Origin of the sequence: Agromyces mediolanus (assembly GCF_014648575.1) — a bacterium.
Lineage (GTDB): Bacteria > Actinomycetota > Actinomycetes > Actinomycetales > Microbacteriaceae > Agromyces > Agromyces mediolanus.
The window spans coordinates 555,578-596,682 of sequence record NZ_BMRJ01000002.1; the positions used below are offsets into that span (position 1 = coordinate 555,578).

Genomic DNA, 41,105 nt, shown 5'->3' on the forward strand with positions numbered 1-41,105 from the left:
CCGAACTCGGCGACCGCGGTGATCGTGACGATCATCGCCCAGATGTAGACCCAGGCGGCCATCCACGCGTAGCGCCGGCCCCAGAGCCGACGCGCCCAGGGGTAGATGCCGCCGTGGATCGGGTACTGCGAGACGATCTCGCCGAACACGAGCGAGACGAGCAGCTGCCCGCAGCCGACGATCACGATCCACCAGATCGACGGCGGGCCGCCGATCGTGAGCGCGACGGCGAACAGGGAGTAGACGCCGACGAGCGGCGAGAGGTACGTGAAGCCGAGGGCGAAGTTCGCCCACAGGCTCATCGAGCGGTTGAACGAGTCGTCGTAGCCGAGCACCTGGAGGTGCTCGGCGTCGTCGAGGTGGGTGACCTCGGGTTCTGCAGGCATGGGGGTCCCTTCGATCGTCGTTGATCTCGCGTCACGAGGGCCGGTCGTGAGGGCCGGTCGCGCGGGTCGAGCGCCAGCATAGCCATACCTCCGGCGGTAAAGCTATAGAACCGGATGATTCGAAGGGGCCCCGCTCGATCAGCCCTGCGGCACGGCCGCCACGACGTCGATCTCGACGAGGATGTTCGCGAGACGCGAGCCGACCGTGGTGCGCACCGGGTACGGCTCCTGGAAGAACTCGGCGTAGGCCTCGTTGTACTCCGCGAAGTCGGCGAGGTCCTCGAGGTGCGCGGTCACCTTCACGACGTCGTCGAAGCCCAGGCCGTACTCGGCGAGCACGGCGCCGATGTTCCGCAGCACCTGGCGGGTCTGCTCCTGCACCCCGCCCTCGACGACGAGGCCCGTCGCCGGGTCCTGGGGGCCGAAGCCGGCGGTGTAGAGGAAGCCGTTCGCGACGACGCCGTGGCTGTACGGCCCGGCGGGCTTCGGCGCGTTCGAGAGGGTGACGGCGGTCTTCGGCATGGGGTGCTCCTGATTCGGTTGGGTGGATGGACGGACGGGGGTCTCAGCCGAGCTCGGCGGCGATCGCCGCCGCCGTGGCCCGGAGGGCGGGGAGGTGCTGTTTCAGCGCGTCGAGGTCGGCGACCATGCGGATGGCGGTGACGGACACGGCGCCGACGACGCCCATGCTCGACACCACCGGCACGGCGAGGCAATTGACGAAGGGCTCGAACTCGCGGTCGTCGGCGGCGTAGCCGGCGGCGGACACCCGGTCGAGCTCGGCGTCGAAGCGGGCGCGGCTCGTGATCGTGCGCTCGGTGAACGGCGCCCAGTCGACGTCGGCGAGCACGGCGTCCCGCTCGGTCTCGGGCAGCTCGGCGAGGATGGCCTTGCCGACGCCCGAGCAGTAGGGGATCACGGCTTTGCCGATCCGGGAGTACATGCGCACGCCCGAGGCATCCTCGACCTTGTCGACGTAGACGATCGAGCCGTCGAGGAGCGCCGCGAGGTGCACCGTGTTGCCCGTGCGCCGATGCAGTCGGCGCACGTGCTCGGCACCCGCCTCGCGCAGGTCGAGGGACTCCAGAGCCTCCCGGGAGAGCGCGGCGAGCCGCGGCCCGAGCGCGTAGCGGCCGGAGCTGCGGCGGCGCACCCAGCCGACCTGCTCGAGCGACTGCAGCTCGCGGAACATGGTCGAGCGATGCAGCCCGAAGGCCTCGGCGAGCTCGGCGACGGTGCGCGGCGACGCGGCGACGGCGTCGATGATGCGGGCGGCCCGCTCCACGCTCTGCGACATCAGCGGCTCCCTTCTGCGGCGGCGGGCGAGCCGGCGCGGCGCAGGCCCCGGCCGGGCGTCGCGCCGCTGAGCCGGCCGCCCGCGAGCACCGGGACGCCCGCGACGAGCACGTCCTCGATCCCCTCGGCGAGCCCGAGCGGCGCGGCGTACGTGGCGGTGTCGCGCACCGTCGCGGGGTCGAGCAGCACGAGATCGGCGACCGCGCCGGCCTCGACGCGGCCGCGCCGGCCGAGGCCGAAGCGCTCCACCGCCCGCGTCGAGGCGAAGGCGACGAGGCCGGACCAGTCGAGCACGCCGTGCTCGAGCACGAGCTCGCGGGGATAGCGGGCGAAGCTGCCGCGCGCTCGCGGGTGCGGATGCCGGCCCACGAAGATGCCGTCGGAGCCGCCCATGGCCTGCGGGTGGCCGAGGATGCCGGCGAGCTCCGCCGCGGTCCGCTCGCGCTGCACGGCCATCACGACGTTGACCTCGAGGCGGCTGGCGACCAGGGCGTCGAGGGCGAACTCGGCCGGGCTCCGGCCGGCGCGCGCGGCTGCCTCGGCGAGCGTCAGCCCGTGCGCCCAGTCGAGATCGGGCGCCGCGAGGTGGCCGAACACGAGCATCTCCGGCCAGGCCGGGCCGAGGCTCGGGTAGTCGGCGATGCCGGGGAACCAGTCGCGCAGCAGCTCCGCGCGCACCCGCTCGTCGGCGAGCAGCCCGACGAGCTCCTCGGCGGGCCGCACGCCGAGCTCCGGCGGCAGCAGCGGCATGGCGAGCAGGGAGCAGCCGCGCCCGTACGGGTAGGCGTCGAAGCTCGCGTCGAGGCCGGCCTCGGCGAGCTCGGCCATGAGCCCGTGCACGATCGCCGGTTCGGCGTGGAAGTGCGAGACGTGCACCGGTGCCCCGGCCCGGCGGCCGATCTCGGCGAGTTCGGCGATCCCGGCCGCGGAGTTCGCCTCGTAGCCGCCGCGGAGGTGCGAGACGTAGACGCCCCCGCGTTCGCCGAGGGCCGCGGCGAGCCCGGCGAGCTCGTCGACGTCGGCGAAGATCCCGGGCACGTAGTCGAGGCCGCTGGAGAGCCCGAGCGCGCCCTCGTCGAGCCCGCCCTCGACGAGGGCCCGCATCGCGGCGAGCTCCTCGGCGGTCGCCGGCGCGCTGGACCGGCCGAGCACCTCGTGGCGCACGGTGCCGGCCGGCACGAGCACGCCGACGTTCAGCGGGGTGCGGCCGTCGTAGCCCGCGAGCAGCCCCGCGACGCCGCCGCCCGCGTCGCCCGGGTGCCGACCGTTGATGGCGGCGAAGTACTCGCTGCCGTACCGCCCGTCGCCCGGAGCGAAGCCGACGCCGTCCTGCCCGCCGATGACGCTCGTGACGCCCTGGCGGAGCAGGGCGAGCTGCACCTCGGGGTCGAAGACGCGGGCGTCGGCGTGCGAGTGCGCGTCGACGAAGCCGGGCAGCACGAGCCGGCCCTCGCCCGCGATGGTGCGCTCGGCCGATCGCGGCCCGGAGGCCTCGCGGTCGCTGCGGGGTCGGACCGCGGCGATGCGCTCGCCGTCGACGACGAGGTCGACGGGTTCGGCCGCGGGGTCGAGCCGGACGTCGCGGAGGACGGTTCGGGAGTCGCTCATGCCGGCCGCCCGCTCAGAAGAAGGTCCGGACGAGCTCGACCACGCGGGTGCTGCCCGCGTGCTCGACGACGGGCAGCCAGCGGCGCTTGTCGAACGCCGTGCAGGGGTGCGAGAGACCGAGCGCGACGACCTCGCCGACGCGCACGGGCAGCGCCTCGCCGCGGAGGAAGGCGTGCTGGTCGTTCACCGCCGAGATCTCGGCGCCGGGCAGCGGGCGGGTCGCGGCGTCGCCGAGCTCGGCGGAGACGGCGAGCGGGCGCGGCAGGCCCTCGTCGAAGGGGAAGTCGCGTCGGCCGCCGTCGAGCAGGGCGAGACCGGGCTCGGGGTGCGAGACGACGCGCGCGTAGCCGCGCATCGCGGGCACGAGCTCCGCGTCGAGCGGCGAGATGCCGTGGTAGAAGCCGTCGTCGTGCACGAGCGAGGCGCCCGAGCGGAGGATCCAGCGCCCGGGCCGGGCCGACGCCGTCGCCGCGGCGATCGCGGGGGCGAAGACCTCGGCGACGAGGTCGGGGTAGGCGCTGCCGCCCGCCGTGACGATGAGCGGCGCCGCATCGTCGACGAGGTCGGCGAGCCCGTCGCGCAGTTCGAGCATCGCCGCGAGGTAGTCGCGCACGGCGTCGAGCCCGGCAGCGCTGCGGTCGTGGGCGAGCGCGCCCTCGTAGCCGGCGACCCCGGCCAGGCGCAGCACGGGGGAGGCGGCCACGCGGCGCGCGAGCGCGAGGGCGTCGGCGAGCGAGCGGGCGCCCGTGCGGCCCCCGGCGCCGCCGAGCTCGACGAGCACCTCGATCGGGCGGGGGAGCGGTGGCAGCGTGGCCAGCCCGCGTTCCATCGCCTCGACGGTCTCGATGGAGTCGACCCAGCAGTGGAAGCGGAAGCCGGGGTCGGCGAGCTCGCCCGCGAGCCAGGCCAGGGCTGCCGGGGCGACGAGCGCGTTCGCGAGCATGAGCCGGTCGGCGCCGAAGGCGCGCGCGGTGCGGAGTTGGCCGGGGGTGGCCAGGGTGAGCCCGCTCGCGCCGTGGTCGAGCTGCAGCGCCCAGAGCTGCGGGGCCATCGTGGTCTTGCCGTGCGGCATGAGCTCGAGCCCGGCCTCGCTCGTCCAGCGCTGCACGGTGGTGGCGTTGTGCTCGAGGGCCGCCCGGTCGAGCACCGTGAGGGGGGTCCAGAACTCGTCGAGCGTCGGCTCGGTGGCGAGGAACGCCCGGGCGGTGAGCCCGGCCGCGCGGGCCGGCAGCCCGGTGTCGGCGGGTGTCAGCAGCTCGTCGTGCAGTCGGTCGAGCGCGAGCGTCATGCGTCTCCTCGCAGTGCGGCGTGATCGGTCGTGCGGCGGTGTGCAAATACTGCAACGCGCTTGCGCGGCAACTGCACAGCAGTCAGCATAGGGGCCGTGCCGCCCTTCCCTGAAGTCCTGACCGTCGGCGAGACGATGGCGCTCGTCGTGCCCGCCCGCGCCGAGCCGCTCGAGTCCGCCGTCGACTTCCGCGTCGAGCCGGGCGGGGCGGAGTCGAACGTCGCGGCGCATCTCGCCGCGCTCGGGCGCCGGGCGGCCTGGGCCGGCGCCGTCGGCGACGACCCCCTCGGCCGTCGACTGCTCGCCCAGCTCGACGCGCTCGGCGTGGACACGAGCTGGGCCGGCCGCGACCCCGGGTCGCCGACGGGCGTCTACTTCAAGAACCCCGGCGACGGGGTGCACTACTACCGGACCGGCTCCGCGGCATCCAGGCTCGGCGCGGACACCGTGGCCGGACTGCCCGTGGCCGGCGCGCGCCTCCTGCACCTGAGCGGCATCACCCCAGCGCTCTCGGCGAGCTGCGAGGAGCTCGTCGACGCGCTCTTCGCCGCCGCCGACGCGGCGGAGGTGCCGGTGAGCTTCGACGTGAACCACCGGCCGGCGCTGTGGCCGTCGCGGGCGGCCGCGGCCGAACGGCTGCTCGGGCTCGCCCGCCGCGCCCGCGTCGTCTTCGTCGGCCTCGACGAGGCCGAGGGGCTCTGGGGCACGAGCACCGCCGAATCGGTGCGCGAGCTGCTGCCGGAGCCGGCGCAGCTGATCGTGAAGGACGGCGCGGTCGGCGCGACGGAGTACTCCCACAGCGCGCCCGCCGCCCACGTGCCGGCGACGCCGACGACGGCCGTCGAGGTGGTGGGCGCGGGCGACGCGTTCGCCGCGGGCTGGATCGCCGCCTGGCTCGACGGCGCGGACGCCGAGGCGCGGCTCGCCGCCGGCCACGCGCGCGCCGTGCTGACCATCGCGGGCACGAGCGACGTGCCCCGCGAGGAGGAGAACGACGGATGACCCGGATCGAGAACGCCGAGTTCGCCGAGCTGCTCGGAGGTGCGCCCGTGATGGCGATCTTCCGCGGGCTCGGCGCGCGCCGCAGCCTGGAGCTCGCGGAGCGCGCCTGGGAGCTCGGCATCGACGCGGTCGAACTGCCGATCCAGGCCGCCGAGGACGTCGAGGCCCTGCGCCTCGTCGCCGACGCGGCGCGGAGCAACGGTCGCGTCGTCGGCGCCGGCACGGTCGTCAGCACCGAGCAGGTCGGCCTCGCCGCCCGCGCGGGCGCCGCGTTCACCGTGAGCCCCGGCTTCGACGAGGCGGTGGTGCGGGCCTCGGCGGCGGCCGGGCTGCCGCCCCTGCCTGGCGTCGCGACGGCCACCGAGGTGCAGCGGGCCGCGGCGCTCGGGCTCAGCTGGCTGAAGGCCTTCCCCGCCGCCTCGCTCGGGCCGGGCTGGTTCCGGGCGATGCGCGGCCCGTTCCCCGAGGTGCGCTTCGTCGCGACGGGCGGCCTCGACGCCGGCAACGCCGGGGACTTCCTCGCCGCCGGGGTGCGTTCGGTGGCGGTCGGCTCGGCGCTCGAGGACGAGACGCAGCTGCCCCGGCTCGCCGAGCTGCTGCGACGGGGCTGACAGCGCCGGCCCAAGGCTGGCAGGATGCCGCCATGGGAACCGTCACCGACTACCTCGACGAGCGCAGCGGGCCCGAGCGGGCCGCGCTCGAACGGGTCATCCGCATCGCGCGCGAGCTCGCGCCGGACGCGAGCGAGGGCGAGAGCTACGGCATGCCCGCCCTGCTGCACCGGGGCAAGGGGCTCGTCTCGGCGATGCAGGCGAAGCACCACCTCGGCTTCTACCCGTTCAGCGGGACGGTGCTCGAGGGCTTCGCTGACGAGCTCGCGGGCTTCGCCTGGTCGAAGGGCACCGTGCAGTTCAGCGCCGAGCACCAGCTGCCCGACGAACTGCTGCGCCGCATCCTGCGCGCCCGCATCGCCGAGATCGACGCACGGCTCGACCGGCGCTGAGCCGGGGCCCAGCCGCGGAGACGGCGGATGCCGCAGGCCTGCGCCTGCGGCATCCGCCGTCGTGATCGGCCGGATCAGCCGAGGCGGATCATCTTCTTGTTGACGAACTCGTCGGCGCCGAAGCGGCCGAGCTCGCGGCCCGAGCCCGAGCGCTTGATGCCGCCGAAGGGCAGCTCGGCGCCGTCGGCGCCGACGACGTTCACGAAGACCATGCCGGCCTCGATCTTGTCGGCGACGCGGAGGGCCTGCTCGCGGTCGGTGGTGAAGACGTAGGAGCCGAGACCGAACGGGGTGTCGTTCGCGAGCTCGACGGCGGCGTCCTCGTCGGCGACCTTGAACACCTGCGCGACCGGGCCGAAGAACTCCTCGTGGAAGGCGTCCGAGCCGGGCTTCACGTCGGTGAGGATCGTGGCCGAGTAGTAGTTGTCGCTGCGGGTGCCGCCCGAGTGCAGGGTGGCGCCCTGGGCGACGGCGCGGTCGACCTGCTCCTGCAGGGTGTCGGCGGCCTTCGCCGAGGACAGCGGGCCGAGGGCGGTGCCGTCCTTGGCCGGGTCGCCCTCCTCGACGGCGTTCATCGCGGCGGTGAACTTCTCGAGGAAGGGCTCGTAGAGCTCATCGGCGACGATGAAGCGCTTGGCCGCGTTGCAGGCCTGGCCGTTGTTGTCGACGCGGGCCATGACGGCCGCCTCGACGGTCGCGTCGAGGTCGTCGGTCGAGAGCAGGATGAAGGGGTCGGATCCGCCGAGCTCGAGCACGACCTTCTTCAGGTAGCGGCCGGCGATCTCGGCGACCTTCGCACCGGCGCGCTCCGAGCCGGTGAGCGAGACGCCCTGCACGCGCGGGTCGGCGATGACGGTCTCGATCTGCGCGTGCGAGGCGTAGATGTTGACGTAGGCGCCCTCGGGGAAGCCGGCGTCGAGGAAGATGCGCTCGATCGCGGCGGCCGACTCGGGGCACTGCTCGGCGTGCTTCAGCAGGATGGTGTTGCCGATGATGAGGTTCGGGCCGGCGAAGCGGGCGACCTGGTAGTACGGGAAGTTCCACGGCATGATGCCGAGCAGCGGCCCGAGCGAGGAGCGGCGGATGAGCGCCGAGCCCTCGCCCGCGAGCAGCTCGATCTCCTCGTCGGCGAGGAGCGACTCCGCGTTGTCGGCGTAGTACTCGTAGATCGCGGCCGAGAACTCGACCTCGCCGACGGCCTGCTCGCGGGGCTTGCCCATCTCGCGGACGATGATGTCGGCGAGCTCGTCGATGCGCTCGGTGTGCAGCTCGGCGACGCGGCGGACGAGGGCGGCGCGCTCGGCGACGGTGGAGTTCTTCGACCAGCCGCGGTGCGCCTCGGTGGCCTTGGCGATCGCGGCCTGCAGCGCCTCGTCGGTGATCGTGTCGTAGCTCTTGACGACCTCGCCGGTGGCGGGGTTGGTCACGGCATAGGGCATGGGGTTCTCCTTCTCGGGTGCACGCACGCCAGAGTCCGTCTGCCGCGGTGCATACGCTCGTCCTTCAAAGATATAGCAGCGGATGATTGATCTGGGCAGGTCTCTGCGGATGCACAGCTGGAAGTGGCGCGATTCACCCTGCATCGGCAGTGCATCACTGGTGATGCGGTACCCTGGTCGCATGCGTACCACCGTCGATCTCCCGCCGGCCGTGCACCACCGCGTGCGCGAGCTCGCCGCCTCACGGCACCAGTCGATGTCCCGGGTGATCGCCGACCTGACCATGACGGGGCTCGCCGGCCTGCAGGTCGAGGTCGAGTACAGCCGCGATCCGCAGTCCGGCCTGCCGGTGCTGAGCCTCGGCCGAGCCGTCGACGACGCCGACGTGGCCGACGCGCTCGACGACGAATGACGACCCGCTTCCTGCTCGACGCGAACCTGCTCATCGCGCTCACCGTCGCCGAGCACGCGCACCACGAGCGCGCGAGCGCCTGGTTCGCCGGAGTCGAGCAGGCCGCGGTCTGTCCGATCGTCGAGGGCGCGCTGCTGCGGTTCCTCGTGCGACTCGGGGTGCCGGCGAGCTCCGTCCGCGCCATGCTGCTGGCGTTGCACGACGATCCCCGCATCGAGCTCTGGTCGGAGTCGCTGTCGTACACCGAGGTCGAGCTCGGGCACGTGATCGGGCACCGCCAGGTGACCGACGCCTATCTCGCGGCGCTCGCTCGGCACCACCGGGGGCGGCTGGCGACGCTCGACGAGGCACTGCACGCGGCGCTGCCCGAAGCGACGCTGCTCGTGCCGCGCTGATCCGGCGGCACCGAGCCACGGACGCTCAGGCCGGTGCGACGAGCACGCGGAAGGGCGTCGACGCGCAGTCGAGCGCGGCGGCGGAGGAGCTCGCGAGCTGCCCGACCTGGAGCGAGGGTTCGGTCGAGAGCACGACGCGACCGTCGGCGTTGACGAGGGCGAGCGGCGCGTCGACCGCGAGGAAGCCGGCGAGCAGCTCCCGTTCGAGCCGGCGCACGGCGACGTCGGCGCCGACGACCCCGACCATCCGCTCGCCGTCGGCGGCGTGCGCGGGCATCGTCAGGGTGAGGATGTAGTCGCAGGTGCAGAGGTGGTCGACGAAGGGCCCGGTGACGTGCGCGTGCCGCGTCGTCGCGGGGATGCGGTACCACTCGAGGGCGCGGAAGTCGCGGAGGTACTCCGTGTAGCCCCGGGTGGAGAGGTCGAGCCGGGTGGGACCGTCGGTCGAGCCGAGCACGGGGTTGTCGTCGAGCGGGCCGAGCCACCAGGCGAAGTGCACGTCGCGGCCGTGCACGATCTCGCCGTCGGCGATGAAGCCGGCGCCGACGAGCAGGGCGTCGGGCTCGACGAGCCGGGGGATCACGAGCTCGGAGACGAGCTGGTCGAGGGCGAGCGGCTTCACGCCGGGCGCGATCGCCCGCTCGATGGGTGCGCGCCACGCGGCGAGCTGCTCGAACACGCCGGTGAACAGCCGGGACACGGCCTCGGCGGCCGCCTCGGCGCCGGCGGGCAGCGCGTGCTCAGTCATCGATCCCGCCCCCTCGTTCGACCCGGGCCTTGGCGGCGAGCAGCCGTTCGGCGAGGCTCGCGACGAGCGCGCCGACCGCCGCGCGCGCCTCGGCGGGGCGGTGCGCGGCGACGGCCGCGACGATGCGCCGGTCGATCTCGGCGGCGTTCGCGCGCTCGTCGGCCTCGTCCAGGCCGAGCAGCAGCAGCGGCCCGGCGTCGGCCTGCAGCCGGATCTGCTCGCGCACGAGGCGCGCCGACTGGCTGAGCACGGCGAGCTCGAGGAAGAAGCCGCCCTGGTTCGTGCGGGCGGATGCCGCGGTGCCGAAGTCGGCGGCGTCGAGCCACTCGGCGAGGCGCACCGCCTCCGCGTCGGCGGCGCGCTCGGCGGCGCGCTCGGCGATGCCCGCGAGGATCGCGCCGAAGTAGACGGCCATGTCGCTGAGCTCGACCTGCGCGAGGGCGCGCAGCCGGGCGGTGAGCAGCGCACGGTGCTCGGCGTCGTCGTGCACGACGAAGCTGCCGCCCTCGCGGCCGCGCCTCGTCTCGACGAGGCCGGCGTCGCGGAGGATGCCGAGGCCCTCGCGCACGGTGATGAGCGCGACGCCGAAGCGGCGGGCGAGTTCGGGCTCGCTCGGTAGCCGCTCCCCGGGGTGCAGCACCCCGAGCACGATGCCGTCGGTGAGCCGCTGCGCGACCTGCTCGGCGCGACCGGCGTCCGACAGCTGCGCGAACACGGCCTCGCGCGCTCCCGGGCCCACCCTCGATCCCATAGCGCACAGCTTTTCACAGGAGTTAAAGATTCACTATAGGATGAATGAAGATCGACGGTGATGGAGGCGAGCGATGACGAGTGAGACCGAGCGGCCGGGCGTGCTCGCGGGGCTCCGCGTCGCCGACTTCTCCCGCGTGCTCGCCGGCCCCTACGCGACCATGACGCTCGCCGACTTCGGCGCCGACGTCATCAAGATCGAGTCACCGGCCGGCGACGACACCCGGCACTGGAAGCCGCCCGTCGACGCCGCGGGCAACGCCACCTACTTCGGCAGCGTGAACCGCAACAAGCGCTCCGTGGCGCTCGACCTCACGAGCGAGGCCGGCCTCGCCGAGGCCCGACGGCTCGCCGCGAGCGCCGACGTCGTCATCGAGAACTTCCGCCCCGGCGTGATGGCCCGCTTCGGCCTCGCCTACGACGACGTCCGGGCGCTGAACCCGCGCGCAGTCTACTGCTCCATCACGGGCTTCGGCACCGGCGAGGGGGCCGCGCTCGCCGGCTACGACCTGCTCGTGCAGGCCGTCGGCGGGCTCATGTCCATCACCGGCGAGCCCGAGGGCGAACCGGCGAAGGCGGGCGTCGCCCTCGTCGACGTGCTCTGCGGCCAGAACGCGGTCGCCGGCATCCTGCTCGCCCTCCGCGAGCGCGAGCGCACCGGCCGCGGCCAGCTCGTCGAGGTGAACCTGCTGCAGAGCCTCCTCGCCGCGCTCACCAACCAGGCGGCGTCGACGCTCGTGACGGGTCGCGCGCCGCGCCGCCTGGGCAACCAGCATCCCTCGATCGCGCCTTACGCCGTGTTCCCCGCCGCCGACCGCGACCTCGTCATCGCCGTCGGCAACGACAAGCAGTTCCGGGCGCTCACGGCCGAGCTCGGCATCCCCGGCCTCGCCGACGACGAGCGCTACGCGACGAACGAGGCGCGCGTCGCCCACCGCGAGCACCTGCGCGCCGAACTCGAGGCCGCCCTCGCCGCCGCGCCCGCAGCCGCGTGGGTCGGCCGCTTCGCCGCGCGCGGCGTTCCGGCCGGCCTCGTGAACGACGTCGCCGAGGCGATCGCCTTCGCCGAGTCCCTCGGGCTCGAGCCCGTCGCCGAGATCGCGCAGAGCCGCACCGTCGCGAACCCCATCGGGCTCTCCGAGTCCGCCCCCGCCTACCGCACCCCGCCGCCCGCACTCGACCAGCACGCGGGCGCCGACTGGAACGACGCCTCGACCGGCCAAGGAAAGGAATCCCGATGACCACCGCACCCCGCATCGACCAGGTCTTCGACTTCGACGAGCTGCTGAGCGAGGAGGAGCGCGGCTGGCAGCAGCGGGCGCGCGCGTTCGCGCAGGACCGCATCCTGCCGATCATCGAGGACGACTTCGAGCAGAAGCACTTCCGCACGGAGCTCATCCCCGAGCTCGGCGCCGCGGGTTTCCTCGGCATGCACCTGAGCGGCTACGGCTGCGCGGGCGCCGGCGCGGTGAGCTACGGCCTCGTCTGCCTCGAGCTCGAGGCCGCCGACTCGGGCTGGCGCACCTTCGTCTCCGTGCAGGGCTCGCTCGCGATGAGCGCCATCCACAAGTACGGCTCGGAGGAGCAGAAGCAGCAGTGGCTGCCCGGCATGGCGAAGGGCGAGCTGATCGGCTGCTTCGCGCTCACCGAGCCGCAGGGCGGCAGCGACCCCGCCGCGATGACGACCGTCGCCCGCCGCGACGGCGACGGCTGGGTGCTCGACGGCGCGAAGCGCTGGATCGGGCTCGCCTCACTCGCCGACGTCGCCGTCGTCTGGGCCCGGGTCGAGGACCCCGCCTACGGCGAGGGCGGCAAGGCGGTGCGCGGCTTCCTCGTGCCGACGACGACCCCGGGCTTCACCGCGACCCCGATCGACGGAAAGCTCTCGATGCGGGCGAGCGTGCAGTGCGACATCGAGCTCGACGGCGTGCGGCTCCCGGCCGACGCGATCCTGCCGGGCGCCGAGGGGCTGTCCGGGCCGTTCGGCTGCCTGAACGAGGCGCGCTACGGCATCGTCTGGGGCGCGATGGGCGCCGCGCGGTCCTGCCTCGAGGTCGCCCTCGACCGCTCGATCACGCGCGAGGTCTTCGGCAAGCCGATCGGCGCGAACCAGCTCACCCAGGCGAAGCTCGCCGACATGCTGCTCGAGGTCGAGAAGGGCATGCTGCTCGCCCTGCACCTCGGCCGCCGCAAGGAGGCCGGTCGGCTCACCCCGGCCCAGATCTCGGTCGGCAAGCTGAACAGCGTGCGCGAGGCGCTCGCCATCGCCCACGAGGCGCGCACCATCCTCGGCGGCGACGGCATCACCAACGCCTTCCCGGTGATGCGGCACGCGGCGAACCTCGAGTCGGTGCGCACCTATGAGGGCACCGACGAGATCCACCAGCTCATCCTCGGCCGGGCGCTGACCGGCCTGAACGCGTTCTGAGCGGGGGCGCAGCGAGATGACGACCGTCGACGACGCCGTCCGAGCCGCCGCGGCCAGCGGGCTCGAGCGCAGCGAGCGCAGCGAGCGGGCCGGCTGGCTCCGCGCGATCGCCGAGGCGCTCGAGGCGCACCGCGCCGAGCTGGTCGGGATCGCGAACCGGGAGACCCACCTCTCCGACGCCCGGCTCGACGGCGAGGTCACCCGCACCGCGACGCAGCTGCGCTTCTTCGCCGGCGTCGTCGAGGAGGGCTCCTACCTCGAGGCGACCCTCGACCGGCCGGATGCCACGCTGCTGCCGCCGCGCCCCGATCTGCGGCGCATGCTGCGGCCGCTCGGGGTCGTCGCCGTGTTCGCGGCGTCGAACTTCCCCTTCGCCTTCTCGGTGCTCGGCAACGACACCGCCTCGGCGCTCGCCGCCGGCGACCCCGTCGTCGTGAAGGCGCACCCGGGGCATCCCGAGCTGTCCCGCCGCACCGCGGCGATCGCCCGCGAGGCGCTCGCCGCGGCGGGCGGCCCGGCCGACGCGCTCGTGCTCGTCGAGGGGATGGATGCCGGCATCGAGCTCGTGCGCCATCCGCTCGTGCGCGCGGTGGGCTTCACCGGCTCGACCCGCGGCGGCCGCGCGCTGTTCGACCTCGCCGCCTCGCGCCCCGAGCCGATCCCGTTCTACGGCGAGCTCGGCTCGATCAACCCGGTCGTCGTGACGCCGGCCGCCGCCGCGGAGGACGCGGCCGGGCTCGCCGCGGGCCTCGCCGGCTCCTTCACTCGCGACGGCGGCCAGTACTGCACGAAGCCCGGCCTCGTGTTCGTGCCCCGTGGCACCGGCTTCGAGGCCGCGCTCGCGACGGCCGCCGCCGAGGCCCCGGGCCAGCGCCTGCTCACCGAGGGCATGACGAGCGCGTTCGCCGAGGGCGCGAGCGGCATCGCCGCGCGCGACGACGTCGAGCTCCTCGTCGACGGCGGCGCCTCGCCGGAGCCCGGCGTGTCCCGGCCGACCGTCGTCGCCACCGATATTGCGGCGTTCCTCGCCGAGCCGGCCGCGTTCCAGGAGGAGCACTTCGGCCCGCTCACCCTGCTCGTGCGCTACGACGACGCCGCGCCCGGCGGCGAGCTCGACCGGGCGCTCGGCACGCTCGAGGGCAGCCTCACCGGCACCGTGCGGCACGCGGCATCCGACGACGACGAGCTCGTCGCGCGGGCGAGCGCCGCGCTCGCCCGCATCGCCGGCCGCGTGCTCTACAACGGCTGGCCGACGGGCGTCGCGATCGCCTGGGCGCAGCACCACGGTGGCGGATGGCCCGCCTCGACCGCGTCCGTGCACACCTCGGTCGGCGCGAGCGCGATCCGGCGCTTCCTCACGCCCGTCGCGTACCAGGACGCGCCGCAGGGAGTGCTGCCGGTCGAACTCCGCGACGGCAACCCGGCGGGCGTGCCGCGCCGGGTGGACGGGGTGCTCGAGGCGTAGCCCGCCCGCGGCGGGAATGCAACGGGGCGTCACGCGGTTTCTGGAAGGCGGCGCCCTGTGCTGGACTACGGGGCGTCCCACCAGCGCCGCACACCCGCGGCCTTCCGAAACGGAGCACCACCGATGCCCAGTCCCCGTCGTCTCCGCGCCGCCATCGGCGCCGCCGCGTCCGTCGTCGCCGTGATCGCCCTCGCCGCCTGCTCGAGCGGCGGTGCCGGCTCGGCGTCCCAGACCGGCTCCGCGGACGACGAGTACGGGCTGCTGAAGCCGGGCACGCTGACCGTCGCGACCGAGGGCACCTACCGGCCGTTCACGTTCCACGAGGAGGGCTCGGGCGAGCTCGTCGGCTACGACGTCGAGGTCGCCGAGGCGGTCGCCGAGGAGCTCGGCCTGAAGGTCGAGTTCCAGGAGACCCAGTGGGACGCGATCTTCGCGGGCCTCGAGGCGGGGCGCTTCGACGTCATCGCGAACCAGGTCTCGATCAACCCGGAGCGCGAGGAGAAGTACCTCCTCTCGACCCCGTACACCGTCTCGCCGAGCGTCGTGGTCGTGAAGGACGGCGACACCTCGATCACGAGCTTCGCCGACCTGGCGGGCAAGACCACCGCCCAGTCGCTCACGAGCAACTTCTACACCCTCGCCCAGGAGGCGGGCGCGAACGTGCAGTCCGTCGAGGGCTGGGCGCAGGCCGTCGCCCTGCTGGAGCAGGGCCGCGTCGACGCGACCGTCAACGACGAGCTGACCTACCTCGACTACGTCAAGGAGCACCCCGACGCGAAGCTCGCGGTCGCGGCCGAGACCGACCCCGCCGAGAGCGCCTTCGCGTTCACGAAGCAGAAGACCGCGCTCGTGAAGGCCGTCGATGAGGCGCTCGCCAAGCTGCAGGCCGACGGCACGCTCGCGAAGATCGGCGAGAAGTACTTCGGCCAGGACGTCTCCCAGTAGTACCGTCCTGACTATGGCCGACGGCTGGCAGCTCTTCCTCGATTCCTTCTGGCCGATCGTCTGGGGCGCGGTGAGCGGGACCATCCCGCTCGCCCTCGCCTCCTTCGCGATCGGACTCGTGCTCGCCCTGGGCGTCGCGCTCATGCGGCTCTCGCGGAACCGAGTGGTCTCGGGCATCGCCCGGGTGTACATCTCGATCATCCGCGGCACGCCGCTGCTCGTGCAGCTCTTCGTGATCTTCTACGGCCTGCCGGCGATCGGGGTCGTCATCGACCCGTGGCCGAGCGCGATCGCGGCGTTCTCGCTGAACGTCGGCGGCTACGCCGCCGAGATCATCCGGGCGGCCATCCTCTCGGTGCCGAAGGGGCAGTGGGAGGCCGGCTACACGATCGGCATGTCGCACGCGAAGACCCTGCGGCGGATCATCCTGCCGCAGGCGGCCCGTGTCTCGGTGCCGCCGCTGTCGAACTCGTTCATCTCGCTCGTGAAGGACACCTCGCTCGCCTCGCTCATCCTCGTGACCGAGCTGTTCAAGGTGTCGCAGCAGATCGCGGCCTTCAGCCAGGAGTTCATGCTCCTCTACCTCGAGGCCGCACTCGTCTACTGGATCATCTGCCTCGCTCTGTCGAGCGGGCAGAGCGCCCTGGAGCGGAGGCTCGATCGCTATGTCGCCCACTGACCCCGTGCCCGCTGACCCGTCGCCCGCTGAGCGCCCGCTGCTGACGGCGACGGGCCTCCGGAAGGCCTTCGGCGAGAACGAGGTGCTGCGCGGCATCGACTTCGAGGTGCGCCGCGGCGAGGTCGTCGTGCTCATCGGCCCGAGCGGCTCGGGCAAGACGACCGTGCTGCGCTCGCTGAACGGGCTCGAGACCCCCGACGCGGGCGTGCTCGACCTCGACGGCGGTCCCGTGATCGACTTCGCCGCGCAGGCGCTCGGCCCCGCGAAGGCGGCGAAGCAGCAGCGGCTCGCCCTGCGCGACCGTTCGGCGATGGTGTTCCAGCACCACAACCTGTTCCCGCACCTCACGGTGCTCGAGAACGTCATCGAGGGCCCGGTGCAGGTGCAGCGCGTGCCGAAGGCCCGGGCGGTCGCCGAGGCGACGGCGCTGCTCGACCGCGTCGGACTCGCCGAGAAGCGCGACGCGTACCCCTTCGAGCTGTCCGGCGGGCAGCAGCAGCGGGTCGGCATCGTGCGGGCGCTCGCGCTGAAGCCCGATCTGCTGCTCTTCGACGAGCCGACGAGCGCGCTCGACCCCGAGCTCGTCGGCGAGGTGCTGCAGGTGATCGCCGAGCTCGCCCGCGAGGGGTGGACGATGGTCGTCGTCACCCACGAGCTCGCCTTCGCCAGGCAGGCCGCCGACGAGGTGCTGTTCCTCGACGGCGGCGTGGTCGTCGAGCGCGGCACGCCGCAGGAGCTCTTCACCGCGCCGCGCGAGGAGCGCACCCGCCGCTTCCTCGACCGCATCCTGCGCCCGCTCGACTGAGCGGCCAGGCCCCCGGCGGTAGCGTTGAGGGATGACTCCGCGCACCGACGGCCTCGCGTCGCCGGCCCGGGCGCGGGCGTTCACTCGGGCTCGGCGGCTGGCCACCGGTCGGCAGCGGCGCGCGCTCGGCTGGTTCCGGCTCGGCATCGCCGCGCTCGAGGTCGTGGCCCTCATCGGCAACTTCGTCTACGTGCTCGGCTTCCGCGCCTTCGCCACCGCGAACTTCTTCAGCTACTTCACCGTGCAGTCGGCGTTCGCGGCGGTCGCGACGCTCGTGCTCGCGGGCGGCTACGCCCTGCTCGCACCGCGCGACCCCCGCTGGCTCGGCACGCTCCGCACGATCGTGACCGTGTACGTCGTGATCTCGGGCATCGTCTTCGCCCTCATCGTGGCGAACGCCTCGACCCGGGACTACCGCATCGAGGTGCCCTGGTCGGACACGCTGCTGCACTTCGTCGTGCCGGCGCTCGCGCTCGTCGCCTGGACGGTGGACGCCGCCCTCGCGGTGAACCCGCGCGTGCCGTGGTCGACGCTCGGCTGGGTGCTCGTCTACCCGGTGCTCTGGCTCGGCTACACCCTCGTGCGCGGCGCCGACGTCGGCTGGTACCCGTACTTCTTCCTCGACGAGACGCAGGTCGGCGGCCCGTGGGGCGTGGCGCTCTACTGCGCCGTCGTGCTCGTGATCTTCGTGAGCGTGACGGCCGGGCTCGTCGGGCTCAACCGCGGACTGTGGCGTACGGCGCGAGATCGACGAGCACGGCGTTCTGGAATGTCTGATCGTCGAGCCGGTCGAGCAGCCGTGCCTGCGACGCCGCGATGACGCCGACGAGCACCGGGTCTCCGCCGAGGTCGATCCAGCCGGCGACGTGCGAGGGGGTTTCGACGGTGAGCAGCTGCGGCATTCCCGCCTGCGCGTCGGCGGCCGTCTTTCCCTCTGCGGGGGTGGGCTCGCGCCAGAACGCCTCCTCGAAGCGGAGCCAGACCAGGTCGAGGGCCCCCGTGCGGAGCACGTCGATCGCCTCCTGATGCGCGGCGGGCAGCGCCGGTTCGAAGGCGAAGGCGTCGGACTGCAGCACCCCGAGCGGCACGGCGACGATCGCGCGGTCGGCGGCGACGGACTCGCCGGAGTCGAGGCGCAGGCCGACCCGCCGATCGGTGATCGTCACCCGGGTGACCGCGCTGCCCGCGGCGACGTCGAGGCCGTCGGCGAGCCGGTCGGTGACGTCGGCGAGCCGACCGGTGACGAGGCGGCGGGAGGTCTCGGCGAGCCCCGCGAGGTCGGTTCGCCCCGACACGAGGGTGGCGCCGGCGCCGGTGAGCGGTTCGACCCCGGTGCGGATCGAGTGCTGCAGCCAGGCGAGGCCCTCCGGCGGCAGCTCGCTCGCGCCGCTCGCGCGGAGCGCGTCGGCGAGGGATCGGTCGACGTCCTGCGCGAGGGCCCACTCGTGCGCACGGGCGAGGGCGTCGGGGCCCGTGGCCGGCACCTCGAGCACGGTGCCGTCGGCGGCGCGGGTCCGGGTGCTGCTCGAGAAGGGCTCCGTCGCGACGTCGCTCGCCGACAGCAGGGCGGTGAGCTCCTCGTCGTCGTCCACGAAGAGCGGGCCGAGCTCGACGGGGCGGCCGAACGCGGCATCCTCCACCGAGTCGATGCGCCCGCCGATGCGCGTGCGCGCCTCGACCACGATGACCTCGAAGCCCTCGTCCTGCAGCACCCGGGCCGCGGCGAGGCCCGCGAGACCGGCCCCGACGACGGCGACGCGCTCGCCGGGCTCCGCGCGCTCCACGAGCGAGCGGGCGGCGAGCCGACCGGAGGAGAGCGCGCCCTGCAGGGTGCCCGGCGCGTCGACGGAGCAGGCCTCGCCGGCGAACCAGACCCGGTCGGCGACCGGTTCGGCGAGCGCCTCGCGCAACTCGGGCGTCGTGCCGACGGCCTGGAAGCCGAAGGCGCCGCGGGCGAAGGGGTCGGCCGCCCAGGCGGAGCGGCGCATGGCGCTCGGCAGCGGGATGCCGGCTGGGGCGCTCGGTGTCGGCGTGGGCGACAGGCTCGGGCTCGGCGCGGGAGAGCCGCTCGGGGGCGGCTTCGGGCCCGCCGTGCAGCTCGCGAGCGCGAGCGAGGCGGCCCCCGCCAGCCCGGCGGCCAGGAGCGCCCGGCGGCTCATGCCGCCTCCGTCAGCCCGCTCCCGCATGCCTCTCAGGCTAGCCGGAAACGCGAGATCGCCCGCGTCCGTGCGGACGCGGGCGATCATCGTGGGGGCGAGCGCGCTCAGACGGTGTAGCCGTCGGCCACCGTCAGTGCCTCGTCGATCACGTCGAGGCCGCGCACGAGCTCGTCCTCGGTGATGACGAGCGGCGGGGCGACGTGCGTGCGGTTGAAGTGCACGAACGGCGAGACGCCGTTCTGCTTGCACGCCGCGGCGAACGCGGCCATCGGGGCCGCTGCGGCGCCCGAGGCGTTGAACGGCACGAGCGGCTCGCGGGTCTCGCGGTCCTTCACGAGCTCGATCGCCCAGAACAGGCCGAGCCCGCGCACGTCGCCGACCGAGGGGTGCTTCTCCTGCAGCTCTGCGAGCCGCGGGGCGACGACGCGCTCGCCCAGGTCGCGGACCCGCTCGAGGATGCCGTCGCGCTCGAACACCTCGAAGGTCGCCACGCCGGCCGCGCAGGCGAGCGGGTGGCCCGAGTAGGTGAGCCCGCCCGGGAAGGCGACCGTGTCGAAGTGCGCGGCGATCCGCTGCGAGATGACGACGCCGCCGAGCGGCACGTAGCCCGAGTTCACGCCCTTCGCGAAGGTGATCAGGTCGGGGGTGACGCCGAAGTGGTTCACCGCGAACCACTCGCCGATGCGGCCGAAGCCGACCATGACCTCGTCGGCGATGTAGACGATGCCGTAGCGGTCGGCGAGCTCGCGGACGCCCTGCAGGTAGCCGGGCGGCGGCACGAGCACGCCGTTCGTGCCGACGACGGTCTCGATGATGATCGCGGCGATCGTCGAGGCGCCCTCGAGCACGATGACCTGCTCGAGGTGGGCGAGGGCGCGCGCCGTCTCCTCCTCGGGGCTCGTCGAGCCCCACGCGGAGCGGTACTCGTAGGGGCCGAAGAAGTGCGCCACGCTGCCGTCGCTCGGCTCGTTCGCCCAGCGCCGCGGGTCGCCCGTGAGCGAGATCGCGGTGGCGGTCGAGCCGTGGTAGCTGCGGTACATCGAGAGCACCTTGCGGCGCCCGGTGACCTGGCGGGCCATCCGCACCGCGTACTCGTTCGCGTCCGCGCCGCCGTTGGTGAAGAACACCTTGTCGAGGTCGCCGGGGGCGACCTCGGCGATGCGGCGGGCGAGCTCGCCGCGCACATCGGAGGCCATCGACGGCTGGATCGTCGCGAGCCGGCCCGCCTGCTGCTGGATGGCGGCGACGAGGTCGGGGTGCTGGTGGCCGAGGTTCAGGTTCACCAGCTGGCTCGAGAAGTCGAGGTAGGCGTTGCCCTGGTAGTCCCAGAACGTCGAGCCCTCGCCCGCGGCGACGGGCAGCGGGTCGATGAGGGCCTGGGCGCTCCACGAGTGGAACACGTGCGCACGGTCGTCCGCGCGCACCTGCGCGTCGCCGGCGGCGTCGGGCAGGGCGTGCGTCGCGCCGTGGCGGTCGGTGTAGCTGGCGGTCTGGGTCAGCGTGTCGGTCATGATGCTCCTTGCCGGTTCAGCGAGCCGGGTCAGTGGTTCTGCGGGAAGCCGAGGTTGATGCCGCCGTGCTGGGCCGGGTCGAGCCAGCGGCTCGTGATCGCCTTCTCGCGGGTGAAGAAGTCGAAGCCGTGCGCGCCGTAGGCCTTCGCGTCGCCGAACAGCGACTGCTTCCAGCCGCCGAAGGAGTGGTAGGCGACCGGCACGGGGATCGGCACGTTGATGCCGATCATGCCGACCTGGACCTCGTTCTGGAAGCGGCGGGCCGCGCCGCCGTCGTTCGTGAAGATCGCGGTGCCGTTGCCGAACTGGCCGGAGTTGATGAGCTCGAGGCCCTCGTCGTAGCTCGCGACGCGGACGACCGAGAGCACCGGGCCGAAGATCTCCTCGGTGTAGGCGCGCGAGGTGGTCGGCACCTTGTCGAGCAGGGTCGGGCCGAAGAAGAAGCCGTCCTCGTGGCCGTCGACGGTGAAGCCGCGGCCGTCGACGACGATCTCGGCGCCGTCGGCCTCGGCGATGTCGACGTACGAGGACACCTTGTCGCGGTGCACGGCGGTGATGAGCGGGCCCATGTCGGGCTCGACCCCGTCGGTGCCCGCGCCGTTGCCGATCTTCAGCTTCGCGATGCGCTCGGTGATCTTCGCGATCAGCTCGTCGGCGACGGGCTCGACGGCGAGCACGACCGAGATGGCCATGCAGCGCTCGCCCGCGGCGCCGTAGCCCGCGTTGATGGCCTGGTCGGCGACGAGGTCGAGGTCGGCGTCGGGCAGCACGAGCATGTGGTTCTTCGCGCCGCCGAGGGCCTGCACGCGCTTGCCGTGCTTGGAGGCGGTCTCGTAGATGTACTGCGCGATCGGGGTCGAGCCGACGAAGGAGATGGACTGCACGAGCGGCGAGGTGAGCAGGCCGTCGACGGCGAGCTTGTCGCCCTGCAGCACGGTGAAGACGCCGTCGGGCAGGCCGGCCTCCTTCCACAGCTCGGCGAGCCAGAGGGCGGCGCTCGGGTCCTTCTCGCTCGGCTTCAGCACGACCGAGTTGCCGGCGGCGATGGCGATGGGGAAGAACCACATCGGCACCATGGCCGGGAAGTTGAAGGGGCTGATGATGCCGACGACGCCGAGCGGCTGCTTGATCGAGTAGACGTCGATGCCGGTCGAGGCGCTCTCGGAGAACGCGCCCTTGATGAGCGAGGGGAAGCCGGTCGCGAGCTCGACGACCTCCTGGCCGCGGAGGATCTCGCCCATCGCGTCGGAGAGCACCTTGCCGTGCTCGGCGGTGATGATCTCGGCGAGCTCGCCGCGGCGGGCGTTTAGCAGCTCGCGGAACGCGAAGAGCACGGTCTGGCGCTTGGCGATCGAGTAGCCGCTCCAGATCTCGAAGCCGGCCTGCGCCGAGGCGATGGCCGCGTCGATCTCGGCCTGGTCGGCGAGGGCGACCTCGGCCTGCACGGCGCCGGTGGCCGGGTTGAAGACCGGGGCGGTGCGGCCCGAGGTCGAGGCGCGGTGGCCGCCGTCGACCCAGTGGCCGATGACCGGCACCGAGGCCGTCGAGCTCGTGGCGGATGCGGTCTCGGTCGTGCTCATGGCGTCTCCTTCTCAGGGGTGGAACGGGCCGGCCGGACAGAATGCCCGGAGCTCGGCTAAGCTTGTGTTTCCCAGTGTTGCAGAGCCGAAGTGAGTGAAGCGGTGGCAGATCGTCGCGAAGATGAGTCGATCCGAACGGAACGTCCGAGCCCGGTCGCAGAGGGTGCCGGACTGCCGACCGTGCGCGAGCTCCTCGCCCTCCCGGCCCTCGCCGACGGCGTGCCCGAGGTGCTCGTCGGCGGCGAGGCGCTCGACGCCCGGGTGCGCTGGGCGCACGTCTCGGACAGCGCCGGCGTCGCCCGTCTCCTCGACGGCGGCGAGCTGCTGCTCACGACCGGCTCCGGCTGGCCGACCGAGCCCGAGGAGCTGGACGCGTTCATCGGCGGCCTCGTCGACGCCGGGCTCGCCGGGCTCGTGCTCGAGCTCGGCGTGCACTACCGCTACGTGCCCGCCGTGGTCGCCGAGGCGGCCGAGCGGCGGGGCCTCGCGCTCGTCGCGCTGCACCGCGAGGTGAAGTTCGTCGCCCTCACCGAGGCCGTGCACGGCCGCATCATCTCGGCGCAGACCGCCGCGCTCGTCGCCCGCGACGAGGTGCGCGAGCGCTTCACCGGGCTCGCGCTGCGCGGCTCGCCGGCGGACTTCATCGTGCGTCAGCTCGCAGCGACGCTCGGCTCGGGGGTCGTGCTCGAGAACCTCGCGCACGAGGTGGTGAGCGCCGAGGTGCCGCCGAGCGAGGAGGAGCCGCTGCTGCGGCAGTGGGAGGCGCGCTCGCGGCGCGCGCACCGCGGCGACGCCGAGGGCTGGCTCATCGTGCCGGTCGAGGCGCGCGGGCTGCGCTGGGGGCACCTCGTGGCGCTCCCCGGGCCGGAGCATCCCGCCGGTCGCTCCGCCGTGCTCGAACAGGGTGCGACGGCGCTCGCCTTCGGCCGGCTCGCCGACGCGGGCGGCGACGAATGGGCGCGCATCGGGCGCCAGCGACTCGTCGACGCCCTCCTCGAGGGGCGCTTCGCCGCGCTGCCGAACGCCGCGGCCAGGCTCGAGGCGGCCGGGCTGCCGATCGCCCACGGGGTGCAGTTCGGCGTGGTCGCCTCGGGGGCCGAGATCTCGGGCGAGCGGGCGGATGCCGCGGCGCGCGCGCTCGGCGGCCGGGCACTCGCCGGCGCGCTCGCCGAGGGGCAGGCGCCGGCCTCCGTGCTGCTCGTCTCGCTGCCGGAGGCGACGCGCTTCGCGGTCGACGAGACCGGGGTGCTCGCCTTCGCCCGCTCGCTCGTCGAGGAGCCCGCCGCCCGCGAGCGGCTCGTGCTCTCGGTGGGTCAGGCGGCGCACGGCCTCGCCGAGCTGCTCGCCTCGGTGCAGCAGGCGCGGGACCTCGCGCGGGTGCCGGTGGCGCGGGGCGCGCGCGGGCCCGTCGTCCGGCGCGCCGACGACCGCCCGCTCGTGCGGCTCGTCACCTCGCTGCGCGACGACCACCGGCTGCAGGAGCACGGCGAGCGGATGCTCGCGCCGCTCATCGAGTACGACCTCGCCCGCGGCGGCGACCTGCTCGACGTGCTCGCCGCGATGCTCGCGCATCCGGGCAACCGCACGGCCGCGGCGTCGGCATCGCACCTGTCGCGCTCGGTCTTCTACCAGCGCATCGCGCTCATCGCGGAGCTGCTCGACGCGGATCTCGACGACGGCGAGACGCTCACGGCGCTGCATCTCGCGCTGCTCGTGCGGCGGAGCGGGAGCCGCTGAGCCGGCGGCGAGGCATCCGGTTACTTGCTATTGACAAGTTGACTTGCAAAGAGCAAGCTAAAGGCGTCCACGCACCATCTCGACGACGAAACCGGAGCACGCCATGACCGCCACCAGCATCTTCGTGAACCTCCCCACGACCGACCTCGAGCGCTCGAAGGCGTTCTACGAGGCGCTCGGCTTCAGCATCAACCCGCTCTTCACCGACGAGAACGCCGCCTGCGTCGTGCTCGACGAGAACGTCTACTTCATGGTGCTCACCCGCGACTACCTCGCGACCTTCACCGACAAGCAGATCATCGACCCGAAGACGCACGCGCAGGCGCTCATCGCGCTCAGCCGGGAGTCCCGCGACGGCGTCGACGAGGTGCTCGCCAAGGGCCTCGCCGCGGGCGGCACCGAGCCGCGCGAGGCGCAGGACTACGGCTTCATGTACTCGCGCGACCTCGAGGACCCGGACGGCAACGTGCTCGAGTTCCTCTTCATGGAGCAGGCGGCCGCCGAGCAGGGCCCCGACGCGTACCTCGCCGGCCAGGCCTGACGAGGCGCCCGTGGGCACCCGCGCCGCGCGCGGCTTCGGCCAGTACAGCGGCGTCGCGCGCGCCGTCGAGCGGGTCGGCGAACGATGGGCGCTGCTCATCGTGCGCGACCTGCTCGGCGGTGCGCGCCGGTACAGCGACCTCAAGGCGTCCCTGCCCAGGATCCCGACGAACATCCTGAGCGACCGGCTCAAGGAGCTGCAGGAGGCGGGCCTCGTGCGCCGCGTGCCGAGCGTGCGCGGCGGCTACGAGCTGACGCCGCTCGGTCGCGGGCTCGAGCCGGTGGTCCTGGCACTCGAGCGCTGGGGCTGGTCGGTGCTCGGCGATCCCGGCGAGGGCGAGACGATGAGCGCCGACGCGCTCGGCTTCGCGCTCGCCGCGGCATTCCGGCCGGATGCCGCGGCGGCGCTCCCGCCGACCGAGTACGTGCTGACGCTCTCCGGGGCGGAGCCGCCCGTGGCGGTCTCGGCGATCGTGGTCGGCGGCACGCTCGACGTCGTCCCCGTCGGCTCCGGTGCGCTGCCCCAGCCGCGGCGGCGCTCCGCCCTCGAGCCGGTGCCGGAGGCGGTGCTCGAGCTCGAGCTGGCGCCGGCGGCGCTGCGCGCCCTGCTCGCCGACGGCGCGATAGGCCGGCCCGGGTCGGCACCGTTCGCGGGGGATGCCGAGCTGCTCGACCGCTTCACCCGCACCTTCCGCATCGAGCCCGTCGGGCCGCCGCCCGGCGCGGCGGGCTCCACGGGCGCCGCGGTCGCGTAGGCGTTACCGGAGCGATATCTCCGCGACGCCCGGCGGACGGCATCGAGCGGATACGCTGAGCCGACCACTGCAGGTGAACGGCTTGGGGGAGACGATGACGGGATCGAGCGCGGGCGGGCGCGTCAGGATCGCGGGGGCGGTCGCGGCGGTCGCCGCGCTGCTGCTCACCGGCTGCGCGAGCGGGCCGGAACCGACGCCGAGCCCGACGGCGAGCGAGACGCCCACCGCGACGCCGACCTTGACGCCCACCGCGACGCCGGTGGCCGCCCCGGACCCGGCCGACCCGTCGAGCTGGCTGATCAGCGCCGACGGCATCGGGCCGATCGAGCGCGGAGCGGCATACCCCGAGGCGATCGACTCGCTGACGGAGCTGTACTCGGTCGAGCCGTCCGGGCTGTGCCCGGAGCTCGTGTACCTGCGACGAGATGCCGCCGCCGACGTGCTCGTCATCCGCTCGGAGGACGGGTCCTCGGTGCACCGGGTCTGGGTCTTCGGCTCCGTCCGCGACCCGGAGGGGCTGCGCGACGGCGGCGCGACCGAAGCCGGGATTCGATTGGGCGCGACCGTCGCGGAACTCCAGGCCGCCTACCCGGATCTCGAGCTGGTCATCGAGCGGCCGAGTTCGACGGTGTTCTCCGTCGGCGACGACGAGGCGGGATGGATCATCTTCACTGCGGTCGAGGGTGTCGTGGGTGGCATCGCCGCCGCGGACACGAAGTTCACCCCGCAGGAGCTGTGCGCGTGAGCGTGCGAGTCGGTGCCGCCACGCTCGGGGGTCTCGCGATCGCCGCGCTGCTGCTCACCGGCTGCGCGAGCGGGCCGGAGCCGACGCCGAGCCTGTCGGCGAGCGAGACGCCGACGCCCACCGCGACGCCGACGCCCACCGTGGCGGCACCCGATCCCGCCGACCTCACGACCTGGGTCATCAGTGGAGCCGGCTTCGGACCCGTCACTCGCGGAGCGGCGTATCCGGGAGTCGCGGAACCGCTCACGGCGTTCGAGCTCTCACCCGTCGACGAGATCTGCCCGACGCTGTTCACGCTCGAAGGCGAGGACACCGCCGCGCTGCTGCTCATCGTCTCGGCGGCGGGCGACGTCGTCGAGGAGGTGTGGGTCTCCGGCTCGCCGGATGCCTCGGGCGCGCTGCCCGTCGCGCCGCGAACGGTCGAGGGCATCGGCCTCGGCTCGAGCATCGACGAGCTCACGGCCGCGTATCCGGAGCTGCAGCAGGTCGGCCAGCTGAGCGCGGAGGGCTTCGGTTACGCCGTCGGCGACGAGGAGCTCGGCTGGGTCGACTTCATCGTCGTCGAGGACGTCGTGACGAGCATCGGCTCCTCCGCCGAGCCCCGTGCGCCGAAGGAGTTCTGCGGCTAGGCGAACGCCCGGCGCACCTCTTCGTGGGGCAGCGCGTAGCTCGCGTGCCCGTCGCGGCCCTCGAGGTCGCGGGCGGCGACGAGGGCGTTCGCAACGGCCTCCTCGACAGCCTCGACCGTGGCGCGGTACAGCGGATCGATCGCGCCCCAGGGCACGAAGTCGAGCCGCTCGAGCCCCTGGTTCGCCCCGCGACCGAGCTGGGAAGTGAGGGCGCCGGGGTTCGCGGTCGAGAACGCGAGGAAGATGTCGCCCGAGAAGTGGCTGCCCGCCGTGCCGGTGCGGGCGAGGCCGAGCGGCACTCGTCGGGCGAGGGCCTCGCACTGGCCCGGGAGGAGCGGGGCATCCGTCGCGACGATGACGATCACGCTGCCGGCGCCCGCGGCGGCCTTCGTGCGTTCGCCGTCGCGCACGAACCAGTCGTCGTCCTCGATCGGCTTCGGCGCGGCGGACTCGCGGCCGAGCGGCCGGCCGGCGAGCCGGAGCTCGTCGCGGTCGCCGAAGTTGGCCTGCAGCAGGACGCCCACGGTGTACTCGCCGCCGGCCGTCGCGACCACCCGCGACGCGCTGCCGGTGCCGCCCTTGAAGGCGTAGCAGTTCATGCCCGTGCCGCCGCCGACGTTGCCCTCGGCGATCGGGCCGCCGGCGGCGGCGTCGAGGGCGGCCCGCGCGTGCTCGGGCCGCACGTGCCCGCCGTTGATCTCGTTCAGGTAGCCGTCCCAGGTCTCGCCGACGACCGGCAGCATCCACTGCGCGGACACCTCGGGATGCGTCTGGTGCACCCACTCGTCGACGCCCTGGTGCACGGCGCCGACGGCGTGCGAGTTCGTGATCGCGATCGGCAGCGCGAGCATGCCGGCCTCGTCGATCCAGCTGCGCCCGGTCAGCTCCCCGTTCCCGTTCAGCGAGAAGGTGCCGGCGGCGCAGGGGACGCCGACGCCGTCACGGCCGCGGGGGAGGATCGCCGTCACCCCGGTGCGCGCCGTGCCCGCCTCGTCGGGTCCGCTCACGAGCGTCGTGTAGCCGACCTGCACCCCGGGGACGTCGGTGATCGCGTTCGCGGGGCCCGGGGTGCCGTCGAAGGGCACGCCGAGGTCTCTGGCCCGCTGGGGCTCGACGGGGGACTGGCTGGTGGTCGTCATCGACGCTCCTCGTTCTCGAACACCCGTTCAACTTTCGGGTGACGATCACGCTAGCACTCTTGACAGCGCCCAGGTGCGTCGATTGAATGAGCGTTCAGATTCCGCCGCACCGAACGCGGCTGCCCCCACGCCGAGGAGACGATGATGTCTGAACACCCGATCAACACCGCCGAGCGCGCACCGTCCACCCGAAGAGGCTCCCTCGCCGCCGGCCGGCTGGGCGTCGGCGACGTCGTCTTCTTCGTCGTCTCGGCCGCGGCACCGCTCACCGTGGTCGCGAGCGCCGCGCCGACCTCGATGCGCATGGGCGGCATCGGGGCGGCCGGCGCGATGCTCGTCTGCGCCGTCGTGCTGATCCTCTTCGCCCTGGGGTTCACCGCGATGTCGACGCACGTGCGCAACACCGGCGCCTTCTACGCGTACGTCTCGCGCGGTCTCGGCAAGCCGGCGGGCCTCGGGGTGTCGTTCGTGACGATCTTCGCCTACGCCATCCTGACGGTCTGCTTCTACGGCTTCATCGGCTTCTTCGGCGAGCTCACGTTCGGCGGCCTCTTCGGCATCCAACTGCCCTGGGTGGTCTGGTCCCTGATCGCCGCCGCGGTGGTCGCCCTGCTCGGCTACCGCAAGATCGACGTCGGCGCGAAGGTGCTCGGCGTGCTGCTCACCGCGGAGGTCGCCATCCTGCTCGTGCTGTCCGTCGCCGTGCTGGTGCAGGGCGGTCCGGAGCCGTGGAGCGCCGCCCCCTTCGACCCGAAGGAGATCTTCTTCGCCGCCGGCGCCGGCAGTCTGTTCGTCGTCGGCTTCGGCGCCTACCTCGGCTTCGAGGGCACCGCGATCTACGCCGAGGAGGCCCGCAACCCGCGGCGCACCGTGCCGATCGCCACGTACCTCGCGATCGGCTTCCTCGGCGTCTTCTACGCCTTCACCTTCTGGATGCTCACGGTCGCGTTCGGCGCCGACGGCGTGATCGAGATCGCCCGCGGCGACGCCTTCGAGACGATGGTGTTCGCGGCGGGCGCCGAGTACCTCGGAGACTGGGCCGCGATCGTCATGCAGGTGCTCATCGTGACGAGCTTCTTCGCCTGCCTGCTCGCCTTCCACAACGCGTCGAGCCGCTACCTCTACTCGCTCGGCCGCGAGCGGCTGCTGCCGGCCGCGCTCGGCCGCACGCACCCGAAGACGAAGGCGCCGTACGTGGCGAGCGCCGTGATGAGCGTGATCGCCGTCGCCGCCATCCTCGTCGCATTCCTGCTCGGTGCCGACCCCTTCCTGCAGTTCGCGATCTGGACGTACGCCACCGGCGTCGCCGGACTCGTCTTCGCGCAGGCGGTCGCCGCGGTCGCCGTCGTCGGATTCTTCGCCAGGAACCGCCGCGGGCACAGCGTCTGGCGGGTGCTCGTCGCCCCCGCGATCGGCGCGGCAGGCCTGATCACGGGGTTCCTGCTCATCGCGTTCAACTTCGAGATCGTGACGACGATGACCGGCCCGATCAACTGGGTGCTGCTCGCGCCCACCCCGCTGCTGTTCATCGTCGGTATCGTGATCGCCATGATCATCCGCCGACGCGACCCGGCCCGCTACGCCGCCCTCGCCGAGAACCTCGACGACGAACGGGCCGAGGCGTGACGCGATCCGCGAAGCACGCGCAGCGCCGCGACGATCTCGTCGCGGCGCTGCGCCGCGTCGCGCGGGAGCGGGGGATGGCCCAGGCCAATGTGCGCGCCGTCGCCGCCGAGGCCGAGGTGAGCGCCGGCAGCGTGCTCTACTACTTCGACAGCTTCGAGCAGCTGCAGTTCGCCGCGGTCGAGGGCGTGCTCGAGGAGTTCTACGAGCGCCGGCGCGCGATCGCCGAGCGGGAGCCGGATGCCGCGGCGAGACTCCGCGCGCTCATCGAAGCCGGCGTGCCCGACGTGATCAGCGACGAGCTCCGACTCGTCTACGAGAGCATCGGACTGCTGCGCGAGAAGCCGCAGTACAAGCCGCTGCACCGCTCGATCGTGGAGCGGCAGGTGATGCTGTACCGCTCGACGATCGAGGTCGGCACGGCGCTCGGCGCGTTCCGGCCGCGGCAGGAGCAGGCGACCATCGCGCGCAACCTCGTCGCGCTCGAGGACGCCTACGACCTCTACCCGCTGATCGGGGTGGAGCTCGATCGGGCGGCCTGCCGCCGCGCCGTCGTCGAGTACGCCGAGCTCGCACTGGACTGCGAGCTCGGCTGACGCGCGCCGTGCGTGCCGTGCGCGCCGTGCGCGCGGTTCAGCGCAGGAAGCGCAGGTAATCCACCGCGGGGTCGACCGCGGCGCCCACGGTGAGCACGGCTTCGGCGACCTCCTCGCCGGCGCCGAGCTCGAGGGCGACCGAGCCGTCGGCCCGCACCGCACGCGAACCGCCGACGAAGCGCAGCCCCTCGGCCTCGCCCACGGCATTGACGTAGACGTGCGGCAGCCGGTTGTCGAGCGCCCGGGCCCGCGAGGCGAGCTCGTGGTCGGGCAGGTAGGGGGCCATGTTCGCGGCGACCGAGACGAGCAGCTCGGCTCCGGCCAGGGCGAGCCGGCGCGCCGGCTCCGGGAACTCGATGTCGAAGCAGATCAGTGCGCCGATCGCGGTGCCCGCAGCGTCGCCGAGCACATCGTCGGCGCCGGGGGCGAAGGCCTCCGCCTCGGCGCCGAACAGGAGGCGCTTGCGGTACACGGCGGCGAGCCGGCCCTCGGCGTCGATGATCGCGAGCGAGTTGTGCACGGCGCCGTCGGTCCGCGAGGCATCCGGCTCGCCTCGCTCGGCGAACCCGAAGGCGACGGCCGTGCCCGAGTCGGCGCAGGCCGTCGCGAGCTCGGCGAGCAGCGGGTCGTCGCGCGTCAGGGCGAGCTCGCCGACGCGCTCGCCGGTGTAGCCGCAGAGGAAGAGCTCGGGGAAGACGGCGAGCTCGGAATCCGGATGGCCCGCCAGCACCTCGCGGATGGTCGCCGCGTTCGCGCGGAGATCGCGCGGCGCGGCCGCGAGCTGCGCGAGGACCACCCGGAGCTCGCGCTCCCGGGCGGTCCCCGCGTGCCGGTTCATCTCGCGCCCGCTACTTCGCGACGAAGGACAGGCGGCGGTTCGCGAACTCGCCGATGCCGATCGGACCCATCTCGCGGCCGAAGCCGGAGCGCTTCACGCCGCCGAAGGGCAGCTCCGCCGCCTCCGCGGCGATCGTGTTGACGTGGGTCATGCCGACCTCGAGCCGCGAGGCGACGCGCGCCGCGCGCGCCTCGTCGGTCGAGAACACCGAGCCGCCGAGGCCGAGGTCGCAGTCGTTCGCGAGCTCGAGAGCCTCCTCGTCGCTGTGCACCCGGTAGACGGTCGCGACCGGCCCGAAGATCTCCTCGCGGTACGACGCGGAGTCGCGCGGCACGCCCGTCAGCACCGCCGGCGAGTAGTACGCGCCGGGACCGTCGGAGAGCACGCCGCCCGCCTCGAGCGTCGCACCCGCGGCGACCGCGCGCTGCACCTGCTCGTGCACCGTCTCGGCCGCCACACGGGTCGACAGCGGGGCGTACTCGCCCTCGCCGAGGGCGAGCTGGTCGCCGGGCACGAGGCCGTCGGCCAGCTTCTTCAGCTCGGCGACGAACTCGTCGTAGATGTCGTCCATGACGATCATCCGCTTGTTCGAGTTGCAGACCTGGCCGCCGTTGTAGACGCGGAAGTCCCACGCCGCCTTCGCGACGCTCGCGACGTCGTCGGCGTCGAGCACGACCATCGGGTCGATGCCGCCGAGCTCGAGCACGCACTTCTTCAAGTGCCGGCCCGCCTGCTCGCCGATGATCGCCCCCGCCCGCTCGGAGCCGGTGAGCGAGACGCCCTGCACCCGGTCGTCCGCGATCATCGTGGCGATCTGCTCGTGCGAGGCGAACACGTTCTGGTAGCCGCCGACGGGCACGCCCGCCTCCTCCATGATCTCCTGGATCGTGAGGGCCGAGCGGGCGCAGATGTCGGCGTGCTTCAGGATGATCGTGTTGCCGAGCACGAGGTTCGGGGCCGCGAAGCGGGCCACCTGGTAGTAGGGGAAGTTCCACGGCATCACGCCGAGCAGCGTGCCGATGGGCAGCTGCTCGATGATCGCCTTGCCGGGGATGGTCGAGGGGATCTCGTAGTCCGTGATGAGGCTCGGCCCGTGCACCGCGTAGTAGTCGATGATCGCCGTCGCGAACTCGACCTCGTCGATCGACTCGGCGAGGGACTTGCCCATCTCGACCGCGATGAGGCGGGCGAGTTCCTCCTTGCGCTCCTCGAACAGCTCGGCGACGCGCTTCACGACGGCGGCGCGCTCCTGCACGCTGCGCTCGCGCCATTCGCGGTAGGCGCCGTCGGCCGCCGCGAGCGTCTGCTCGATCTCCGCGTCGGTCGCGACCTCGAAGGTCTCGACGATCTCGCCCGTCGCTGGGTTCTGCACCCGGTACTTCGCCATTTCGGCTCTCTCCTTCGTCTCCGTGGGTCTGCGGCGCGGGCGTCGGCCCGCGCGGGAGCGCTCAGCGCTCGATGAACACCTTGCGCAGCGGTTCGCGCACGGTCCAGATGGTCTGCATGCCGGCCTCGAGGCGCACCACCGAGCCGGGCGCGAGCACGATCGCCTCACGGGCGGGCTCGACGAACTCGACGGTCGCGTCGCCCGCGAGGACGACGAACACCTCGTCGACCTCGGTGTCGCGCATCGTGCCGCGGCTCATCTCCCAGATGCCGATCTCGCCGGCCGCCGAGATGTCGAGCGGCAGGTACGCGGTGGTCGGCTCGCCGGCGACGGACTGCTCGGCGGGCACCGGCTCGTGCTCGAGCGCGACGGCCGGGCCGTCGACGAGCGCGCCGGGGGCGAGGCGCTCGGCGCCTTGCTGCTCGGCGCCCTGCTGCTCGGTGCCCCGCTGCTCGGCGCTCACGAGTCGAATCCGAGGCCGAGGGCGTCGAGCGTCTTCAGCAGCACGTTGCGCTTGCCGCGGTTGTGGTCGGCGCGATCGAGCGACCAGCGGGTCGCGTTGATGCCGATCGCGGCGGCCGGCTCGGGCGGGAACGGCAGCGGGCGCTTGCGCACCATCTCGAGCTGCGTGCGCTCGTTGTCGCGGCGCTCGAGCAGGTCGAGCATGACCTCGGCGGCGAAGCGTGTCGAGCCGACGCCGAGGCCGGTGAAGCCCGCCGCGTACGCGACGCGGTGCTCGCGCGCCGTGCCGAAGAAGGCCGTGAACTGGGTCGAGGTGTCGATCGCGCCGGCCCACTGGTGGCTGAACCGCAGGCCCTCGAGCTGCGGGAAGGTCGTGAAGAAGTGGCTCGCGAGCTTCTGCCACGACTCGGGGCGGTTCTCGTACTGCTCGCGCACCTTGCGGCCGTAGTGGTACACGGCGTCGTAGCCGCCGAAGAGGATGCGGTTGTCCTTCGAGAGCCGGTAGTAGTGGAACTGGTTCGCCATGTCGCCGATGCCCTGGCGGTCCTTCCAGCCGATCGAGTCGAGCTGTTCGGCCGAGAGCGGCTCGGTCATGAGCACGTAGTCGTAGACCGGCACGGTCATCAGGCGGTTGCGCTTCAGGAGCGAGGGGAACACGTTCGTCGCGAGCACCGCGTGCTTGGCGTCGATGCGTCCGCCATCGGTGACGACGCTCACGGCACCCGTCGAACCTGGGGTGTCGAGGCGGCGCACGGGCGACTGCTCGAAGATCTCGACGCCGCGCTCCTCGGCGACGCGGGCGAGCTCGGCCGCGAGCCGGGCCGGGTGCACCATCGCGTTGGTGCGCTTCTCCCACACCGCGCCGAGGTAGGTCGGGGAGTGGACGGATGCCTGGGCCGCGGCTTCGTCGAGGAAGACGACCTCGTCGGCCTCGCCCGCGGCGGCGGCCTCGTCGGCCCACTCGCGCAGCCACTCGAGCTGGTGCTCCTCGATCGCGGGCGCCAGCTGGCCGGTGCGCTCGAACTCGAAGTCCATGCCGTAGCGCTGCTCGCTCGCCTCGATGGCGTCGAGGTTCTCGAGCCCGAGGCGGTCGAGGAGCGGCATCTCCTTGGGCCAGCGGGAGAGGCCGTTCTCGCGGCCGTGCGTGAGGCTCGCCTCGCAGAAGCCGCCGTTGCGGCCGGAGGCCGCCCAGCCGATGCGCTTCGCCTCGACGAGGACGACGTGCGACTCGGGCGCGCGCTCCTTCGCGAGCAGGGCCGTCCAGAGGCCGGTGTAGCCACCGCCGACGACCACGAGGTCGGCGACGACGGTGCCGCTGAGCTTGGGCCGGGAGGGCTTCAGCGCTTCCGGCAGGTCGTCCCGCCAGAAGACCGAGTGGCGGGTGTCGGCGAGCGCATGCTCGATGACGGATGAAGAGGGTCGACGTCGTTCGAAGACGGTGGTGCCCACGGGGATCACTCCGATACGTGTTTGGTTCCCACCATCCTGACGCGGCGGCGGCCGGGCCGCCAGCCCGCCGCTGTCGCGGAATGACGGCGGCTCCGGACAGATTGACGGGCTGCGCCCGCCCGTCGCGCGGTCAGGCCGTGGGGGCGTGCTGCTCGAGGAACTCGTACACCTCGGTCTGGTCGACGCCCGGGAAGGTGCCGGTCGGGAGGGCGGCGAGCAGGCTCGTCGGCGTGCGCGCGGCCGGCCACGAGGCATCCGCCCACTTGTCGGCGAGTCCCTCCGGCGCCTGGCAGCAGCTCGGGTCGGGGCAGCGGGACACGGCGCGGTGCGGCGTCTCCCGGCCGCGAAACCACTTCACGTGCTCGAAGGGCACGCCGACCGAGACCGAGTACTCGCCCTCCTTCGCCTTCTCGATGCGGGAGGTGCACCAGAAGGTGCCGGACGGAGTGTCCGTGTACTGGTACCAGGGGCTGAAGCGGTCCTCGACGTCGAAGACCGTGCGGGCCGTCCAGTTGCGGCAGACGGTGGTGCCCTCGACGGCGCCGAGGGCATCGGAGGGGAAGCGGACGCGGTCGTTCTCGTACGCCTTGATGATCGTGCCCGATTCGTGCACCTTCATGAAGTGCACCGGGATCTCGAGGCGGGCGGTCGCCAGGTTCGTGAAGCGGTGGCCGGCCGTCTCGTAGGAGACCGCGAAGTGGTCGCGCAGCTCCTCCATCGAGATGCGGCGCAGATTCTTCGCCTCGGCGAGGAAGCGGACGGCGGCCTGCTCCGGCAGGAGGATCGCCGCGGTCAGGTAGTTCGTCTCGACCCGCTGGCGCAGGAACTCGCCGTAGTCGCGCGGCTCCTCGTGGTGCAGCAGGTGGCTCGCGAGCGCCTGCAGGATCGGCGAGCGGGAGTCCCGTGAGGGCGACTGCTGGGTCGGCAGGTAGATGCGCCCGTGCCGCTTGTCGGTGACGGAGCGGGTCGAGTGCGGCAGGTCGCCGACGTAGTGCAGGGAGTAGCCGAGGTGCGAGGCCATGTCGGCGACGAGCTGGTGCGAGACCGGTCCACCGGTGTGGCCGACCGCTTCGAGGAGTTCGGCCGCGACGCGCTCGAGCTCGGGGTAGAAGTTGTCGCGGGCGCGCATCTCGGCGCGCAGCTCGGCGTTCGCGCGGCGGGCCTCCTCCGGCGTCGCCGCGCGCTCGCGGTGCAGACGGTCGATCTCGTTGTGCAACGCCAGGATCGTCTGCAGGGTCTGGTCGCTCATCGTCTTCGCGACACGGAACGGGTCGAGCCCGAGCGCCGAGAAGACGGGACCGCGCTGCGCGCGCTCGACGGCGATCTCGAGGGCGGCGCGCTCGCTCGGCGCGTCGGCGCGGAGCAGCTCGTCGACCGTGGTGCCGAGCGCGAGCGCGATCGTGCGGAGCATCGAGAGGCGCGGTTCGCGCTTGCCGTTCTCGATCGCGGAGACCTGGCTGGGCGCCCGGTCGATCGCGCGGGCCAGCTCGCCGAGGGTCAGGCCGCGGGCGGTGCGGTGTTCGCGGATGCGGCGGCCGAGCGTGAGCGCGTCGACCTCGCCGGAGGTGGCGGCTTCGGCGGCGGCGGCAGCGGTGCCCGGCTCGGACCGGGATCGATCGGCGGCGATCATGTCAACGATGGTCACACGCGATGGCGGATGCCGCAAACGGAACTTCTGCGAAAGTTCTGCTGCGCTCGGGCGTTGATGTGGATTCGCGGGGCTGATTCGGGCGGTTTCGCGAGCATCCGTGTGAAGAAGTATCGAAGTGCGGATGTGTCGAAGTGCCGACGTGCTGGGCGCGGCCAGCGTAGGTCAGCATGGGATCAGTGCCGGATCCGTGCCGGGTCAGTGCCGGATCAGTGCCGGGTCAGTGCCGGGTCAGGATCTGCTCGGCGCTCGCGAGCTCGGCGTAGCTGTCGCCGAGCGCGGCCATGAACGCGGCATGCACCTGGGCGGCTGGCACGGTCACGCCGTCGAAGGTGAGATCGGGTGCCGCGCAGGCGTCGTGCACGACGGTGACCTGGAAGCCCAGGTCGGCCGCGGCCCGGACGGTGGCGTCGACGCACATGCTCGACATCATGCCCATGACCACGAGCTGCTGCGGTGCGGCCTCGGCGGCGCTCGCGGCGTCGTGCTCGCGCAGCACGCCCTCGAGCCCGGTGCCGATGAAGGCGTTCGGCAGCGCCTTGGTGAGCACGGTCTCGCCCTCGCGCGGTGCGACGCTCGGGTGGATCTCGACGCCCGGGGTGCCCGGCTGGAAGAACGCCGCGTCCGGAGCATCCCAGACGTGCTGGATGTGCACGACCGGCTCGCCGCGCTCGCGCCACGCCGCGAGCACCTCGCTCGCCCGATCGGCGGCCGCCTCGGGGCCGACGAGGGGGTGCCGGCCTCCGGCGAAGTAGTCCTGCTGGATGTCGATGATGAGCAGCGTGCGGGTCATGCGCTCACGCTAGCGGGAGGTGGCGGGCTCGCGGGAGCCCTTCGGGAACTTCCTCGGGATGCGCCGCGCGGCGTGCCCGGCGGCGTGCTTCGGGCAGTGCTCCGGCGGCTCGCGAACCGTTCGGCGATCACCCGTTCGTTCGCGCGATTGCCTGGACGGGGCACCTGCTGCGGATCGAGATGCGCCGGCGGGGTGAACCAGCTGCGGTCGTCGCGCACGTGGATGCGCCAACCGTCCCGGTGGACCCGATGGTGGTGGTGGCTGCAGAGCATGATCCCGTTGCCGGTATCGGTGCGGCCTTCGTCGCGCCGCCACCACGCGATATGGTGCGCCTCAGCGTAGCCCGGCGGTCTGAGGCATCCGGGCCAGGCGCAGCCGCCGTCGCGGTCGACGAGCACGAGCTTCTGCTCGGTGCTGAACAGTCGGGCCGCACGGCCCAGGTCGAGCCGAGCGCTGCCGTCGCCGAGCAGGAGCGGGCTGATGCCCGCGCTCAGTGCGAGGGCGCGGGCGGTCGCGATCGAGACGGGCTGCTCGATGCCGTCGAGCGTCGCGTGCCCCTCGCCGCTGGTCAGCGCCTCGGCGTCGACTCTGGCGACGACAGTGACGCGACGAAGCGCGGTCGGAGCGTCGCCGCAGCCCAGGGCGTGCCGGGCGAGGTCAGCGAGCGCGTCGGCGTTGAGCTGCGCGATCGAGCGGTCTTCGCGGAACAACGGATCGAGAGAGACGGGGCCGACGGGATCGTCGTTGCTGCGGTTCCCGCCTCCGCGCGCGGCGCTTGCCAGTGCACCGCTGTCGAGTGCGCCACCGCCGCTCCCTGCGTGGTCGGTGCGGTTGCTGCCTCGCCCGGCGCGCAGCGCGGCACCGACGAGCGCGTCGACCGCGGCTTTGATCGCGGCTCCGCTCTCGGGATCGAACGCGCCGCGCACAAGCACCATGCCGAAGCGGTCTTCACGGATCGAGAGCGATCGTCGAGCGCGGAGCTCGTCTTCGCGCGGTTGCACGCCGTCGGGGTCGAGGTGAGCTTCGAGTCGTTTGATGAGGGCGTGCACGCCGTCGACGCCGACGACGGGCGCGCGTTCGACGAGCAGGGCTTCGGCGGAGGCGAGCGCCTCGGGCTCGCAGCGGAGGGCGATGCGATCGAGGAAGCGAACGATGACGCCGGCCGCATCCACGCAGAGTTCACCCCGGCGCATCGCCGCAGCGACGAGCGGTCGCTTCGCCGGGAGCTCGTCGTCGAAGAAGCTGCGCCTGGCGGAGGTCGCCCGCCCGACCTCGATGAGGCGAACGGCGTCGATGTTTCGCCCACCGCTGACTGCAGCGAGGAGTTTGGCCGCGTTGGGGAAGCCGTGCTCGCGGGCGAGGTCTGCGTCGACCTCTCCGCACGAGCGGTCCGCGAGTTCGGCCGCGCACCGAGCCTGCAGGGCCTCGAGGGCGCGTGCCGCTCTGGCGAGTGCTTCGACCGTGCGCACCAGCCCCGCCCCGCTCATCGCGTGCACCTCGGCATCGACGCCGCTCGCCGCCCCGGCCAGCGCGCCTGCCCAGGTCGCGACGGCGTCGGCGGCGGCTTCTGCGAAGCGGGTGACGGCGGTCGTGGAGTGCATACCTCCATCCTGGCCGGGATGGGCAACACATTCGAAGAAATGTTCAAGCTGTGGATAACTCCGAAACCGCTCGCCGAGCTTGGATACGCTCGAAATCACGCACGAAAACGGCGCTCCCAGAGAATCCTGAGCGCGGATGGCCGGGTTGACACTCGGAGGAGGGAAGAGATGAGATTCGAACTCAGTTACGAACTGCGGGCGTGCGGGGTTGCTCGTGCTCGGGGGCCGCCGCGCGGTCGCGAGCCGCGAGCACCTCAGGCACATGCGCCTCCGCCCACTCGCGCATCGCCCGAATCGGGTCGAGCAGGGAGATGCCGAGCTCCGTGAGCGAGTATTCGACGCGCGGCGGAGAATCGCGGAACGCTCGACGCACGATCAAGCCGTCGGCCTCGAGCGCGCGCAGCGTCTCGGTGAGCACCTTCGGGGTGACACGGCCGACGCGCTCGCGGAGCTCGCCGAAGCGCAAGGTGCCGCCCCGTTCGAGTGCGAGCAGCACGAACATGGTCCAGCGTTCGCCGATCCGCTCAAACACTACGCGGCTCGGGCAATCCGGCGCGAGCACGTCGCGCGCCTCCTCGGAGGAGGAGGCGGTGGCCGCAGCGGCGGAGACGGTGGCCGCAGAGTCGGAGGCGGTGGCCGCAGCGGCGGAGTCGGTGGCGGCGGCGGCGGTGGCACTGTGTGCGTTCGGTTGAGGCATCGGCGGCCTCCCGTCCGGCGTCATGGTTTCCTCGAGGGAAGTTCCGTTGAAGTAACCGGCGGTGCGTCCATAGCGTTGCCGACATGAGAATCCTACTGACCGGGGCAACCGGGACCATCGGCTCGGCGGTGCTCGACGAGCTCGTCGAGGCTGGACACGAGGTGCGAGCGGTCGTCCGGAGCGAGCAGTCGGCGCGGGCGGTCGCAGCACGAGGTGCCTCCGCGCGGCTCGGCGAGGTGACGGACGCCAGCTGGTTCGGCGCCGAGCTCGCCGAGGCCGAAGCCGCTATCCACACCGCCGCGCCGGCGAGCGGGGCGCCCGAGTTCGACGCAGCCGTCCTCGACGCCATCGGGAACGAGTTCGCGACGACTGGGCGCCGGTTCGTGCACACGAGCGGGATCTGGGAGTACGGTACGGGCGCGAACCTCCAGGACGACGGCCCGCTCGACCCGCCGGAGATCGTGGCGTGGCGCGTGCCTCTCGAAGAGCAGCTCCTCGCAGGGCCCGTTTCCGCGACGATCATCGCACCGGGCGTCGTCTACGGCTCCGGAGGGATTCCCGAGCTCCTGACGACGCCGGGCCCGGATGGACGGGTCCGACTCGTGGGCGATGGTCGACAGCACTGGAGCCTCGTGCACCGGGACGACCTGGCGCGGCTCTACCGCATCGCCGTCGAGCATCCGCAGGAGCAGGGAAGGATCATCGCGGTCGATGGCCGACCGCAGAGCGTGCGAGCGATCGGTGAAGCGACCGTCGCCTCGGGGCGGGCCAGCGCCGTAGTGGAGGAATCGGTCGACGAGTCGCGGGCGCGGCTCGGCACGCCCTTCGCCGACGCCCTGCTGCTCGACCAGCGCGCGCTCGGCGAGAAGGCTCGCACGCTCGGCTGGCGGCCCGCTCACCGAAGCCTGCTCGAGGAGGTACTCGGCGACGGAGCACGGTGACGACGACGCGCGGCGGCGACGGAGTTCGGTGACGACGGAGCTCGGCCACCACGGAGCGCAGGACGACGGAGCTCAGTAGGGACGGAGCTCGGTGACGACGAAGCTCAGGGATAGCGGAACTCGGCATGGGCGGAGCACAGCGACGACGGAGCACGGCCGCGACGAAGCTCAGTGGAGGCCGAGCGCCCGGCATCCCGCCGGTATCGTCGACGGATGGACCTCCTCGACGTCTGGCCTGTCTTCCGCCTTCGGCTGCGCACGCCGCGGCTGGAGTTGCGCCCGGTGCGGGACGCCGATCTCCCGGGTCTCGCCCAGGCGGCGCTCGACGGAGTCCACGACGCTGAGCGCACGCCGTTCGGCATCCCGTGGACGGACGCGCCGCGCGAGGAGCTCCTGCCGAATCTCGCGCGGTTCGTCTGGCGCGAGCGCGCGGGCGTCGCCCCCGAGGAGTGGAACCTCCTCTTCGCGGTGCTCGAGGACGGCCGCCCGATCGGCGTCCAGGATCTGCGGGCGACGAACTTCGCCGCGCTCCGCACGGTGTCGAGCGGGTCGTGGCTGACACGTTCCCGCCAAGGCCTCGGCCTCGGCACCGAGATGCGCGCCGCCCTGCTCTTGTTCGCGTTCGACCACCTCGGCGCGACCGTCGCGGAGTCGGAGGCGTACGACTGGAACTCGCCATCGCTGGCCGTCTCGATGAAGCTCGGCTACCGGGAGAACGGTGTCACGCGGCGCTCGCCGAAGGCGGGCGTCGTCGAGGACGAGGTGCGGCTGCGGCTCGAGGCATCCGCGTTCCGGAGACCCGCATGGGAGCTCGAAGTGGACGGGGTCGATGAGGCGCGCCCGTTCCTGCTCGTCGAGTGATCGACGACCCGATGCTGCTGGCAACCGACCGCGACTGCGAGCGACGGATCGCGGCGGCCGGGGGCTGATCGCGATCCGTGGCCGAACCGTAGGAGCCGTGCGCAGGCGTGCCAGCGTCCGGCCGGATCCGTGGCGGGGACCCCTCCCCATTTTGGGGGAGGCCGCTCTGCTGCTTGGATGGTCCGCGGGGGACCGGGACCGACCCGGGAACCGGAGGGAACCAGAACCATCATGACCGCAACCCGTAAGATCGCCGCCGTCTCGTTCGCCGCGATGGCCCTGCTGCTCGCCGGCTGCGCATCCGGCGGTAACGCCGAGGGCACCGCCGCGAAGGCCGAGAAGCAGGCGGAGGCGCCCGCGGCGGCCGAGCAGACCAAGCAGGAGGCCTGCACCGACGTGCAGACCGCGCTCCAGGAGCTCTCCAGCCTGAGCTCGGTCGACTCCAGCGACCCCGCTGCGGCCCTCGCCGCGCTCAAGGAGGCCTCGGGCACCGTCACGGAGACCGCCGCCAAGGTCGGCAACCCCGAGGTCAAGGCCGCCGCCGACCAGGCCGCCGTCGCGCTCGACGAGTACGTCGTCTACCTCGACGGCATGGTCGCCGACCCGGCCAACGCCGACATCTCGGCCATGAGCGAGCACATCACCTCGCTGCAGGAGTCGGTCACCGAGCTCGGCACCGTCTGCGCCAGCTGAGCCGGCCACGGCCCCGCGTCGCAGCGGACCCTGCGACGGGGTGACCGCCCGAGCGGAACCACGACGGGCCGC

The 41,105-nt window shown here is 72.9% G+C and carries 42 protein-coding genes (1 of these 42 cut by a window edge); 22 read left to right on the top strand and 20 right to left on the bottom strand.

Annotation, left to right across the window (positions count from 1 at the left end; all coding sequences use genetic code 11):
• The 5 genes from IEY71_RS12400 to IEY71_RS12420 form a co-directional block, all read right to left on the bottom strand.
• Positions 1-386: the start of an APC family permease gene (locus IEY71_RS12400; RefSeq protein ID WP_189085632.1), read on the bottom strand. 1,126 nt of this gene lie to the left of the window's left edge; 386 of the gene's 1,512 nt are visible here — the first part of the coding sequence; its start codon is at positions 384-386; its stop codon lies beyond the left edge, outside the window.
• Between the two features lie 138 nt (positions 387-524).
• Positions 525-908: a RidA family protein gene (locus tag IEY71_RS12405; RefSeq protein ID WP_189085633.1), complete on the bottom strand. Its 384-nt coding sequence runs from the start codon at positions 906-908 to the stop codon at positions 525-527.
• A gap of 43 nt (positions 909-951) precedes the next feature.
• Positions 952-1,683, bottom strand: a complete 732-nt coding sequence (locus IEY71_RS12410; protein ID WP_189085634.1) for an IclR family transcriptional regulator — start codon at positions 1,681-1,683, stop codon at positions 952-954.
• Positions 1,683-3,290, bottom strand: a complete 1,608-nt coding sequence (locus IEY71_RS12415; protein WP_189085635.1) for an N-acyl-D-amino-acid deacylase family protein — start codon at positions 3,288-3,290, stop codon at positions 1,683-1,685. The genes IEY71_RS12410 and IEY71_RS12415 overlap by 1 nt, the downstream gene beginning before the upstream one ends.
• 13 nt (positions 3,291-3,303) lie before the next feature.
• A complete protein-coding gene (locus tag IEY71_RS12420) occupies positions 3,304-4,578 on the bottom strand; it encodes an alanine racemase (RefSeq protein ID WP_189085636.1) in 1,275 nt (424 codons plus the stop codon).
• A gap of 96 nt (positions 4,579-4,674) precedes the next feature.
• Here IEY71_RS12420 and IEY71_RS12425 point away from each other — a divergent pair, with 96 nt between their 5' ends.
• Genes IEY71_RS12425 through IEY71_RS12435 form a run of 3 tightly spaced genes read left to right on the top strand, consistent with a single transcriptional unit; the run spans position 4,675 to position 6,583 of the window.
• Positions 4,675-5,580 carry a sugar kinase gene (locus IEY71_RS12425; protein WP_189085637.1) on the top strand — a complete coding sequence of 302 codons (906 nt, stop codon included), beginning with the start codon at positions 4,675-4,677 and terminating at the stop codon, positions 5,578-5,580.
• The gene (locus IEY71_RS12430; protein WP_189085638.1) at positions 5,577-6,191 is read left to right on the top strand and encodes a bifunctional 4-hydroxy-2-oxoglutarate aldolase/2-dehydro-3-deoxy-phosphogluconate aldolase; all 615 of its coding nucleotides are present in this window, start codon (positions 5,577-5,579) and stop codon (positions 6,189-6,191) included. The genes IEY71_RS12425 and IEY71_RS12430 overlap by 4 nt, the downstream gene beginning before the upstream one ends.
• A 32-nt stretch (positions 6,192-6,223) precedes the next feature.
• Complete coding sequence (locus IEY71_RS12435) at positions 6,224-6,583, top strand: iron chaperone (RefSeq protein WP_189085639.1); 360 nt, start codon at positions 6,224-6,226, stop codon at positions 6,581-6,583.
• Between the two features lie 74 nt (positions 6,584-6,657).
• Here the strand turns inward: IEY71_RS12435 and IEY71_RS12440 are convergent, their stop codons facing one another.
• Positions 6,658-8,022 carry an NAD-dependent succinate-semialdehyde dehydrogenase gene (locus IEY71_RS12440; protein ID WP_189085640.1) on the bottom strand — a complete coding sequence of 455 codons (1,365 nt, stop codon included), beginning with the start codon at positions 8,020-8,022 and terminating at the stop codon, positions 6,658-6,660.
• 181 nt (positions 8,023-8,203) lie between these two features.
• Here IEY71_RS12440 and IEY71_RS12445 point away from each other — a divergent pair, with 181 nt between their 5' ends.
• Together IEY71_RS12445 and IEY71_RS12450 are read left to right on the top strand one after the other, a co-directional pair.
• Entirely contained in the window at positions 8,204-8,434 is a 231-nt protein-coding gene (locus tag IEY71_RS12445; protein ID WP_189085641.1) for a hypothetical protein, read from the top strand.
• On the top strand, positions 8,431-8,829 hold the full coding sequence (locus IEY71_RS12450; RefSeq protein ID WP_189085642.1) for a TA system VapC family ribonuclease toxin: 399 nt from the start codon (positions 8,431-8,433) through the stop codon (positions 8,827-8,829). The genes IEY71_RS12445 and IEY71_RS12450 overlap by 4 nt, the downstream gene beginning before the upstream one ends.
• Before the next feature lie 25 nt (positions 8,830-8,854).
• On the opposite strand, the gene IEY71_RS12455 is transcribed toward IEY71_RS12450, so the two are convergent.
• Both IEY71_RS12455 and IEY71_RS12460 read right to left on the bottom strand, forming a co-directional pair.
• Complete coding sequence (locus IEY71_RS12455) at positions 8,855-9,577, bottom strand: PDC sensor domain-containing protein (RefSeq protein ID WP_189085643.1); 723 nt, start codon at positions 9,575-9,577, stop codon at positions 8,855-8,857.
• Positions 9,570-10,316, bottom strand: a complete 747-nt coding sequence (locus IEY71_RS12460) for a FadR/GntR family transcriptional regulator (protein WP_229781721.1) — start codon at positions 10,314-10,316, stop codon at positions 9,570-9,572. The genes IEY71_RS12455 and IEY71_RS12460 overlap by 8 nt, the downstream gene beginning before the upstream one ends.
• Positions 10,317-10,401: 85 nt before the next feature.
• Between IEY71_RS12460 and IEY71_RS12465 the strand changes: the two genes are divergently transcribed.
• The 7 genes from IEY71_RS12465 (at position 10,402) to IEY71_RS12495 (ending at position 17,469) form a co-directional block, all read left to right on the top strand.
• Positions 10,402-11,568, top strand: a complete 1,167-nt coding sequence (locus IEY71_RS12465) for a CaiB/BaiF CoA transferase family protein (RefSeq protein ID WP_189085645.1) — start codon at positions 10,402-10,404, stop codon at positions 11,566-11,568.
• Positions 11,565-12,755, top strand: coding sequence for an acyl-CoA dehydrogenase family protein (locus tag IEY71_RS12470; protein WP_189085646.1), 1,191 nt, complete (start codon positions 11,565-11,567; stop codon positions 12,753-12,755). Before IEY71_RS12465 ends, IEY71_RS12470 begins: the two co-directional genes overlap by 4 nt.
• A gap of 16 nt (positions 12,756-12,771) precedes the next feature.
• Entirely contained in the window at positions 12,772-14,220 is a 1,449-nt protein-coding gene (locus IEY71_RS12475; protein WP_189085647.1) for an aldehyde dehydrogenase (NADP(+)), read from the top strand.
• 123 nt (positions 14,221-14,343) lie between these two features.
• Complete coding sequence (locus IEY71_RS12480) at positions 14,344-15,165, top strand: amino acid ABC transporter substrate-binding protein (protein WP_189085648.1); 822 nt, start codon at positions 14,344-14,346, stop codon at positions 15,163-15,165.
• Between the two features lie 13 nt (positions 15,166-15,178).
• Positions 15,179-15,844 carry an amino acid ABC transporter permease gene (locus IEY71_RS12485; protein WP_189085649.1) on the top strand — a complete coding sequence of 222 codons (666 nt, stop codon included), beginning with the start codon at positions 15,179-15,181 and terminating at the stop codon, positions 15,842-15,844.
• Complete coding sequence (locus IEY71_RS12490; RefSeq protein WP_189085650.1) at positions 15,831-16,649, top strand: amino acid ABC transporter ATP-binding protein; 819 nt, start codon at positions 15,831-15,833, stop codon at positions 16,647-16,649. The genes IEY71_RS12485 and IEY71_RS12490 overlap by 14 nt, the downstream gene beginning before the upstream one ends.
• 31 nt (positions 16,650-16,680) lie before the next feature.
• The gene (locus IEY71_RS12495) at positions 16,681-17,469 is read left to right on the top strand and encodes a Pr6Pr family membrane protein (protein ID WP_189085651.1); all 789 of its coding nucleotides are present in this window, start codon (positions 16,681-16,683) and stop codon (positions 17,467-17,469) included.
• On the opposite strand, the gene IEY71_RS12500 is transcribed toward IEY71_RS12495, so the two are convergent.
• The 3 genes from IEY71_RS12500 to IEY71_RS12510 all read right to left on the bottom strand — a co-directional run bounded on the left by IEY71_RS12500 (position 17,366) and on the right by IEY71_RS12510 (position 21,899).
• Positions 17,366-18,835 carry a flavin monoamine oxidase family protein gene (locus tag IEY71_RS12500; protein WP_271202651.1) on the bottom strand — a complete coding sequence of 490 codons (1,470 nt, stop codon included), beginning with the start codon at positions 18,833-18,835 and terminating at the stop codon, positions 17,366-17,368. The two genes, IEY71_RS12495 and IEY71_RS12500, sit on opposite strands and share 104 nt — an antisense overlap.
• 77 nt (positions 18,836-18,912) lie before the next feature.
• Positions 18,913-20,319 carry an aspartate aminotransferase family protein gene (locus IEY71_RS12505; RefSeq protein WP_189085653.1) on the bottom strand — a complete coding sequence of 469 codons (1,407 nt, stop codon included), beginning with the start codon at positions 20,317-20,319 and terminating at the stop codon, positions 18,913-18,915.
• 29 nt (positions 20,320-20,348) lie between these two features.
• The gene (locus IEY71_RS12510) at positions 20,349-21,899 is read right to left on the bottom strand and encodes a CoA-acylating methylmalonate-semialdehyde dehydrogenase (protein WP_189085654.1); all 1,551 of its coding nucleotides are present in this window, start codon (positions 21,897-21,899) and stop codon (positions 20,349-20,351) included.
• A gap of 180 nt (positions 21,900-22,079) precedes the next feature.
• Between IEY71_RS12510 and IEY71_RS12515 the strand changes: the two genes are divergently transcribed.
• From IEY71_RS12515 to IEY71_RS12535, 5 genes are all read left to right on the top strand, one after another.
• Complete coding sequence (locus IEY71_RS12515; protein ID WP_189085655.1) at positions 22,080-23,636, top strand: PucR family transcriptional regulator; 1,557 nt, start codon at positions 22,080-22,082, stop codon at positions 23,634-23,636.
• A gap of 103 nt (positions 23,637-23,739) precedes the next feature.
• A complete protein-coding gene (locus tag IEY71_RS12520; RefSeq protein ID WP_189085656.1) occupies positions 23,740-24,177 on the top strand; it encodes a VOC family protein in 438 nt (145 codons plus the stop codon).
• A gap of 10 nt (positions 24,178-24,187) precedes the next feature.
• The gene (locus IEY71_RS12525) at positions 24,188-24,931 is read left to right on the top strand and encodes a winged helix-turn-helix transcriptional regulator (protein ID WP_189085657.1); all 744 of its coding nucleotides are present in this window, start codon (positions 24,188-24,190) and stop codon (positions 24,929-24,931) included.
• 94 nt (positions 24,932-25,025) lie between these two features.
• Positions 25,026-25,676 (top strand): hypothetical protein, encoded by a 651-nt coding sequence (locus tag IEY71_RS12530; protein WP_189085658.1) that lies wholly within the window; start codon positions 25,026-25,028, stop codon positions 25,674-25,676.
• Positions 25,673-26,305, top strand: coding sequence for a hypothetical protein (locus IEY71_RS12535; RefSeq protein ID WP_189085659.1), 633 nt, complete (start codon positions 25,673-25,675; stop codon positions 26,303-26,305). The genes IEY71_RS12530 and IEY71_RS12535 overlap by 4 nt, the downstream gene beginning before the upstream one ends.
• On the opposite strand, the gene IEY71_RS12540 is transcribed toward IEY71_RS12535, so the two are convergent.
• A complete protein-coding gene (locus IEY71_RS12540; RefSeq protein WP_189085660.1) occupies positions 26,302-27,444 on the bottom strand; it encodes a DmpA family aminopeptidase in 1,143 nt (380 codons plus the stop codon). The two genes, IEY71_RS12535 and IEY71_RS12540, sit on opposite strands and share 4 nt — an antisense overlap.
• A gap of 144 nt (positions 27,445-27,588) precedes the next feature.
• Here IEY71_RS12540 and IEY71_RS12545 point away from each other — a divergent pair, with 144 nt between their 5' ends.
• Positions 27,589-29,070, top strand: a complete 1,482-nt coding sequence (locus tag IEY71_RS12545; RefSeq protein ID WP_189085661.1) for an APC family permease — start codon at positions 27,589-27,591, stop codon at positions 29,068-29,070.
• A complete protein-coding gene (locus tag IEY71_RS12550; protein ID WP_189085662.1) occupies positions 29,067-29,663 on the top strand; it encodes a TetR family transcriptional regulator in 597 nt (198 codons plus the stop codon). The genes IEY71_RS12545 and IEY71_RS12550 overlap by 4 nt, the downstream gene beginning before the upstream one ends.
• A 37-nt stretch (positions 29,664-29,700) precedes the next feature.
• Here IEY71_RS12550 and IEY71_RS12555 read toward each other — a convergent pair whose 3' ends face one another.
• The 8 genes from IEY71_RS12555 to IEY71_RS12590 all read right to left on the bottom strand — a co-directional run bounded on the left by IEY71_RS12555 (position 29,701) and on the right by IEY71_RS12590 (position 38,562).
• The gene (locus IEY71_RS12555) at positions 29,701-30,501 is read right to left on the bottom strand and encodes a nitrilase-related carbon-nitrogen hydrolase (protein ID WP_189085663.1); all 801 of its coding nucleotides are present in this window, start codon (positions 30,499-30,501) and stop codon (positions 29,701-29,703) included.
• Positions 30,502-30,511: 10 nt separating this feature from the next.
• Positions 30,512-31,888 (bottom strand): NAD-dependent succinate-semialdehyde dehydrogenase, encoded by a 1,377-nt coding sequence (locus tag IEY71_RS12560; RefSeq protein ID WP_189085664.1) that lies wholly within the window; start codon positions 31,886-31,888, stop codon positions 30,512-30,514.
• Positions 31,889-31,949: 61 nt separating this feature from the next.
• On the bottom strand, positions 31,950-32,351 hold the full coding sequence (locus IEY71_RS12565; RefSeq protein ID WP_189085665.1) for a cupin domain-containing protein: 402 nt from the start codon (positions 32,349-32,351) through the stop codon (positions 31,950-31,952).
• Entirely contained in the window at positions 32,348-33,799 is a 1,452-nt protein-coding gene (locus IEY71_RS12570) for an NAD(P)/FAD-dependent oxidoreductase (protein ID WP_189085666.1), read from the bottom strand. Before IEY71_RS12570 ends, IEY71_RS12565 begins: the two co-directional genes overlap by 4 nt.
• A gap of 130 nt (positions 33,800-33,929) precedes the next feature.
• The gene (locus IEY71_RS12575; RefSeq protein WP_189085667.1) at positions 33,930-35,429 is read right to left on the bottom strand and encodes a helix-turn-helix domain-containing protein; all 1,500 of its coding nucleotides are present in this window, start codon (positions 35,427-35,429) and stop codon (positions 33,930-33,932) included.
• A 238-nt stretch (positions 35,430-35,667) separates the two neighbouring features.
• A complete protein-coding gene (locus IEY71_RS12580; protein ID WP_189085668.1) occupies positions 35,668-36,240 on the bottom strand; it encodes a cysteine hydrolase family protein in 573 nt (190 codons plus the stop codon).
• The gene (locus IEY71_RS12585) at positions 36,237-38,105 is read right to left on the bottom strand and encodes an HNH endonuclease signature motif containing protein (RefSeq protein WP_189085669.1); all 1,869 of its coding nucleotides are present in this window, start codon (positions 38,103-38,105) and stop codon (positions 36,237-36,239) included. The genes IEY71_RS12580 and IEY71_RS12585 overlap by 4 nt, the downstream gene beginning before the upstream one ends.
• A complete protein-coding gene (locus IEY71_RS12590; RefSeq protein ID WP_308426148.1) occupies positions 38,023-38,562 on the bottom strand; it encodes a winged helix-turn-helix transcriptional regulator in 540 nt (179 codons plus the stop codon). The genes IEY71_RS12585 and IEY71_RS12590 overlap by 83 nt, the downstream gene beginning before the upstream one ends.
• 59 nt (positions 38,563-38,621) lie before the next feature.
• On the opposite strand from IEY71_RS12590, the gene IEY71_RS12595 reads away from it, so the two are divergent.
• The 3 genes from IEY71_RS12595 (at position 38,622) to IEY71_RS12605 (ending at position 41,033) form a co-directional block, all read left to right on the top strand.
• The gene (locus tag IEY71_RS12595; protein WP_189085670.1) at positions 38,622-39,479 is read left to right on the top strand and encodes an NAD-dependent epimerase/dehydratase family protein; all 858 of its coding nucleotides are present in this window, start codon (positions 38,622-38,624) and stop codon (positions 39,477-39,479) included.
• Between the two features lie 213 nt (positions 39,480-39,692).
• Positions 39,693-40,340 (top strand): GNAT family N-acetyltransferase, encoded by a 648-nt coding sequence (locus IEY71_RS12600; protein WP_189085671.1) that lies wholly within the window; start codon positions 39,693-39,695, stop codon positions 40,338-40,340.
• Between the two features lie 231 nt (positions 40,341-40,571).
• Positions 40,572-41,033: a hypothetical protein gene (locus tag IEY71_RS12605; protein ID WP_189085672.1), complete on the top strand. Its 462-nt coding sequence runs from the start codon at positions 40,572-40,574 to the stop codon at positions 41,031-41,033.
• Positions 41,034-41,105 lie beyond the last annotated feature (72 nt).

Coding starts and splice junctions, on each gene's coding strand:
- IEY71_RS12405 (WP_189085633.1), bottom strand. CDS start 908: ATGCCGAAGACCGCCGTCACCCTCTCGAACGCGCCGAAGCCCGCCGGG.
- IEY71_RS12410 (WP_189085634.1), bottom strand. CDS start 1,683: ATGTCGCAGAGCGTGGAGCGGGCCGCCCGCATCATCGACGCCGTCGCC.
- IEY71_RS12415 (WP_189085635.1), bottom strand. CDS start 3,290: ATGAGCGACTCCCGAACCGTCCTCCGCGACGTCCGGCTCGACCCCGCG.
- IEY71_RS12420 (WP_189085636.1), bottom strand. CDS start 4,578: ATGACGCTCGCGCTCGACCGACTGCACGACGAGCTGCTGACACCCGCC.
- IEY71_RS12430 (WP_189085638.1), top strand. CDS start 5,577: ATGACCCGGATCGAGAACGCCGAGTTCGCCGAGCTGCTCGGAGGTGCG.
- IEY71_RS12435 (WP_189085639.1), top strand. CDS start 6,224: ATGGGAACCGTCACCGACTACCTCGACGAGCGCAGCGGGCCCGAGCGG.
- IEY71_RS12440 (WP_189085640.1), bottom strand. CDS start 8,022: ATGCCCTATGCCGTGACCAACCCCGCCACCGGCGAGGTCGTCAAGAGC.
- IEY71_RS12445 (WP_189085641.1), top strand. CDS start 8,204: ATGCGTACCACCGTCGATCTCCCGCCGGCCGTGCACCACCGCGTGCGC.
- IEY71_RS12450 (WP_189085642.1), top strand. CDS start 8,431: ATGACGACCCGCTTCCTGCTCGACGCGAACCTGCTCATCGCGCTCACC.
- IEY71_RS12455 (WP_189085643.1), bottom strand. CDS start 9,577: ATGACTGAGCACGCGCTGCCCGCCGGCGCCGAGGCGGCCGCCGAGGCC.
- IEY71_RS12465 (WP_189085645.1), top strand. CDS start 10,402: ATGACGAGTGAGACCGAGCGGCCGGGCGTGCTCGCGGGGCTCCGCGTC.
- IEY71_RS12470 (WP_189085646.1), top strand. CDS start 11,565: ATGACCACCGCACCCCGCATCGACCAGGTCTTCGACTTCGACGAGCTG.
- IEY71_RS12475 (WP_189085647.1), top strand. CDS start 12,772: ATGACGACCGTCGACGACGCCGTCCGAGCCGCCGCGGCCAGCGGGCTC.
- IEY71_RS12480 (WP_189085648.1), top strand. CDS start 14,344: ATGCCCAGTCCCCGTCGTCTCCGCGCCGCCATCGGCGCCGCCGCGTCC.
- IEY71_RS12485 (WP_189085649.1), top strand. CDS start 15,179: ATGGCCGACGGCTGGCAGCTCTTCCTCGATTCCTTCTGGCCGATCGTC.
- IEY71_RS12490 (WP_189085650.1), top strand. CDS start 15,831: ATGTCGCCCACTGACCCCGTGCCCGCTGACCCGTCGCCCGCTGAGCGC.
- IEY71_RS12495 (WP_189085651.1), top strand. CDS start 16,681: ATGACTCCGCGCACCGACGGCCTCGCGTCGCCGGCCCGGGCGCGGGCG.
- IEY71_RS12500 (WP_271202651.1), bottom strand. CDS start 18,835: ATGCGGGAGCGGGCTGACGGAGGCGGCATGAGCCGCCGGGCGCTCCTG.
- IEY71_RS12505 (WP_189085653.1), bottom strand. CDS start 20,319: ATGACCGACACGCTGACCCAGACCGCCAGCTACACCGACCGCCACGGC.
- IEY71_RS12510 (WP_189085654.1), bottom strand. CDS start 21,899: ATGAGCACGACCGAGACCGCATCCGCCACGAGCTCGACGGCCTCGGTG.
- IEY71_RS12520 (WP_189085656.1), top strand. CDS start 23,740: ATGACCGCCACCAGCATCTTCGTGAACCTCCCCACGACCGACCTCGAG.
- IEY71_RS12530 (WP_189085658.1), top strand. CDS start 25,026: ATGACGGGATCGAGCGCGGGCGGGCGCGTCAGGATCGCGGGGGCGGTC.
- IEY71_RS12540 (WP_189085660.1), bottom strand. CDS start 27,444: ATGACGACCACCAGCCAGTCCCCCGTCGAGCCCCAGCGGGCCAGAGAC.
- IEY71_RS12545 (WP_189085661.1), top strand. CDS start 27,589: ATGTCTGAACACCCGATCAACACCGCCGAGCGCGCACCGTCCACCCGA.
- IEY71_RS12555 (WP_189085663.1), bottom strand. CDS start 30,501: ATGAACCGGCACGCGGGGACCGCCCGGGAGCGCGAGCTCCGGGTGGTC.
- IEY71_RS12560 (WP_189085664.1), bottom strand. CDS start 31,888: ATGGCGAAGTACCGGGTGCAGAACCCAGCGACGGGCGAGATCGTCGAG.
- IEY71_RS12575 (WP_189085667.1), bottom strand. CDS start 35,429: ATGATCGCCGCCGATCGATCCCGGTCCGAGCCGGGCACCGCTGCCGCC.
- IEY71_RS12580 (WP_189085668.1), bottom strand. CDS start 36,240: ATGACCCGCACGCTGCTCATCATCGACATCCAGCAGGACTACTTCGCC.
- IEY71_RS12585 (WP_189085669.1), bottom strand. CDS start 38,105: ATGTGCCTGAGGTGCTCGCGGCTCGCGACCGCGCGGCGGCCCCCGAGC.
- IEY71_RS12590 (WP_308426148.1), bottom strand. CDS start 38,562: ATGACGCCGGACGGGAGGCCGCCGATGCCTCAACCGAACGCACACAGT.
- IEY71_RS12595 (WP_189085670.1), top strand. CDS start 38,622: ATGAGAATCCTACTGACCGGGGCAACCGGGACCATCGGCTCGGCGGTG.
- IEY71_RS12600 (WP_189085671.1), top strand. CDS start 39,693: ATGGACCTCCTCGACGTCTGGCCTGTCTTCCGCCTTCGGCTGCGCACG.
- IEY71_RS12605 (WP_189085672.1), top strand. CDS start 40,572: ATGACCGCAACCCGTAAGATCGCCGCCGTCTCGTTCGCCGCGATGGCC.